The organism is Burkholderia sp. Se-20373 (assembly GCF_017104705.1).
Taxonomy (GTDB): Bacteria; Pseudomonadota; Gammaproteobacteria; order Burkholderiales; family Burkholderiaceae; genus Burkholderia.
This window is the reverse complement of the sequence record NZ_JAAGPH010000047.1, coordinates 1-51,073: the sequence shown is the minus strand read 5'-3', so window position 1 is coordinate 51,073 and position 51,073 is coordinate 1. Positions and strand designations below refer to the sequence as shown.

General features: G+C 66.3%; 51 protein-coding genes and 1 pseudogene. 23 read left to right on the top strand and 29 right to left on the bottom strand.

All coding sequences use genetic code 11. The features are described from left to right. Positions 1-126 (bottom strand): annotated as a pseudogene (locus tag G3N96_RS17535) (L-serine ammonia-lyase, iron-sulfur-dependent, subunit alpha); the annotation flags it as partial. Here G3N96_RS17535 and G3N96_RS17530 point away from each other — a divergent pair. Both G3N96_RS17530 and G3N96_RS17525 read left to right on the top strand, forming a co-directional pair. Then, positions 115-1,236 carry a class I SAM-dependent methyltransferase gene (locus G3N96_RS17530; protein WP_206137955.1) on the top strand — a complete coding sequence of 374 codons (1,122 nt, stop codon included), beginning with the start codon at positions 115-117 and terminating at the stop codon, positions 1,234-1,236. The pseudogene G3N96_RS17535 and the gene G3N96_RS17530 overlap by 12 nt on opposite strands. Positions 1,237-1,325: 89 nt before the next feature. Next, the gene (locus G3N96_RS17525; RefSeq protein ID WP_124584662.1) at positions 1,326-2,216 is read left to right on the top strand and encodes an SAM-dependent methyltransferase; all 891 of its coding nucleotides are present in this window, start codon (positions 1,326-1,328) and stop codon (positions 2,214-2,216) included. Positions 2,217-2,292: 76 nt separating this feature from the next. Here the strand turns inward: G3N96_RS17525 and G3N96_RS17520 are convergent, their stop codons facing one another. Next, positions 2,293-2,865, bottom strand: a complete 573-nt coding sequence (locus G3N96_RS17520) for a DUF1415 domain-containing protein (RefSeq protein ID WP_206137953.1) — start codon at positions 2,863-2,865, stop codon at positions 2,293-2,295. Positions 2,866-2,920: 55 nt separating this feature from the next. Beyond that, entirely contained in the window at positions 2,921-3,541 is a 621-nt protein-coding gene (locus G3N96_RS17515) for a TetR/AcrR family transcriptional regulator (RefSeq protein WP_089424373.1), read from the bottom strand. Between the two features lie 219 nt (positions 3,542-3,760). Here G3N96_RS17515 and G3N96_RS17510 point away from each other — a divergent pair, with 219 nt between their 5' ends. From G3N96_RS17510 to G3N96_RS17500, 3 genes are all read left to right on the top strand, one after another. Further along, positions 3,761-5,044, top strand: a complete 1,284-nt coding sequence (locus G3N96_RS17510; RefSeq protein ID WP_206137952.1) for an MFS transporter — start codon at positions 3,761-3,763, stop codon at positions 5,042-5,044. A 164-nt stretch (positions 5,045-5,208) separates the two neighbouring features. Continuing rightward, entirely contained in the window at positions 5,209-5,814 is a 606-nt protein-coding gene (locus G3N96_RS17505; protein WP_089439116.1) for a nitroreductase family protein, read from the top strand. A gap of 188 nt (positions 5,815-6,002) precedes the next feature. Next, entirely contained in the window at positions 6,003-7,253 is a 1,251-nt protein-coding gene (locus G3N96_RS17500; protein ID WP_124584668.1) for an Hsp70 family protein, read from the top strand. 99 nt (positions 7,254-7,352) lie between these two features. Here G3N96_RS17500 and G3N96_RS17495 read toward each other — a convergent pair whose 3' ends face one another. Next, positions 7,353-7,556: a cold-shock protein gene (locus G3N96_RS17495; RefSeq protein WP_006477070.1), complete on the bottom strand. Its 204-nt coding sequence runs from the start codon at positions 7,554-7,556 to the stop codon at positions 7,353-7,355. Positions 7,557-7,977: 421 nt separating this feature from the next. Here G3N96_RS17495 and G3N96_RS17490 point away from each other — a divergent pair, with 421 nt between their 5' ends. Continuing rightward, positions 7,978-9,576 (top strand): APC family permease, encoded by a 1,599-nt coding sequence (locus G3N96_RS17490; protein WP_206137951.1) that lies wholly within the window; start codon positions 7,978-7,980, stop codon positions 9,574-9,576. 112 nt (positions 9,577-9,688) lie between these two features. Here the strand turns inward: G3N96_RS17490 and G3N96_RS17485 are convergent, their stop codons facing one another. From G3N96_RS17485 to G3N96_RS17455, 7 genes are all read right to left on the bottom strand, one after another. Continuing rightward, on the bottom strand, positions 9,689-10,480 hold the full coding sequence (locus G3N96_RS17485; RefSeq protein WP_124584675.1) for a class III extradiol ring-cleavage dioxygenase: 792 nt from the start codon (positions 10,478-10,480) through the stop codon (positions 9,689-9,691). Positions 10,481-10,690: 210 nt separating this feature from the next. After that, positions 10,691-11,287, bottom strand: coding sequence for a UbiX family flavin prenyltransferase (locus G3N96_RS17480; protein ID WP_048251007.1), 597 nt, complete (start codon positions 11,285-11,287; stop codon positions 10,691-10,693). A 16-nt stretch (positions 11,288-11,303) separates the two neighbouring features. Continuing rightward, a complete protein-coding gene (gene grxD / locus G3N96_RS17475) occupies positions 11,304-11,615 on the bottom strand; it encodes a Grx4 family monothiol glutaredoxin (protein ID WP_011350791.1) in 312 nt (103 codons plus the stop codon). A 67-nt stretch (positions 11,616-11,682) separates the two neighbouring features. Further along, on the bottom strand, positions 11,683-12,525 hold the full coding sequence (gene prmC / locus G3N96_RS17470; protein ID WP_206137950.1) for a peptide chain release factor N(5)-glutamine methyltransferase: 843 nt from the start codon (positions 12,523-12,525) through the stop codon (positions 11,683-11,685). A gap of 7 nt (positions 12,526-12,532) precedes the next feature. Next, complete coding sequence (gene prfA, locus G3N96_RS17465) at positions 12,533-13,615, bottom strand: peptide chain release factor 1 (RefSeq protein WP_124584679.1); 1,083 nt, start codon at positions 13,613-13,615, stop codon at positions 12,533-12,535. Positions 13,616-13,697: 82 nt separating this feature from the next. After that, positions 13,698-14,996: a glutamyl-tRNA reductase gene (hemA, locus tag G3N96_RS17460; protein ID WP_206137949.1), complete on the bottom strand. Its 1,299-nt coding sequence runs from the start codon at positions 14,994-14,996 to the stop codon at positions 13,698-13,700. Between the two features lie 26 nt (positions 14,997-15,022). Continuing rightward, on the bottom strand, positions 15,023-15,787 hold the full coding sequence (locus G3N96_RS17455) for a response regulator transcription factor (protein WP_124584681.1): 765 nt from the start codon (positions 15,785-15,787) through the stop codon (positions 15,023-15,025). 171 nt (positions 15,788-15,958) lie between these two features. Between G3N96_RS17455 and G3N96_RS17450 the strand changes: the two genes are divergently transcribed. From G3N96_RS17450 to G3N96_RS17435, 4 genes are read left to right on the top strand one after another with little or no spacing between them, the layout of a single operon-like run. Then, positions 15,959-16,213, top strand: a complete 255-nt coding sequence (locus tag G3N96_RS17450) for a hypothetical protein (protein ID WP_039352130.1) — start codon at positions 15,959-15,961, stop codon at positions 16,211-16,213. Between the two features lie 18 nt (positions 16,214-16,231). Next, positions 16,232-18,046, top strand: coding sequence for an aminopeptidase P family protein (locus G3N96_RS17445; RefSeq protein ID WP_206137948.1), 1,815 nt, complete (start codon positions 16,232-16,234; stop codon positions 18,044-18,046). 55 nt (positions 18,047-18,101) lie between these two features. After that, positions 18,102-18,653: a cysteine hydrolase family protein gene (locus G3N96_RS17440; RefSeq protein ID WP_089494013.1), complete on the top strand. Its 552-nt coding sequence runs from the start codon at positions 18,102-18,104 to the stop codon at positions 18,651-18,653. Next, entirely contained in the window at positions 18,650-19,273 is a 624-nt protein-coding gene (locus G3N96_RS17435) for an HAD-IA family hydrolase (protein WP_124584687.1), read from the top strand. The genes G3N96_RS17440 and G3N96_RS17435 overlap by 4 nt, the downstream gene beginning before the upstream one ends. 103 nt (positions 19,274-19,376) lie before the next feature. On the opposite strand, the gene ettA is transcribed toward G3N96_RS17435, so the two are convergent. The 3 genes from ettA to gcvA form a co-directional block, all read right to left on the bottom strand. Continuing rightward, positions 19,377-21,044, bottom strand: a complete 1,668-nt coding sequence (gene ettA / locus G3N96_RS17430; RefSeq protein ID WP_089424384.1) for an energy-dependent translational throttle protein EttA — start codon at positions 21,042-21,044, stop codon at positions 19,377-19,379. A gap of 204 nt (positions 21,045-21,248) precedes the next feature. Further along, a complete protein-coding gene (locus G3N96_RS17425; RefSeq protein WP_124584689.1) occupies positions 21,249-21,557 on the bottom strand; it encodes a DUF3761 domain-containing protein in 309 nt (102 codons plus the stop codon). A gap of 80 nt (positions 21,558-21,637) precedes the next feature. Further along, positions 21,638-22,555 carry a transcriptional regulator GcvA gene (gene gcvA / locus G3N96_RS17420; protein ID WP_206137947.1) on the bottom strand — a complete coding sequence of 306 codons (918 nt, stop codon included), beginning with the start codon at positions 22,553-22,555 and terminating at the stop codon, positions 21,638-21,640. Between the two features lie 193 nt (positions 22,556-22,748). Here gcvA and G3N96_RS17415 point away from each other — a divergent pair, with 193 nt between their 5' ends. From G3N96_RS17415 to G3N96_RS17395, 6 genes are all read left to right on the top strand, one after another. After that, positions 22,749-24,053, top strand: coding sequence for an MFS transporter (locus G3N96_RS17415; RefSeq protein WP_206137946.1), 1,305 nt, complete (start codon positions 22,749-22,751; stop codon positions 24,051-24,053). Between the two features lie 81 nt (positions 24,054-24,134). Beyond that, on the top strand, positions 24,135-24,479 hold the full coding sequence (locus G3N96_RS17410) for an MmcQ/YjbR family DNA-binding protein (RefSeq protein WP_206137945.1): 345 nt from the start codon (positions 24,135-24,137) through the stop codon (positions 24,477-24,479). Between the two features lie 417 nt (positions 24,480-24,896). Next, complete coding sequence (gene gabP, locus G3N96_RS17405) at positions 24,897-26,288, top strand: GABA permease (RefSeq protein ID WP_206137944.1); 1,392 nt, start codon at positions 24,897-24,899, stop codon at positions 26,286-26,288. A gap of 242 nt (positions 26,289-26,530) precedes the next feature. Further along, positions 26,531-27,499 (top strand): alpha/beta fold hydrolase, encoded by a 969-nt coding sequence (locus tag G3N96_RS17400; protein ID WP_346778898.1) that lies wholly within the window; start codon positions 26,531-26,533, stop codon positions 27,497-27,499. Between the two features lie 39 nt (positions 27,500-27,538). After that, positions 27,539-27,664 (top strand): hypothetical protein, encoded by a 126-nt coding sequence (locus tag G3N96_RS39715; protein WP_277399447.1) that lies wholly within the window; start codon positions 27,539-27,541, stop codon positions 27,662-27,664. Further along, the gene (locus G3N96_RS17395) at positions 27,636-28,598 is read left to right on the top strand and encodes a radical SAM protein (protein ID WP_241022692.1); all 963 of its coding nucleotides are present in this window, start codon (positions 27,636-27,638) and stop codon (positions 28,596-28,598) included. Before G3N96_RS39715 ends, G3N96_RS17395 begins: the two co-directional genes overlap by 29 nt. A 140-nt stretch (positions 28,599-28,738) precedes the next feature. Here G3N96_RS17395 and ychF read toward each other — a convergent pair whose 3' ends face one another. Then, positions 28,739-29,833: a redox-regulated ATPase YchF gene (gene ychF, locus G3N96_RS17390; protein WP_089439131.1), complete on the bottom strand. Its 1,095-nt coding sequence runs from the start codon at positions 29,831-29,833 to the stop codon at positions 28,739-28,741. A gap of 246 nt (positions 29,834-30,079) precedes the next feature. Here ychF and G3N96_RS17385 point away from each other — a divergent pair, with 246 nt between their 5' ends. The 4 genes from G3N96_RS17385 (at position 30,080) to G3N96_RS17370 (ending at position 34,728) form a co-directional block, all read left to right on the top strand. Beyond that, positions 30,080-31,258, top strand: a complete 1,179-nt coding sequence (locus tag G3N96_RS17385; RefSeq protein ID WP_206137943.1) for a UbiH/UbiF family hydroxylase — start codon at positions 30,080-30,082, stop codon at positions 31,256-31,258. A 94-nt stretch (positions 31,259-31,352) separates the two neighbouring features. Further along, the gene (locus tag G3N96_RS17380) at positions 31,353-32,081 is read left to right on the top strand and encodes a DsbC family protein (protein WP_124584699.1); all 729 of its coding nucleotides are present in this window, start codon (positions 31,353-31,355) and stop codon (positions 32,079-32,081) included. A 103-nt stretch (positions 32,082-32,184) separates the two neighbouring features. Continuing rightward, positions 32,185-33,984, top strand: a complete 1,800-nt coding sequence (locus tag G3N96_RS17375) for a PDZ domain-containing protein (protein ID WP_206137942.1) — start codon at positions 32,185-32,187, stop codon at positions 33,982-33,984. Positions 33,985-34,131: 147 nt separating this feature from the next. After that, on the top strand, positions 34,132-34,728 hold the full coding sequence (locus tag G3N96_RS17370; protein ID WP_039362334.1) for an NAD(P)H-dependent oxidoreductase: 597 nt from the start codon (positions 34,132-34,134) through the stop codon (positions 34,726-34,728). A 118-nt stretch (positions 34,729-34,846) separates the two neighbouring features. Here the strand turns inward: G3N96_RS17370 and G3N96_RS17365 are convergent, their stop codons facing one another. From G3N96_RS17365 to rpe, 8 genes are all read right to left on the bottom strand, one after another. Next, complete coding sequence (locus G3N96_RS17365) at positions 34,847-35,752, bottom strand: uracil-DNA glycosylase (protein ID WP_206137941.1); 906 nt, start codon at positions 35,750-35,752, stop codon at positions 34,847-34,849. A 12-nt stretch (positions 35,753-35,764) separates the two neighbouring features. Next, positions 35,765-36,391 carry a CYTH domain-containing protein gene (locus G3N96_RS17360; RefSeq protein ID WP_089439136.1) on the bottom strand — a complete coding sequence of 209 codons (627 nt, stop codon included), beginning with the start codon at positions 36,389-36,391 and terminating at the stop codon, positions 35,765-35,767. After that, the gene (gene trpC / locus G3N96_RS17355) at positions 36,391-37,176 is read right to left on the bottom strand and encodes an indole-3-glycerol phosphate synthase TrpC (protein WP_206137940.1); all 786 of its coding nucleotides are present in this window, start codon (positions 37,174-37,176) and stop codon (positions 36,391-36,393) included. Before trpC ends, G3N96_RS17360 begins: the two co-directional genes overlap by 1 nt. Before the next feature lie 29 nt (positions 37,177-37,205). After that, positions 37,206-38,237, bottom strand: coding sequence for an anthranilate phosphoribosyltransferase (trpD, locus tag G3N96_RS17350; RefSeq protein WP_043191545.1), 1,032 nt, complete (start codon positions 38,235-38,237; stop codon positions 37,206-37,208). A 13-nt stretch (positions 38,238-38,250) separates the two neighbouring features. Beyond that, on the bottom strand, positions 38,251-38,841 hold the full coding sequence (locus tag G3N96_RS17345) for an aminodeoxychorismate/anthranilate synthase component II (RefSeq protein WP_011350816.1): 591 nt from the start codon (positions 38,839-38,841) through the stop codon (positions 38,251-38,253). 13 nt (positions 38,842-38,854) lie between these two features. Further along, complete coding sequence (gene trpE, locus G3N96_RS17340; RefSeq protein ID WP_039362349.1) at positions 38,855-40,348, bottom strand: anthranilate synthase component I; 1,494 nt, start codon at positions 40,346-40,348, stop codon at positions 38,855-38,857. 357 nt (positions 40,349-40,705) lie between these two features. After that, positions 40,706-41,470, bottom strand: a complete 765-nt coding sequence (locus G3N96_RS17335; RefSeq protein WP_206137939.1) for a phosphoglycolate phosphatase — start codon at positions 41,468-41,470, stop codon at positions 40,706-40,708. A 4-nt stretch (positions 41,471-41,474) separates the two neighbouring features. After that, complete coding sequence (gene rpe / locus G3N96_RS17330; protein ID WP_011883156.1) at positions 41,475-42,161, bottom strand: ribulose-phosphate 3-epimerase; 687 nt, start codon at positions 42,159-42,161, stop codon at positions 41,475-41,477. Positions 42,162-42,339: 178 nt separating this feature from the next. On the opposite strand from rpe, the gene apaG reads away from it, so the two are divergent. Next, complete coding sequence (gene apaG / locus G3N96_RS17325; RefSeq protein ID WP_011350820.1) at positions 42,340-42,714, top strand: Co2+/Mg2+ efflux protein ApaG; 375 nt, start codon at positions 42,340-42,342, stop codon at positions 42,712-42,714. 22 nt (positions 42,715-42,736) lie between these two features. Here apaG and G3N96_RS39710 read toward each other — a convergent pair whose 3' ends face one another. After that, on the bottom strand, positions 42,737-42,868 hold the full coding sequence (locus tag G3N96_RS39710; protein ID WP_256940834.1) for a hypothetical protein: 132 nt from the start codon (positions 42,866-42,868) through the stop codon (positions 42,737-42,739). A 28-nt stretch (positions 42,869-42,896) separates the two neighbouring features. Here G3N96_RS39710 and G3N96_RS17320 point away from each other — a divergent pair, with 28 nt between their 5' ends. After that, the gene (locus tag G3N96_RS17320; RefSeq protein WP_241022690.1) at positions 42,897-44,021 is read left to right on the top strand and encodes an MltA domain-containing protein; all 1,125 of its coding nucleotides are present in this window, start codon (positions 42,897-42,899) and stop codon (positions 44,019-44,021) included. A gap of 283 nt (positions 44,022-44,304) precedes the next feature. On the opposite strand, the gene paaK is transcribed toward G3N96_RS17320, so the two are convergent. The 5 genes from paaK to paaN form a co-directional block, all read right to left on the bottom strand. After that, complete coding sequence (paaK, locus tag G3N96_RS17315) at positions 44,305-45,603, bottom strand: phenylacetate--CoA ligase PaaK (RefSeq protein WP_206137937.1); 1,299 nt, start codon at positions 45,601-45,603, stop codon at positions 44,305-44,307. 38 nt (positions 45,604-45,641) lie between these two features. Then, complete coding sequence (paaI, locus tag G3N96_RS17310; RefSeq protein ID WP_071335534.1) at positions 45,642-46,094, bottom strand: hydroxyphenylacetyl-CoA thioesterase PaaI; 453 nt, start codon at positions 46,092-46,094, stop codon at positions 45,642-45,644. 1 nt (position 46,095) lies between these two features. Next, a complete protein-coding gene (gene paaG / locus G3N96_RS17305) occupies positions 46,096-46,887 on the bottom strand; it encodes a 2-(1,2-epoxy-1,2-dihydrophenyl)acetyl-CoA isomerase PaaG (RefSeq protein WP_124584712.1) in 792 nt (263 codons plus the stop codon). A gap of 45 nt (positions 46,888-46,932) precedes the next feature. Further along, positions 46,933-48,135: a 3-oxoadipyl-CoA thiolase gene (gene pcaF / locus G3N96_RS17300; RefSeq protein ID WP_206137936.1), complete on the bottom strand. Its 1,203-nt coding sequence runs from the start codon at positions 48,133-48,135 to the stop codon at positions 46,933-46,935. Positions 48,136-48,222: 87 nt separating this feature from the next. Further along, the gene (gene paaN, locus G3N96_RS17295) at positions 48,223-49,929 is read right to left on the bottom strand and encodes a phenylacetic acid degradation protein PaaN (RefSeq protein WP_124584716.1); all 1,707 of its coding nucleotides are present in this window, start codon (positions 49,927-49,929) and stop codon (positions 48,223-48,225) included. A 129-nt stretch (positions 49,930-50,058) separates the two neighbouring features. Between paaN and G3N96_RS17290 the strand changes: the two genes are divergently transcribed. Continuing rightward, entirely contained in the window at positions 50,059-50,835 is a 777-nt protein-coding gene (locus G3N96_RS17290) for an enoyl-CoA hydratase (RefSeq protein WP_069247041.1), read from the top strand. Positions 50,836-51,073: the final 238 nt, after the last annotated feature.

The following is a 51,073-nucleotide window of genomic DNA, read 5'->3' as shown; positions in this document are numbered from 1 at the left end:
CCCGAGGTTGTGCTCCATGCCGATCTCGGCGGCGTTCTCGACCTGGTCGGGCGTGCCGCCCATCACCGCGGCGAGCGCGGCGGCCGCCATCGAGCACGCGACGCCCACTTCGCCCTGGCAACCCACTGGACCGACGCCGACGGCGCCGATCATGCCGTGCGCTGGCGCTCCGAAGCCGGCGTGCAACCGCCGAAGCGTGCGGTGCCCGCCGACGACCGCCTCACCGCCGACGCGGCCTACCGTCTCGCCTGCGAGGGCACCGCGCTCGTCTGGCAGGGCGACTTCCAGAATGCGCGCCAGCTCGTGCAGGCGATGGCGCGCCGTGTCGAGCGCAAGCCGAAGAAGGCGAAAGCCGCGGCCGGCGTCGACGCGTTCAACCTGCATCGTCTCGCGCAGTCGCAGCGCGCCCGCACGCTCGGCATGCTGCTGATCCCGCTCGAGGCCGACTACACGATTCCGCTGCGCCGCGCGCCCGACGTGCGTGCCGCATGCGAGGAGGCGTACGGGCCCGGCGGCGCGCCGTCGGTCGTATCGCTGCGCGAACTGCTCGGCCTCGTCGGCGCGCACGAATGGTGCAAGAAAGGGGTGCCGATCCCGGCGCTCGGCGGTGCGCCGATCCACCCGCACTACGGCGTGTTCTCGCCGGTGCGCGGCGAATACGTCGAACTCGTCGCGCGTGCGCCGCTGCCGGCGACGTCGCTCGCGTTCGACATCGGCACCGGCACCGGCGTGCTGGCGGCCGTGCTCGCGTCGCGCGGCGTCGAGCGTGTCGTCGCGACGGACCAGGACGCACGGGCGCTCGCCTGTGCGCGCGAGAACGTCGAACGGCTGGGCCATGCGGATCGCGTCGAAGTCGTCGAGGCGGATCTGTTTCCGGCCGGCCGTGCGCCGCTCGTGGTCTGCAACCCGCCGTGGGTGCCGGCCCGGCCGAGCGCGCCGATCGAATATGCGGTCTACGATCCGGACAGCCGCATGCTGCGCGGTTTCCTCGCGGGGCTCGCCGCGCACCTCGAGCCGGGCGGCGAAGGCTGGTTGATCCTGTCCGATTTCGCCGAGCATCTCGGCCTGCGGCCGCGCGATACGCTGCTGCAATGGATCGACGAAGCCGGCCTCGTGGTGCTCGGCCGCGACGACATCCGTCCCGCGCACCCGAAGGCGATGGACGCCGACGATCCGCTGCACGCGGCACGCCAGGCCGAGGTCACGTCGCTCTGGCGGCTCGGCGCGCGAGCCTGATCGCGCATTTTCGGTAAACTATCGCCATTCCTCACGAATTCCCGCCGCCGGGCCGTGGTCGACCGACCGTGGCCCGGCGCCGCATCACGATGTCGAACAAGACCCACGAAATCCGCCCGGAGCAGTCCGTCGAGCTGCTGAAGGAACTGCACATCCTCACCCGCGACGGGAAGCTGAACCAGGACAGCCGCCGCAAGCTGAAGCAGGTCTATCACCTGTTCCAGTTCATCGAGCCGCTGCTTGCCGGCGTGCAGGCCGAGCGTGGCAGCGTGACGCTCGTCGATCACGGCGCGGGCAAGTCGTATCTCGGCTTCATCCTGTACGACCTGTTCTTCAAGCAGCAGCCGGGGCACGGCACGCCGGCGTTCGCGTCGCACGTGTACGGGATCGAGACCCGCGAGGAGCTCGTCACGCGCTCGGCCGAGCTTGCCGCGCGGCTCGGGTTCGGCGGCATGTCGTTCCTGAACCTGTCGGTTGCCGATTCGATCACGTCGCCGAAACTGCCTGAAACGGTCGACGTCGTCACCGCGCTGCACGCGTGCGACACGGCGACCGACGACGCGATCCGCTTCGCGCTCGCGAAGCGCGCGCAGCACATCGTGCTGGTGCCGTGCTGCCAGGCGGAAGTCGCGGGCGTGCTGCGCAAGAACAAGGGCAAGTCGCTCGCGAACGCGCTGACGGAAGTGTGGCGGCATCCGCTGCATACGCGCGAATTCGGCAGCCAGATCACCAATGTGCTGCGCTGCCTGCAGCTCGAAGCGCACGGCTACCAGGTCAGCGTGACCGAGCTGGTCGGCTGGGAGCATTCGATGAAGAACGAGCTGATCATCGCGCAGTACAAGAACCTGCCGCGCCGGCGGCCCGGCGAGCGGTTGAACGAGATCCTCGGGATGTTCGGGCTGGCCGAGCTGAACGCACGCTTCTTCGTGCCGGAGGCCGCGGCGACGGGCGGCGAGGTCGTCGAGCCGGCCGCCGGCTGACCTGCACGTGGGCGGGCGCGTCGCGTGCGGCGCACGGTGTACGCCGCCCGTTACACGCCGTCCGTTGCACGTCGTGTCAGACGTCGTCGCCCGGCCGGCGCATCCATTCGCGCCAGCCGTCATGGCCGAGGCGCCGCAGCGTTTCCTGATTCTTTTCGTAGATCGCGGACGCGTCCGGGAACGCGTCGACCGCGCGCGCGATGCTGTCCTCGCGCAGCAGGTGCAGGATCGGGTACGGCGCGCGGTTCGTGTAGTTCTCGATGTCGTCGGGCTCGCTGCCCTCGAACCGATAGTCCGGGTGGAAGCTCGCGATCTGCAGCACGCCGTCGAGCCGCAGTTGCCGCACCAGCCGGTCGGCAAAGAACAGCGCATCGTTGTAGTCGATGAAATCGGCGAACGCATGCGGGAAGATCACGAGCGTCGTGTCGACCTGCCGCGGGTCCGCCGCGTCGAGCGCGCGCAACTCCGTTTCGAGTTCGGCGAGCGCGTCTTCCAGCGTCGTCGCCTCGCTGATCGCGTAGCGCACCTGTTCCTTCACATAGACGCTTTTCGCGAACGGGCACAGATTGAGCCCGATCACCGCGCGCGCGAGCCAGTGCCGCGTGGCGGTGAGGATGTCGTCGTGCGATTCGGGGCGGGTGTCGGTCATCGTGAAACCAGTTGGGCGGAAGGGCGGCGAGGGCCGCATTGTAGCGGGCGCGCCGTCACGCGCAGGCGGCCTCGATCAACTGCGTGACGAGTGCGGGCGCGACGCCGATCGGCGTTTCGCCGTGCCGGTAGGTCTGGCTTGCCGCGTAGATGCCTTCGATCACCAGCGCGAGCGAGTCGGCGAGCGCCTGCGGCTGCCGCGCGCCGGCGTCTTCGCATAGCGCGACGAGCCGCTTCATCAGCTGTTCCTTGTTCTGCGCGACGCGCTCGCGCGCCGGGTGCGACGCATCCGGGAATTCGGCCGCGACGTTGACGAACGGGCAACCGCGGTAATCCTGCTGCGTCGCGCGCTCGGCGAGATCGACGAAATACTGGATCAGCTGCGCTTTCGGCTGGCCCGGGTGCTTCGCGACGCTCGTGTTGAAGCGGTCGAAGAAGCACGCATCCATCCGCTCCAGGTACGCGAGGATCAGCTCGTCCTTCGACGAGAACTGGCGATACAGGCTCATCTTGTTGACGCCCGCGCGCTCCACGACCGCCTCGACGCCCACCGTCCGAACGCCTTCCTTGTAAAACAGCTCCTCGGCGGCGCGCAGCAGGTGCTCCTGCGCGGTGGCGCCGTCGATCGGCCGGCGCGTGCGGCGCGGCAGCGGTTTGGCGATCTCGATGCCCGACATGATGACCCTCGACTGCATATTGGATTGCTTGACATGTTACCGATTGGTCACTACGATCGCAACACACTTGTGACTGGTCGGTAACAACGCCGACCGGATCGACAGACAAATGCCAAGCGTCGGCCCGGGTCAGCCGATGCAGCGTGCGGCGGAGGTGGCCTGGCAGGGCGGGCGGAGCGGGTGCGGAGGCACCGGAGCCGCCAACTGGAGAACGCGAAGATGAACTGGGCGGTGACACGAATCGGCGGGCGCTTCCACTACGGATGGCTCGCGGCGGCGGTGGTATTCCTGATCCTGCTGGCGGCGGCCGGCACGCGCGCGACGCCGAGCGTGCTGATGGTGCCGCTCGAGCGCGAGCTCGGCTGGAGCCGCGCGGCGATTTCGCTGGCGATCTCGGTGAACATCGCGCTGTACGGACTGACGGGCCCGTTCGCGGCCGCCGCGATGCAGCGCTTCGGGCTGCGTCCGACCATTCTCACCGCGCTCGTGACGATGAGCGCGGGCGTCGCGCTGTCGTCGATGATGACGCAGAGCTGGCAGATGGTGGTGATCTGGGGCCTGATGGTCGGCTGCTCGACGGGCGTGGTCGCGCTGACGCTGTCCGCGACCTTCGTCACGCGCTGGTTCCATGCGCGGCGCGGCCTCGTAATGGGGATCCTGACCGCGAGCACGGCCACCGGCCAGCTCGTGTTCCTGCCGATGCTCGCGGCGATCGCGCAGCGCCATGGCTGGCGGCCGGTCGTGCTGGTCGTTGCGGTCGCGGCCGCGATCGTGATTCCGCTCGTGGCCTTCCTGTTGCCCGAACGGCCGGCCGACGTCCAGTTGCGCCCGTACGGCGAATCGGCCGATGCGCCGGCCGCGCCCGACGCGGCGAAGGAGAACCCGCTCACGGTCGCGTTCCGCACGCTGCTGACGGCGAGCCGTTCGCGCGATTTCTGGCTGCTGTTCTTCAGTTTCTTCATCTGCGGCGCGAGCACCAACGGTTACGTCGGCACGCACCTGATCGCGATGTGCAGCGACTACGGGATGACGGAAGTGCAGGGCGCGTCGCTGCTTGCGGCGATGGGTGTGTTCGACCTGTTCGGCACGACGCTGTCGGGTTGGCTGTCCGACCGCTACGACAACCGTGTGCTGCTGTTCTGGTACTACGGGCTGCGCGGGCTGTCGCTGATCTACCTGCCGCACGCGTTCGGGATCGATTTCTTCGGGCTGCCGCTGTTCGCGATGTTCTACGGGCTCGACTGGATCGCGACCGTGCCGCCGACCGTGCGCCTCGCGACCGACGTGTTCGGCAAGGCCGCGGCGCCCGTCGTGTTCGGCTGGATCGTCGCCGGCCACCAGCTCGGCGCGGCGTTCGCGGCGCTCGGCGCGGGGCTGCTGCGCGCCAGCCTCGGCACCTACACGATCGCGTCGATGATCTCGGGCGGGCTGTGCATCGTCGGCGCGCTGATCGTGCTGCGGATCAACCGCGGCCCGTCGCGCGCAGCCGCGCAGGCGGTCTGAGCGCGGCAATCCGGTGGCCCGCCCGGCCGCGCGGCGGTCGGCCGGGCAATGCACGCCCGGAGATTTGCATAGCGCGGGAGGATCGGGCGCGCATCGGCTCAAGCGGGTATGCTTGCGGTTCGCGAGGCGTTCGCGCCCCTTCATCGATGTCAGCGAGGAACCGCATGTCCGTCAAACCTGCTCCCACCACTGTTTCGATTCACGATCTGATCGCGGGCCGCTGGAGCCCGCGCGCGTATTCGGATGAAGCCGTCAGCGCCGGCGACCTGCACGCGGTGCTCGAAGCCGCCCGCTGGGCGCCGTCCGCGTACAACGCGCAGCCGTGGCGCTTCATCGTATTCGACCGCACGCAGGACGAAGACGCGTTCAAGCGTGCGTTCGCGACGCTGGTGCCGTTCAACCAGGGCTGGAATGCGCCGGCGCCCGTGCTGATCGCGGTGACTGCGCATACGCTCACGCCGAAGGGTGAACCGGCTCCCACCGCGCTGTACGACGCGGGCGCCGCCGCGATGTCGCTGGTGCTGCAGGCGCACGCACTGGGCCTGGCCGCCCATCAGATGAGCGGCTTCGACGCGAAGGCGTTCCGCGATGCGTTCGCGATTCCGGCCGACGTCGCGATTCCGGCGATCATCTCGCTCGGTCACTACGGCAACGTCGACAAGCTCGATCCGGTGCTGCGCGATCGCGAGAAGGCGCCGCGCACGCGCCACGCGATCGGCGAGGTCGTCTATGCGGGCGCGTGGAAGAAGGGTTTCGACGCGGCAGCCTGACCTGCGTGGCGGACGGGCTGCGTCGCGCATCCCGCCCGTATCTCCCCCCGGCGCGCCAGGTTGCGCGCCGTCGCCGCCAGGGGCCGTTGCGCGGGACTGGTGGCCGGCCCCGGTTGTGATCCCGCGGGCTTCATGTTAAAAAGCCCGTCCTTTCCGTTTTCGCGCCGGCCCTGCTGCGGCAACTTCCCATGACTTACTGCGCGATCGATTTCGGCACGTCCAATTCCGCCGTGGCGCTGCCCGACGGCGACGGCATGCGCCTCGCGCCCGTCGAGGGCGACCACCTGACGCTGCCCACCGCGATCTTCTTCAACAACGACGAAGAGACGGTCGAATACGGCCGTGCGGCGCTGGCTTCCTATATCGACGGTTTCGACGGCCGGCTGATGCGCTCGATGAAGAGCATCCTCGGCTCGCCGCTCGCGGAAACGACGACCGATCTCGGCGACGGCAGCGCGATCGCGTACACCGAAATCATCGCGCGCTTCCTGACGCACCTGAAGCGCAAGGCCGAAGCCCGCGCGGGCGCGCCGATCGGCCGTGCGGTGCTCGGCCGGCCGGTATTCTTCGTCGACGACGATCCACGCGCCGACCGCCTCGCCCAGGACCAGCTCGAGGCCGCCGCGCGATCGGTCGGCTTCACGGACGTGCAATTCCAGTACGAACCGATCGCGGCCGCGTTCGACTACGAGTCGCGCCAGCAGGCGGAGCGCCTCGTGCTCGTCGCCGACATCGGCGGCGGCACGTCCGACTTCTCGCTGGTGCGCGTCGGGCCCGAACGGATGGCGCGGCTCGAGCGCAAGGACGACGTGCTGGCCCACCACGGCGTGCACGTCGCGGGCACCGATTACGATCGGCGTGTCGAGCTGGCGGCGATCCTGCCCGCATTCGGCTACCGCTCGCTCGACCCCGAAGGGCGCGAGCTGCCGAACAAGATCTATTTCGATCTCGCCACCTGGCACCTGATCAACACGGTCTATACGCCGAAGCGGCTCGGCGAGCTGAAGCTGATGAAGCACCTGTACCGGGACGTGCAGCAGTACGACCGGCTCACGAGCGTGGTCGAGCAGCGGCTCGGGCATGCGCTGATGGCGCGTGCGGAAGAAGCGAAGATCGGCGTCGCGGCGGGCGGGGAGACGATGATCGACCTGAACGACGTGGAAGAGGATCTGCAGATCGCATTCGATGCCGACCGGCTCGTCGACGCGAGCCACGACGACACCGCACGCATCGTCGACGCCGCGCGCGAGACGGTGCGGCTGGCAGGCGTGGCGCCGCGCGATGTCGGTGCCCTGTATTTCACCGGCGGCTCGACGGGGCTCGCGTTCCTGTCGGGCGCGCTCGCGGGCGCATTCCCGGATGCACAGCCGGTATTCGGCGACCGCCTCGCGAGTGTCGCGACGGGCCTCGGCATTCACGCGCAGCGATTGTTCGGTTGAATGCGGGCGGCTGAAAGGCCGCGATGCCGGTCGACCGGCGCCGAAAAACAAAAAGCCCCGCCGAAGCGGGGCTTTTTTTCACGAATTATCGCGCCAAGCTTAGACCGGACGGATGTTCGCAGCTTGCAGACCCTTCGGGCCCGTCTTCACTTCGAATTCAACCTTCTGGTTTTCTTGCAGCGTCTTGAAGCCTTCGACGCGGATTTCCGAGAAGTGCGCGAACAGATCGTCGCCGCCGCCTTCCGGGGTGATGAAGCCGAAGCCCTTTGCGTCATTGAACCACTTGACGGTACCGGTTGCCATGTTACTTGTTCCTAAAAAGATAAAACGGGGCCGAGGCCCATGGGGTGCGGAAAATCAAGGAAGGGGGTAATAGGACCAACCGGAGTACCGTTGATGGGCGAACTACGAAAGAACCAATTCACTCGCCACTTGAAATCCTGCGAAGTCCTTTATACGGCTTATCAACCGCGTGGTCAACCGTATTTCCATGGACTCAGGGTTATTGCGGAGATGAGGTTTACAAAGCTTGCAAACGATGCGAATTTTTTGTAGGGGCCGAACGATTTTGGCGCCACGTTTGAGGTGCAACCGTTAAACTACGCGCCGCGTGGACGGGTTGCCCCGATCGGGTGACACGCCCCCCCAAAATTGCGTGCGCGGTGCTGTCCGAGCCGATCCCGGACCGCGAGCCGACCATGCTTTTTGAGACACAGGAGAGGATGTGAAGAGTTCTATTCAACGGAACATCGGCCCGTTTGCATTGATGCTGACGGGGCTGGGTTCGATTATCGGCTCGGGCTGGCTGTTCGGCGCCTGGAAGGCCGCGAAGATTGCCGGTCCGGCGGCGATCTGTGCATGGATCATCGGCGCTGTCGTGATTCTCGCCATTGCACTGACTTACGCGGAATTGGGCGCGATGTTCCCCGAGTCGGGCGGCATGGTGCGCTACGCGCGCTACTCGCACGGCTCGCTGGTCGGTTTCATCAGTGCGTGGGCGAACTGGATCGCGATCGTATCCGTGATCCCGATCGAGGCTGAAGCGTCGATCCAGTACATGAGTACGTGGCCGTATCCGTGGGCGCATGCATTGTTCGTGAACGGCGAATTGCAGACACTCGGCCTGCTGCTGTCGGCCGTGCTGGTCGTCGTCTACTTCATGCTGAACTACTGGGGCGTCAAGGCCTTCGCGCGGGCGAACACGGCGATCACGATCTTCAAGTTCCTGATCCCCGGCCTCACGATCCTCGGCCTGATGCTGACGAGCTTCCATGCGGAGAACCTCGGCACTGCGTCCAATGCGAGCTTCGCGCCGTACGGCTGGTCGGCCGTGCTGACCGCGGTCGCGACGAGCGGCATCGTGTTCGCGTTCAACGGCTTCCAGAGCCCGGTGAACCTGGCCGGTGAAGCGCGCAACCCGTCGCGCAGCGTGCCGTTCGCGGTGATCACGTCGATCCTGCTCGCACTCGTGATCTACGTGCTGCTGCAGATGGCGTATATCGGCTCGGTGAATCCGGCCGACGTCGCGAAGGGCTGGGCGCACTTCAACTTCTCGTCGCCGTTCGCGGAACTCGCGATCGCGCTGAACCTGAACTGGCTCGCGATCCTGCTGTATGTCGACGCGTTCATCAGCCCGAGCGGCACCGGTACGACCTACATGGCGACGACCACCCGCATGATCTACGCGATGGAGCGCAACAACACGATGCCGAAGATGTTCGGCAACGTGCATCCGATCTACGGCGTGCCGCGCCAAGCGATGTGGTTCAACCTGCTCGTGTCGTTCGTCTTCCTGTTCTTCTTCCGCGGCTGGAGCTCGCTCGCGGCAGTGATCTCGGTGGCGACGGTGATTTCGTACCTGACCGGCCCGATCAGCCTGATGGCGCTGCGCCGGGCGGCGACCGACATCGAGCGTCCGCTGTCGATTCCGCTGATGAAGCTGATCGCCCCGTTCGCATTCGTCTGCGCGTCGCTGATCCTGTACTGGGCGAAGTGGCCGCTGACGGGCGAAATCATCCTGCTGATGATCGTCGCGCTGCCGGTGTACTTCTACTTCCAGGCGAAGTCGGGCTGGACCGGCTGGGGTGACGACCTGAAGGCCGCCTGGTGGCTGGTCGCGTACCTGCCGACGATGGCCGTGCTGTCGCTGATCGGCAGCAAGGAATTCGGCGGCCACGGCGTGCTGCCGTACGGCTGGGACATGCTGGTCGTCGCGGCGATCTCGCTGGTGTTCTACTTCTGGGGCGTGAATACCGGTTACCGGACCAAGTATCTCGACGAGCGTGAATCGCACGACGAGATCCTCGAGGGGGTCGGTGCCTGACGCGTGACCTGTCGCCGGATTCGGCGGCGGCAGCAAGCGGCGTAAAAAAACCCGCCCGAGCGATGCTCGGGCGGGTTTTTTGTTGGGCGGTCGGCGGCTGCCGCGCGGCCGCTCAGGCGGTCGTGCCGGCGAACACGTAGTTCGTCATCGCGAGCACGCGCTGGTACGTACCGAGTGACTGGATGCCGAGCTGGTAGTCGTCGTCCGCCGCGCCGAGTGCCGTGAACACCGGCAGCAGATGCTCGTCGGTCGGATGCATCAGCGCCGCGTGCGGCGCCTGCCGGCGGTAGTCGAGCAGCGCGTCGACGTCGCGCGCGGCCAGCTTCGCCTCGAACCAGTCGGTGAATTCCGCGACACGCGGATCCGCATCCTCCGGTGCCGCACCGAAATCGGCGGCGCGCAGGTTATGCGTGATCTGGCCGGAGCCGATCACCATCACGCCCTCGTCGCGCAGCGGTCGCAGCGCGCGGCCGAGCGCGAAGTGGTGGGCGGCATCCGCGCGCGGCTGGATCGACAACTGCGCCACCGGCACGTCGGCTTCCGGGAACATCAGCAGCATCGGCACCCACGCACCGTGGTCGAGGCCGTGCTCGGTCGTCGCGGTCTCGATGCCGGCCGCATTCAGCAGCCCGGCCGCGCGTTCGGCGACGTCGGGCGCGCCGGGCGCCGGGTAGCGGATGTCGTACAGCGCCTGCGGAAAGCCGTAGAAATCGTGGATCGTTTCCGGATGCGCGGCGATGCTGGCAACGGGGCGCTGCGTGCCCCAGTGCGCGGACAGCATCAGCACCGCGCGCGGGCGCGGCAATTCGGCGGCGAGGTGCGTGAACGCGCCGGACGGCAGCGTCGGGTCGATCGGCAGCGTCGGGGCACCGTGGGACAGGTAGAGCGAAGGCAAGCGGTTCATGGTGGTGGCCTGCAAAGGGATTTGCCTGTGACTATAGGCGCGCACCGGATATTGATAAATCCGCGATTGGGAATTTGATTGACGCTTGTTGGTTGATAATCCGGGCAGCGCCGAGCGCTTCACGGCAGTTGGGCGTCGTATTCGCTCAATTGAATGAATTCCGCTGAAAATCGGCGCAAATGGGCGACGAATGGATCGTGGGGCGCTCGCTTACTGCGCGTGCCGGATACCGGCCCACGGCGTCGTCAGCGGCGCGCTGAGCGCGAACAGGTCGAGCACGCGCGTGACGGTCTGGTCGACGAGTTCCTCGATCGTCTTCGGCATCGCGTAGAACGCGGGCAGCGGCGGGAAGACGATGCCGCCCATTTCGGTGACGGCCGTCATGTTGCGCAGATGCGCGAGGTTGAACGGCGTTTCGCGCACCATCAGCACGAGGCGGCGGCGTTCCTTCAGCGTGACGTCGGCTGCGCGCGTGATCAGGTTGTCGGACAGCCCGTGCGCGACGCTCGCGAGCGTCTTCATCGAGCAGGGCGCGATCACCATGCCGTCGGTCGCGAACGACCCCGATGCGATCGTCGCGCCGACGTCGCGCACCGAATGCACGACGTCCGCACGGCTTTCGACATCGGCCTTCGACAGCTTCAGTTCGTGCTGGATGTTGAGCCAGCCGGCGTTCGAAATCAGCAGGTGCGTCTCGACGCCGCCGGCGGCGCGCAGCAGGTCGAGCAGCCGTACGCCGTAGATCGCGCCGGTGGCGCCGGTGATCGCGACGATCAGCCGGCGTGGCGGCGCACTGGGAGATGCCATCGAAAGGAGGGGCGTATTACGCGGCGGCGAACAGTTGCTGCAGTTCGCCCGACTGGTACATCTCCATCATGATGTCCGAGCCGCCGATGAATTCGCCCTTCACGTAGAGCTGCGGGATGGTCGGCCAGTTCGAGAATGCCTTGATGCCCTGGCGGATCTCGTCGTCTTCGAGGACGTTGACCGTCTTGAACTGGTCGACGCCGCAGGCTTTCAGCACCTGGATGGCGCGGCCCGAAAAGCCGCACATCGGGAATTGCGCGTTGCCCTTCATGAAGAGCACGACCTGGTTTTCGTCGACGATTTGCTTGATACGTTGTTGGGTGTCCATGACTGACCTTGCGTTTGCGGGGCGTTAGATCGAAATGATAGCGGATTTCAACCGGGCGGGCCGGGCATCAGCCCGGCAGGCGGCCGCCTGTCGTGCGTTCGATGGCGGCCAGATCTGCGAGCGATTCGACCGCGACGAAGCCGTGGGAGGCGAGCACCGCGCGCACGGCCTCGGCCTGGTCGTAGCCATGCTCGATCCAGAGCGTGCCGCCCGGTTTCAGATAAGAGCCGGCGCCCGCGACGATCGTGCGGATCGCGCTGAGGCCGTCGGCATCGTCGGTGAGCGCGCCGCGCGGCTCGAAACGCAGGTCGCCTTGCTCGAGGTGCGGATCGTGCTGCGCGATGTAGGGCGGGTTGCTGACGATCGCGTCGAATGCGAGTGCCGGATCGAGCGCCGCGTACCAGTCGCTTTGCAGCCAGTGCAGCGGGCCGCCGGGACGGCGCGCGTCGAGCAGCTTGCCGGCGTTGCGTTGTGCAACCTCAAGGGCGGCCGGCGAACGGTCGAGCGCCCACACGCGCGCATCGGGACGCTCGGCGGCGATCGATACGGCGATCGCGCCGCTGCCCGTGCCGAGATCGAGCACGGCCGGACGCGGCAGCCCGTCGATCGCATCGAGTGCGGCCTCGACGAGCAGTTCGGTTTCGGGGCGCGGAATCAGCACGTCGGGCGTCACGTCGAACGGCCGGCCGAAGAATTCGCGCATCCCGACGAGCTGCGCGACCGGCTCGCCGGCCAGGCGGCGTGCCTCGAGCGCGCGGTAGCGTTCGACCGCGGCCGCGTCGAGCGGCGTGTCGCCGCGCGTGATCAATTGCGTGCGGGTCCAGCCGAGTGCGTGCGCGAGCAACACGCGCGCATCGACCGCGTCGAGCGGCGACGCGCGCAGCAGTTCGTCGGCGGAAGTGTCGGGCATCGCGGCCTCAGTCGGCATCGCCGAGCGACGCGAGCAGTTCGGCCTGGTGTTCGCTGACCAGCGCGCTGATCAGTTCGTCGAGGTCGCCGTCCATGAGCGCCTCGAGCCGGTACAGCGTCAGGTTGATCCGGTGGTCGGTCATCCGGCCCTGCGGGAAGTTGTACGTGCGGATCCGCTCCGAGCGGTCACCGGAGCCGATCAGGCTCTTGCGCGTCGCGGCTTCCTTCGCGTGCTGCTCGTGATACTGCTTGTCCTTGATGCGCGCGGCGAGCACCTTCAGCGCGCGATCCTTGTTCTTGTGCTGCGAGCGGTCGTCCTGGCACTCGACGACGATCCCGGTCGGAATGTGCGTGACGCGCACCGCCGAATCGGTCTTGTTGATGTGCTGGCCGCCCGCGCCGGACGCGCGGAACGTGTCGATCCGCAGGTCGGCCGGATTGATCTCGACCTCGCCGATTTCGTCGGCTTCCGGCATCACCGCGACCGTGCACGCGGACGTGTGGATGCGCCCCTGCGTTTCGGTGGCCGGCACGCGCTGCACGCGATGGCCGCCCGATTCGAACTTCAGGCGCGAATACGCGCCCTGGCCCGCGATCCGCACGATCACTTCCTTGTAGCCGCCGAGATCCGACGCGCTCTCCGACATCATTTCGACCTGCCAGCGCTGGCGTTCCGCGAAGCGCAGGTACATGCGCAGCAGGTCGCCCGCGAACAGCGCCGATTCGTCGCCGCCCGTGCCCGCACGGATTTCGAGGAAGATGTTGCGGTCGTCGTTCGGATCCTTCGGCAGCAGCATCTTCTGCAGCTCGGTCTCGAGGCGGGTCATGCTCTCTCGCGCGCTGCGGATTTCGTCTTCCGCGAAGTCGCGCATCGACAGATCGCCGAGCAGTTCCTGTGCAGCCGTCTCGTCGCTGCGCGACTGGCGCCACAGCGCGTACTGTTCGACCACCGGGCCGAGTTCCGCATGTTCACGCGTGAGCTTGCGGTACTGGTCGAGGTCGGCCGTGACGTTTTCGCGGCTCAGCAGGTCGTTCAGTTCGGCCAGCCGTGTGGACAGCTGGTCGAGCTTGCGTTGCATGCTCGTCTTCATGGTGTGGAGCGGCGCTCCCGGGCAAGGGGTATTCGGAAAGGATAGGCCGGCGCGCGGCCGGCGGCAGGGCGATCGGCCGGCGCTAGTGGCCGGACTGGTCGTTCGAGCGCGGGGCGTGCTGGTAGAAGCCGCGCATCAGGTCGATCAGCGAATCGCGATCGGCGCTGTTCACGCGGTTGAGCGCGCTCGTCGGGCCGTGGATCAGCTTGTTGGTCAGCGCTTGCGACAGCGCTTCGAGCACGGCGGCCGGATCGTCGCCGCGCGCGAGCAGCTTCTGCGCCTTGTCGACTTCGGCCCGGCGCAGTGCGTCGGCCTGCGTATGCATGTGACGGATCACCGGCACGACGCTGCGCGTGTCGAGCCATTGCATGAAATTCTGCACGCGCGTTTCGATGATCGTTTCGGCCTGCGCGACCGCGGCCTGGCGCGATGCATTGCCTTCGCGCACGATCGCGCCGAGATCGTCGACGGTGTAGAGGAATACGTCCTTCAGCTTGCCGACTTCGGGCTCGATGTCGCGCGGCACCGCGAGGTCGACCATGAAGATCGGCCGGTGGCGGCGCGCCTTCACCGCGCGCTCGACTGCGCCGAGGCCGATGATCGGCAGCGTCGACGCCGTGCACGACACGATGATGTCGAACTCGTGCATGCGGGTCGGCAGGTCGGCGAGCGGCATCGCACGGCCGTTGAAGCGTTCGGCGAGCCGCTGGCCGCGCTCGGCCGTGCGGTTCGCGACGACGAGTTCGCGCGGGCCTTGCGCGGCGAAGTGCGTCGCGCACAGCTCGATCATTTCGCCGGCGCCGATGAACAGCACGCGCTGATCCGACACCTTTTCGAAGATCCGTTGCGCGAGGCGCACCGCGGCGGCGGCCATCGACACCGACTGCGTGCCGATTTCGGTCGTGCCGCGCACTTCCTTCGCGACCGCGAACGTGCGCTGGAACAGCTGGTTCAGATAGGTGCCGAGTGCGCCGGCTTCCGTCGCGGTGCGGACGGCGTCCTTCATCTGGCCCAGAATCTGCGTTTCGCCGAGCACCATCGAATCGAGGCCGGATGCGACGCGAAACGCGTGCCGGACCGCTTCCGACTGCGGCAGCGCGTAGACGTGCGGCGCGAGTTCGTCGACCGGGATCCGGTGATACTCCGACAGCCAGCGGATCGCGCCTTCGCGTGCGGCGCGATCGTCGGTCGCGCAATACAGTTCGGTGCGGTTGCAGGTGGAGAGGATCGCCGCTTCGGGCGTATTGGGCGCCTGGGGGCCGAGAAACACGTTCTTGAACGTGACGAGAGCCGGCTTGATCTGCTCGAGCGGAAACGCCACGCGTTCGCGCAAGGCGACAGGCGCAGTGTGGTGATTGATTCCGATCGTGAGGAGTTGCATATCGAGGGCTATCGTTTAGCCCCATATTATAGCGTTTCAGCGATTTCCTCACTCGCTGCATACCGGGCATCAGCGTGGCGGGGCCGGGAATTTGGGGGCTCGATCGGCACGCGGTCGAGCTGATAGCCGTAGCCGTAGAGCGGCAGCAGCCGGTAGCCGCGCTCCGGAAGCAGCCGTAGTTTGCTGCGCAGCCGGGACGCATGGGTATCGAGCGTGCGCGACTTCATGTCGCGGCGGCGCGCCCACACCGTTTCGAGGATATGGGCGCGTGACACCGGCCGCGACAGGTTCGTGAACAGCAACTGCGCGAACCGGAACTCCTTCGGCGTGAGTGAAACGATTGCGTCGTCGAAGCGAACGAGGCAATGCGTGGCGTCGAAAACGTATTCGCCATACATTTCGCGCGAGCGGTTGGGGGGCCGGCGGACGCCGGCGCGCCGGCTCAGCGCGTTCACGCGCGCGAGCAGCTCGGGCCCGCTCACGGGGCGCACGACGCAATCGTCCGCGCCCGCGTGCAGGCACGATACGATTTCGCTTTCGCGCGGCAGCAGCATCACGGCGATGGCCGGCAGCCCCGGCAGGACCGTCTGCGCACGCGGGATGACTTCCTCGGCCGGCTGGTCGCCGGCCCAGTGGCCGGTGATCAGCATGTCGCACGTGTTGTCGGTGGCGAGCCACTCGAACAACGCCGCGCTGGACGGAAACGCGTGGCACACATGACCGCCCGCAAAGAGCAGGCGGTTCAGGAGCGCGGCATGGCGCGCGTCCGGATCGATCAGAGCGATTCGCATGAGAATTTCTTCAATACGGCAGCCGGCGCGCGCTTGCCATAACGTCGAGTCGGCCCCTACACTCGAATGTTGGCGGCACCCGGCTGGTCTCGGGTTCGATGGATGAATCGATGCTAGCCGCTGGCAACGTTCACGCCTATGGGACGAATCTGAATTTATAGAAGGCGTCGAATGAACTGGTTTGGAATCCTTGTCCTGGGAGCGGCCGTCGGGCTGTTCGGCCGATGGCTGCACCCGATGCGGCGCACGGGCCGGCCGGCGTGGTGGATCGCGGTGCTCGCCGGCATCGTCGGCGCGGGCGCGGCCCGCATGGCCGGCAATCTCTCGGGACTGTTTTACGATGGCGAGACGCTCGAATGGCCGGTCTGCACCGGTGTCGCGTTCCTCGTCGTAGCCGTGACGGTTACGCTGTCGGCCCGTCGCTGAATGTTCTCAGGTGAAATCATGAATGCCCGTCTTCCCGAAGTCTCGCCGGTGCCGGCCCGCCTCGCGCTGCTGCGTGGCGCCATGGCCCGCGAGGACCTGGCCGCCTATCTCGTGCCGTCCGCCGATCCCCATCTGTCCGAGTATCTGCCGGAGCGCTGGCAGGCCCGTCGCTGGCTGTCCGGCTTCACGGGCTCGGTCGGCACGCTGGTCGTGACCGCGGATTTCGCGGGGCTATGGGTCGACAGCCGCTACTGGGTGCAGGCCGATGCCGAACTGGCCGGCACGGGCGTGCAACTGATGAAGATGACGGGCGGGCAGCAGAGCGCGCCGCACGTCGACTGGCTCGCGCAGAACGTGGCAGCCGGTGCGACGGTCGGCGTCGACGGCGCCGTGCTCGGCGTCGCGGCCGCACGCGGGCTGACGGGCGCGTTGAACGCACGCGGCATCGCGCTGCGCACCGATCTCGACCTGCTCGACGCGATCTGGTCCGAGCGGCCGGGGCTCCCCGGCGACGCGGTGTTCGAGCACACGGCGCCGCAGGCCGACACGACGCGCGCGAGCAAGCTGGCCGAAGTGCGCCGCGCGATGTGCGCGCAGGGTGCGCAATGGCATTTCGTGTCGACGCTCGACGATCTCGCATGGCTGTTCAACCTGCGCGGCGCCGACGTCAACTTCAATCCCGTATTCGTTGCGCACGCAATGATCGGCGCCGATCGCGCGACGTTGTTCGTTGCCGACGGCAAGGTGTCGCCGGCGCTGGCCGCGTCGCTCGCGAAGGATGGTGTCGACGTTCGCGCCTACGACGCCGCGCGCGCCGCGCTTGCGTCGCTGCCGGACGGCGCGACGCTGCTGATCGACCCCCGCCGCGTGACGTTCGGCACGCTCGAGGCCGTGCCGGCCGGCGTGAAGCTCGTCGAGGCCGTGAATCCGTCGACGTTCGCGAAGTCGCGCAAGACGTCCGCCGAGATCGAGCACGTGCGCGTGACGATGGAACACGATGGCGCCGCGCTCGCGGAGTTCTTCACGTGGTTCGAGCAGGCGGTGAACCGCGAGACGATCACCGAGCTGACGATCGAGGAAAAGCTCACGGCCGCCCGCGCCCGGCGCCCCGGCTATGTGTCGGCAAGCTTCGCGACGATTGCGGGATTCAACGCGAACGGCGCGATGCCGCACTACCACGCGACGCCGGCGTCGCACGCGACGATCGCCGGCGACGGCCTGCTGTTGATCGATTCGGGCGGCCAGTACGTGACGGGCACGACCGACATCACGCGTGTCGTGCCGGTCGGCACCGTCAGCGACCTGCAGCGGCGCGATTTCACGATCGTGCTGAAGTCGATGATGGCGCTGTCGCGCGCCCGCTTCCCGCGCGGCATCCGCTCGCCGATGCTCGACGCGATCGCGCGCGCACCGATGTGGGCGGCCGGGCTCGACTACGGCCACGGCACGGGGCATGGCGTCGGCTACTTCCTGAACGTGCATGAAGGCCCGCAGGTCATCTCGCACTACGCGCCGGCCGAGCCGCACACGGCGATGGAAGAGGGCATGATCACGTCGATCGAGCCGGGCGTGTATCGACCCGGCCAGTGGGGCATCCGGATCGAGAACCTGGTCGTGAACCGTGCGGCCGGGCAAACGGAATTCGGCGATTTCCTCGCATTCGAGACGCTGACGCTGTGCCCGATCGACACGCGCTGCGTGCTGATCGAGATGCTGCACGACGACGAGCGTGCATGGCTGAACACGTATCATGCGACGGTGCGCGAGCGTGTCGGCCGGCACCTGAGCGGCGATGCGAAGGCGTGGCTCGACGCGCGCACGCAGCCGATCTGACACAACATGCGATAACGGCCGGACAACGGCCGAACGACATAACCGAGGGCAGGCAATGGCGGACACCGCAGTGATCGTGGTCGACATGCAGCGCGGGCTGGTGGAGCGGGCGCGGCCCGCTTACCGGCTCGACGACGTGGTATCGGGCATCAACCGGCTGACGGCGGCGGCGCGTGCGGCGAACGCGCCCGTGTGCTTCGTGCAGCACGACGGCGATGCGGACGACGACATCGTGCCCGGCACGCCGGGCTGGGAGTTGCATGCGGGGCTGGTCGTCGGGAACGACGACTGGCGCGTGCGCAAGCAGGTGAGCGATTCGTTTCACGACACGCCACTCGCGGCACAACTCGACCGCCACGGCGTCCGTTCGGTGCTGATCTGCGGTTATGCGACCGAGTTCTGCGTCGATTCGGCCGCACGCCGCGCGGCGCTGCTCGGCTACCGGACGACGGTCGTGTCCGATCTGCACACGACGAACGAGCGCACGCACCTGTCGGCCGCGCAGATCGTCGCGCACCATCACTTCGTATGGCAAAACAATTCGCTGTCGGGCAACCCGGTGACGCCGCGCTCGCTCGCGGACGTCCTTTCGACGGAGTTCGCATGACGATCAAGGCCGTGGTGTTCGATTTCGGCGGCGTGCTGATCGACTGGAGCCCCGAGTACCTTTACCGGGAGCTGATTCCCGACGACACGGAGCGTCGCTGGTTCCTCACGCACGTGTGCGCGATGGACTGGGTGATCCGCCAGGACGGCGGGCAGACGATCGAAGAGGGGACGGCCGAGCTCGTCGCGAAGTTTCCGGAGCACGAAGCGCTGATCCGCGCGTTCTACGCGCGCTGGCACGAGATGATCGGCGGTGTGCTCGACGAAGGCGCCGCGCTCGTCGATCGACTTGAAGCGCAGGGGATGCCGCTGTTCGGGCTGACGAACTGGTCTGCGCAGACATTCCCGTATGCGTGGGACAACTTTCCGGTGCTGCGGCGTTTCAAGGAGATCGTCGTATCGGGTCGCGTGAAGCTCGTGAAGCCCGATCCGGCGATCTACCGCGAGATGCATGCGCGGATCGAACCGCACCTGCCGGGCATCGCGCCGCACGAACTCGTATTCATCGACGACAACGCGAAGAACGCCGCGGCCGCGACGACGCTCGGCTGGCACGGCATTCATCACACGAGTGCGGCGACGACCGAGGCGCGGCTGCGCGAACTGGGCGCGCTCGCGTAAGCGGCGGGCGAGCGGCCCGCTTTTTTGTTGTGACGCTTCCTGAAGCGGCCACCCTCGGCGACCGGCGCCGCGTTGCCGCGGCCGGGCACCCGGGCCGTGCCGGTCAGCGGCTGATCGGCTTGTAGCGCAGGCGCTTCGGCTTCGCGGCTTCCTCGCCGAGGCGTGCACGCTTGTCGGCTTCGTACTCCTGGTAGTTGCCGTCGAAGAACGTGACCTGCGAATCGCCTTCGAACGCGAGGATGTGCGTCGCGATCCGGTCGAGGAACCAGCGATCGTGCGAGATCACCATCACCGAGCCCGCGAATTCGAGCAGCGCGTCTTCCAGCGCGCGCAGCGTTTCGACGTCGAGATCGTTCGACGGTTCGTCCAGCAGGAGCACGTTGCCGCCCGAGATCAGCGTCTTCGCGAGGTGCAGGCGGCCGCGTTCACCACCGGACAGGTTGCCGACGATCTTCTGCTGGTCGCCGCCCTTGAAGTTGAAGCGGCCGATGTACGCGCGCGACGGCGTTTCGTACTTGCCCACCGTCAGCACGTCGGCGCCGCCCGAGATTTCCTCGAACACCGTCTTCGTGCCGTCGAGCGCGTCGCGGCTCTGGTCGACGTACGCGAGCTTCACCGTCGGCCCCATCACGACTTCGCCTGAATCCGGCTGTTCCTTGCCGGTCAGCATCTTGAACAGCGTCGACTTGCCGGCGCCGTTCGGGCCGATGATGCCGACGATCGCGCCGGCCGGGATCTTGAAGCTCAGATTGTCGATCAGCAGGCGGTCGCCGAACGACTTGCTGACGTTCTTGAACTCGATCACTTCATTGCCGAGGCGTTCGCCGGCCGGAATGAAGATTTCCTGCGTTTCGTTGCGCTTCTGGTATTCCTGGCTGCTCAGCTCCTCGAAGCGCGCGATACGCGCCTTCGACTTCGCCTGGCGGCCCTTCGGGTTCTGGCGCACCCACTCCAGTTCCTTCTTGATCGCCTTCTGGCGTGCCGATTCCGACGCTTCTTCCTGCTTCAGGCGCTCTTCCTTCTGGTCGAGCCAGCTGCTGTAGTTGCCCTTCCACGGAATGCCATGGCCGCGGTCGAGTTCGAGAATCCACTCGGCTGCGTTGTCGAGGAAGTAGCGATCGTGGGTGACCGCGACGACGGTGCCCGGGAAGCGCACCAGGAACTGCTCGAGCCAGTCGACCGATTCCGCGTCGAGGTGGTTGGTCGGTTCGTCGAGCAGCAGCATGTCGGGTTTTTCGAGCAGCAGCTTGCACAGCGCGACGCGGCGCTTTTCACCGCCCGACAGGTGTTCGATCTTGGCGTCCCACGACGGCAGGCGCAGGGCGTCGGCGGCCACTTCGAGCTGCTGCTCGGGGCTGCCGCCATCGCTCGACGCGAGGATCGCTTCGTACTTCGCCTGCTCGGCCGCGAGCGCGTCGAAGTCGGCGTCCGGCTCCGCGTACGCCGCGTAGATTTCCTCGAGTTTCTTGTTGGCCTGGAACAGGTCGCCGAGGCCTTCCTCGACGGCTTCGCGCACCGTCTTCGTCGGGTCGAGCTGCGGTTCCTGCGGCAGGTAGCCGATGTTCAGGTTCGGCATCGGCGTGGCTTCGCCTTCGATGTCCTTGTCGACGCCCGCCATGATGCGGATCAGCGTCGACTTGCCCGAGCCGTTCAGGCCGAGCACGCCGATCTTCGCGCCGGGAAAGAACGACAGCGAGATGTCCTTCAGGATCTGGCGCTTGGGCGGCACGATCTTGCCGACCCGGTTCATCGTGAAAACGTATTGGGCCATTTCGGTGTGAAATTCAGAAGTGGTTGAGACTGCCGCGCAGCGCGCGGGCGCGGCGGCGTCGGGTGATTCGGTACGGAGCGTGCCGCGCAGGGCGCGGCGGCGTCGCCGCGTGCGGGCGGCGCGAGCGGCTATTGTACTTCGCCGCCGAGTGTCGCTGACAGCGGCGGGTGGCTGCAGCGGCCCGGATTGACCATTCGGCCGAGGCTACAGCCACGCGGCAACGCCGCCGTGCCCCGAGCACGTGCCGCGCCGGTGACGGCTGAAGCTGTACGTGCCGTCGCGGCAGCGCGCGCTCGCGCCTTCGGGCACGCGGCCTGATTTCGAATGCGCGGGGGCATGCACGGTTTCGCCGTCGCGGTTGCGATACGTGTCGTGGCGGTCGAGATCGGCTTCGTTGCTGTAGCCGGTCGGCGCGCGGTACGCGTGTGCCGGAACGGGCAGCGAGGCGCACGCGACGAAAAATGCGGCGGACAGCGTCGCAATGCGTGTCGCGCGGCGGAGCAGGGCGGGCATGGTCTCTCTCGGTCTGTTGTTATTGGTGCCGGGCCGCATGTTAGCCGATCGGCAGAAGAAGCGCGCCGTGAGAGAGGGCGCTACGCCGCGCCGGACATCGATGCCGCGCCGTCGGCCAGGGCGGCGTCGAGGATCCATCGGCGAAAGGCGGCAACCTTTGGCCGTTCCGCGTGATGCGGCGGATAGACGAGGTAGTACGCGAAATCGTCGAGCCACGCGACATCGGCGAGCTGCACGAGCCTGCCGCTCGCCAGCTCGCCGCGCACCATCGCGGCCGGCAGCAGCCCGGCGCCCTGGCCGGCGACGATCGCCTGCAGCAACAGGCCCGAGTCGTCGAACGCGGGGCCGCGCGGCGGGCCGAAATCGTCGATCCGCTGTGCGCCGAACCAGATGTGCCAGCCCTTGCGCTCGGCGTCGTGCAGCTGCGGCCAGCCGACGAGCTCGGCCGGCGTCGCCGGCATGCCGAGCCGCGCGACGAGTTCGGGCGACGCGAGCGCGACGATCTCCACCGTCAGCAGGCGCTCGCTGCACAGCCCGATGTAGCGCCCGAGGCCATGACGGATCGCGACGTCGACGCCGTCGCGCGAGAAATCGGCCGGTGCATGGCTCGTGACGACCTGCAGGTCGACGTCCGGGCAAGCCTCCCGAAACTGCGCGAGGCGCGGGACGAGCCACGCGGATGCGAAGAATGGCGTGACGCTCACCGTCAGCACGCCGCTGTCGGCCGCACCCGACACGCGCTGCGACGCATCGGCGATCTGCCGGAACGCGTTGCGCACCGGCGGCAGGTAGTCGCGGCCGGCGGCCGTGAGCAGGATGCCGCGGTTGATGCGCTCGAACAGCTGTACGCCGAGATGCGTCTCGAGCGTGCGGATCATCTGGCTTACCGCGCCGGGCGTGACCGACAGCTCCTCGGCAGCCGCCTTCACCGACAGGTGGCGGGCAGCTGCTTCGAATGCGCGCAGCGGGTTGAGAGGCGGCAAGCGGGAACGATTCATTCAGTTTTTCTAAATCGAAAGTCCGACGAAATATCGTTTGAGACGATGCGTACGCGCGAGTACCGTTGACGCATCGGATCGTATGTTTCGCGACTGCCTGTCGGTGGCCGGTGCGATCAACATAGTTCAACTATATCCATGAGGCAATCCGGACGCCGTCCGGCGGCCGGGGGAACCTGAGAGGAGCATCGTCATGAACCGCCCGGGCGCATCGCGCGTTTTCTACGGCTGGTACGTGGTGGCGGCCGCGTTTGCCGTCACGTTCGTCGGTTTCGGCAGCGCATACACGTTCAGCGCCTTCGTCGAGTCGCTGCAGCGGGATTTCGCCGCGTCGCGCGGGCAGATCTCGCTCGTGTTTTCGCTCGCCGGCTTCCTGTATTTCGGTTTCGGCATCGTCAGCGGGCCGCTGGCCGACCGCTTCGGCTCGCGACGGCTGGCCGTCGCCGGGATGCTGCTGACGGGCATCGGGCTCGCGGCTGCCGGCGCCGCGCATACGCTGGTGCAGGTCTACGTCGCGTACGGGCTCGGTGTCGGTCTCGGCGTCGGCTGCGCATACGTACCGGCTGTCGGCGCCGTGCAGCGCTGGTTCGTGCGCCGGCGCGGCTTCGCGTCGGGGCTCGCGGTCGCCGGGATCGGCGTCGGCACGCTGGTGATGCCGCCGCTCGCGTCCCCGCTGATCGCGCACGTCGGCTGGCGCGGTGCGTATTTCACGCTGGCCGTGATCGCGGTCGTGATCGGCGCGGGGATGGCGTTGCTGATCGAAAACGATCCGCGCGGGCGGGGGCTGCTGCCGGACGGAGAGGCGGCGCATGAGCCCGTCGAGGGTGGCGGCGCGAAGGCCACCGCGCGCGATGCGGGGCGTTCGGTGTCCGGTGCGGCCGCTAGTCGCAAGCCGGCTGCCGGCGCGACGGTGCGTGAAGCCGTCACGTCGCGCTCGTTCGCGAGCCTCTACGCGGCATGCCTCATCTGTTCGTTCGGCGTGTTCGTCCCGTTCGTTCATCTTGTGCCGTATGCGCTCGATCATGGCGTCTCGTCATCGACGGCCGTGCTGCTGCTCGGCGCGATCGGCGTCGGCAGCACGGCTGGCCGCTTCTTCCTGGGCGGCCTCGCCGACCGTTTCGGCCGCCGCACATCGCTGCTCGCGATGTTCGCGGGCATGGCTGTCGCGCTCGTCGCATGGGCCGGCGCCGGCACCGTCGCCACGCTTGCCGCATTCGCACTCGGGTTCGGCGTGTTCTACGGCGGCTGGGTCGCGGTGCTGCCGGCGGTGGTGATGGACTATTTCGGCGGCCGCAACGTGAGCGGGATCATCGGCGTGCTCTACACGAGCGTCGCATTCGGCACGCTGATCGGACCGACCGCGGCCGGCTTCATCTACGACGCGGGCGGCGGCTATCTCGTGCCGATCCTGGCCAGTGCCGCCGCGAATGCGATCGCGTTTGCGATCGTCGCGACAACGGGGCGTGCGTCGACGGCCGCGCGTGCGGCGCGCGGATAAGCGCACGGCCCATGGCACGGCTTCGCGAATTCCGGTAGGGTGGCCCGATCGCGAACCGAAGGCATCCAGCCGGGAGGCGCCATGACATTCGACGAAGTCCGGCAGATCGCGCTGGCGTGGCGCGGCGTCGAGGAACGCACGTCATACGGCACGCCCGCACTCAAGGTGAAGGGCAAGATGCTCGCGCGGCTGCGCGAGGACGGCGACACGCTCGTCGTGAAAGGCGTCGGCCCCGACGAGCGCGCGTGGCTGATCGAATCGGAACCCGACGTGTATTACGTGACGGATCACTACGTCGGCTGGCCGATCGTGCTGGTGCGGCTGTCGGCGGCCCATCCGGACGCCGTGAAAAACCTGCTTTTGCGGGAATGGCAGGCCGTCGTCCCCGCCAAATGGCTTGACGAGATGACGAACGGCACGCGCTGACGCGGCGCCGGTTGCGACTGGCTGACCCGATGTCGCCCGGTGCTTTCGGCGCGCTACCGAGTCGCCGCGAACGGCACAAGCGTTGCATCGATCAATGTCGATGCAACAAGTGGTTCCATCGAAATTCTTCAATTGGTTCTTAGTGAAGAACCGTTTGATGCTTACACTCCTTCGCTTCGAAGGCAGCTGACGAAAGCCGACGGAAAGGGCGCACGCGATGCGCCGGCGCCCTGCGCGCCGTATCGCACCCGCAGCTTCGCAGACTGCGTCGCGCCCCGTTCCGGAACGGCCCCCGATCCGGCTGCGCGCCTGCAACCCATGCAGGCGACGCATCCGGCACGGCTCAAGAACCACAATCCCCCGTGCTGCCTTCACGCGATACCCGGCCATACCGGACCGTTTTTTGGAGAGAGACAGATGAGTGGAAGCAACACAGGCCTCGGTACGGGCCTGAAGCAGCGGCACGTGACGATGATGTCGATTGCCGGCGTGATCGGCGCGGGCCTGTTCGTCGGCTCCGGCCACGCCATCGCGGAAGCCGGCCCGGCGTCGATCCTTGCGTATGCGATCGCAGGGGTGCTGGTCGTGCTCGTGATGCGCATGCTCGGCGAGATGGCCGTCGCGCATCCGGACAGCGGTTCGTTCTCCACCTATGCCGATCGCGCGATCGGCCATTGGGCCGGTTTCTCGATCGGCTGGCTGTACTGGTGGTTCTGGGTGCTCGTGATTCCGATCGAGGCGACTGCCGCCGCGACCATTCTCAATGCATGGTTTCCTGGTGTCGCGACCTGGGTCTTCGCGCTCGGCATCACGCTGATGCTGACGGTGACCAACCTCTTCTCGGTCAAGAACTACGGCGAATTCGAATTCTGGTTCGCGCTGATCAAGGTTGTCGCGATCGTCGTGTTCCTGTGCATCGGCGGTGCGGCGATCGTCGGCATCATCCCGGCGCCGGCCGTATCGGGCGTGTCGAACCTGTTCGTGCATGACGGCTTCATGCCGCACGGCGCCGGCGCGGTGCTCGCGGCGATGCTGACGACGATGTTCTCGTTCCTCGGCACCGAGATCGTGACGATCGCGGCCGCCGAATCGGACAACCCGCAACGCCAGATCGTGCGCGCGACCAACTCGGTGATCTGGCGTATCACGCTGTTCTATCTCGGCTCGATTCTCGTCGTCGCGGCCATCGTCCCGTGGAACGACCCGCTGCTGCCGAAGCACGGCTCGTATCAGCGCGCGATGGAGCTGATCGGCGTCCCGAACGCGAAGGCGATCATCGACGTGATCGTGCTGGTGTCGGTCGCGAGCTGCCTGAATTCGGCGCTGTACACCGCGTCGCGGATGCTGTTCTCGCTGTCCAAGCGCAAGGATGCGCCCGCGTTCCTGCACCGTACCGATTCGACCGGCACACCGCGCGCGGCCGTGCTCGCGTCGACCGCGTTCGGTTTCGTGACCGTCATCGCGAACTACCTGATGCCGGAACAGGTGTTCGGCTTCCTCCTGGCGACGTCGGGCGCGATCGCGCTGCTCGTGTATCTCGTGATCGCGATCTCGCAGCTGCGGATGCGCAAGACGCTCGAATCGACCGGCGCGGACCTGACGTTGCGGATGTGGTTGTTCCCGTGGCTCACGTGGGCCGTGATCCTGTTCATCTGCGGCACGCTGACCGTGATGCTCGTGAGCGAGGATCACCGGATGGAAGTGGGTGCGACGGCCGTGCTGGCGCTGATCGTGCTGCTGGCGTCGTGGCTGAACAAGCGTGGCCGCGATGCGCAGGCGAGCGAAGGGCGGCGCGTGTCGGCGACTTGAGTGGGTGAAGTGATGGCGGGCGGAAAGCCCGCGTTATGAAAAAATGGCCTGATCGGCGTTTGCCGGTCGGGCCATTTTTGTTCCAATGTGGCAGTTGAAGCCGGGCGTGACGCGTTGTGAGAGGCGGCGAGCAAGACGCAACTAACGCGAAATAATCGAACTCGTCTGATTTCGTCAGCAAAGATTTGCTCTTACATTGATCGCTTCGATTACCGGGGTGAATCGATGTATAAATCAATTTGGTGCCCTTTGTTGATGATCGGCATTATCAGGCAGAACCTGATATCCAATCGCCCGATCGATACGTTCCCTCGTGCGTCGTCTGTATCGAAGTCGAAGCAGTGATCGAGCGTTCGACACCTCGCGTCAGCATAGCTTTCGCCGCCCGTGACGGTTTCCAGCTCAAGGGAACCTATTTCCCGGCGTCCGACAGTGATCGCTCCCCCGTGCTCATCTGTCCTGCGACAGGAATTCGGCAATCTTTTTATTTCCCGTTCGCGGATTGGTTGCGCAAAGACGGCCACTCAACGTTTGTATTCGATTATCGGGGAATCGGCGCGTCGCTCGATACGGGTCACGTCCGCTGGTCCCAGGCGCGAAAACAGGACTGGGGGCAGTTCGACATGCCTGCGGCGCTCGACTGGCTCCTTGGCGAAACCGGTGCGCGCGGCGCACATTTGATCGGGCATAGCGCGGGCGCACAACTGGTCGGCCTGATGCCGAATCATGCGTCGATTCGTTCGTTATGTGCCATCTCGGCATCTTCGGGGTATGTCGGCAACATTCGCTGGCCAAAGCGTTTCGCGGCCTTGCTGCTTGCCCATCTGTATGTGCCGATTTCCGTTCGACTGCTCGGTTACGTTCCGGCGAGGGTACTCGGCTGGGGTGATGATCTGCCGCCGTGCGTTGGACTTCAGTGGGCCCGATGGTGTCGCCGGCGGGGATATGTGGCGAACGAATTCGGAGCAGGGGTGGCACGCCACTACTACGACGAATTTATCGCTCCCGTCACCGTTGTAGCAGCAACCGACGACCCGCTTGCGACGCCGGCCAATATCGAAGACTGGCTGCGCCTGTTGCCGAAAGCCCAGTCCGACGTTCACTTCATCCATCCAGAAGATCCCGACGGCCGAGCAATTGGCCACGTCGGCATGTTCCGCCGCGAGCATTCGTCGCTGTGGCCGGAACTCACCAGAGGGTTGCTGCGCTGACGGCGCGTGTCGTTTGCATCCTCGCATCAGGAGACCACGATGGATGATTCAATTGAAATGAAATTGCGCTTCAAGCCCGTCAGAAATGAGGCGAAGGAGACGCGCGTCGCTTTACCACCTTACGAATCAATGCAATCTGCGTTGCAAGGGCTGCTGGTTTTTTGAGAACGAATTCGATACGGCATCGCACGAGTTGAACGATACGCAACGTCTTGAGCAGCGTGTGAAGGAGGAGGCTGCGCGCGGGATCAACGCGCCGCTATTGATTGGCGGCGAGCCTGCATTGCACCTCGATCGGATACGGATTTTCAGGAAATACATGCCGAAAGTGTCCGTGTCGACGAATGGACTTAGAAAAATCCCGTATGAAGGATTCGAGGACATTACCATCGCGATCTCCGTATTTGGCGGCGGGCCACTCGACGATGAATTGCGTGCGATTGGTCCGAACGGAAAACGCTTCACCGGCTTGTTCGACAAGGCGCTGGCAAACTATCGCGACGACGAACGTGCGGGTTTTGTCTACGCAGTGACGATTGACGGTATTGCGTACGTCGAGGAAACGGTGCGCAAAATTCGAGATAACGGGAATCGGTTGCTGTTCAATTACTACAGTCCCTACGACGTTGACGGCTCGCTACGTCGACGAGGCGAGGAGCGGTTGCTGGACGTCCTGCTCGACTTGAAAGCGAAATACCCTGAAACCATTGCAAGCCATCCCTATTATCTGACGGCCCTGATGCGGGGTGAGACCGCCTGGGGAGCATTCAATGGTGCAAGTTGTCCGAGCGTCAGCGAAGATCATCCGCAAAACGTGGATCGGTTCGCATCGGGGTGGCCCGCGCTACCCAGGTTCAATGCGTATCGTGCCGATTTTGTCTCGCTTGCGCGCTGTTGTACGTCAGGAGAATGCGCGAAGTGTCGCGACAGCCAGGCCGTGATGTCCTGGTTGCTGGTTAACGCGAGGCACGTACTGCAGGAGGACGACGGACTTCGGACAGGGACGGAGGTTGCTGAAAGCTATTTCAGTCAGTTTGTCTGGTCGAAATACCATCCGCGCAACCGTATGGAGCGCGCGTCGATTTGCGCAATGCAATGAGACGGCACAGGGTGGTCACCGTGCAGCCATGCATAGCCGGATCGAAATCAGACAAGCAGCTCCGGTCGTGACTATGCCGGTGCGCCGAAAAGTGAAAAGCCCGCAGAAGCGGGCTTTTCACTGAGGCGATAACGCAACGCTCAGACGTTGAACAGGAAGTTCATCACGTCGCCGTCGTGCACGACATATTCCTTCCCTTCCGCCCGCATCTTGCCGGCTTCCTTCGCGCCTTGCTCACCCTTGTACGTGACGAAATCGTCGAACGCGATCGTCTGCGCGCGGATGAAGCCGCGCTCGAAGTCGGTGTGGATCACGCCGGCTGCCTGCGGCGCCGTGTCGCCGATATGGATCGTCCATGCGCGCACTTCCTTCACGCCCGCGGTGAAGTACGTCTGCAGGCCGAGCAGCTTGAAGCCCGCGCGGATCACGCGGTCGAGGCCCGGCTCTTCCATGCCCATGTCGGCGAGGAACGCTTCCTTGTCCGCATCGTCGAGATCGGCGATTTCCGCCTCGATCGCCGCACACACGGCCACGACCGGCGCATTTTCGCTTTCCGCGTACTTGCGGACCGCGTCGAGATGCGGGTTGTTCTCGAAACCGTCGTCCTTCACGTTGGCCACGTACATCGCCGGCTTCGCGGTGATCAGGCAGAACGGCTTGATCAGCGCCGCTTCGTCGTCCGACAGTTCGAGGCCGCGCACGGCCTTGCCCTGGTCGAGCTGAGCGCGCACTTTTTCGAGCACCGCGACGAGCTTCGCCGCTTCCTTGTCGTTGCCCGACTTCGCCGCCTTCGAATAGCGCGTGAGCGCCTTCTCGACGGTGCCGAGGTCGGCGAGCGCGAGTTCGGTGTTGATCACTTCGATGTCGTCGATCGGGCTGACCTTGCCGGCGACGTGAATGACGTTCTCGTCCTCGAAGCAGCGCACGACGTGCGTGATCGCGTCGGTTTCGCGGATGTTCGCGAGGAACTGGTTGCCGAGGCCTTCACCCTTGCTCGCGCCCGCGACGAGGCCCGCGATGTCGACGAATTCGACGACGGCCGGCACGACACGCTCCGGCTTGACGATCTCGGAGAGCGCCTTCAGGCGCGTATCGGGTACTTCGACGATGCCGACGTTCGGCTCGATCGTGCAGAACGGGTAGTTCTCGGCGGCGATGCCGGCCTTGGTCAGCGCATTGAACAGGGTGGACTTGCCGACGTTGGGCAAGCCGACGATGCCGCATTTGAGACTCATGGAATCCTTCGGACGGGTAAGGCGGCGCGGCCGGACAGGGCACGGCGGCGCGGGAAAAAAGGGCGGCCGGCGCTTGGGGCGCGGCGGGCCGACGGTCAAAGACGCTATTGTACCGTGCCGACGCCCCGGATTCCGGGCGGGCGCCGAACGGCCGATGCGGCGGGCCGCCGCGCTGCCGCATCGGCCTGCGATTCTGCTGATTTCCCGCAAAGTCCGGCCGCGTAAGGGTTTGGCCCCGCGGCTATAATGCCCGCCATGACTGCCCACCACACCTTCGACGTCGCCGTGGTCGGCGGCGGGCTCGTCGGCAAGACGGCCGCGCTCGCGCTGACCCAGTCCGGCTACAAGACAGCCTTGCTCGCCCAGCCGGCCGCGCCGCGCCCCGCCGATCTCGCATTCGACACGCGCGTCTACGCGCTGTCCTCCAGTTCGCAGGCGCTGCTCGAGCGGCTGCGCGTCTGGCAGGCGCTCGAGCACAGCCGGCTTGCGCCGGTCTACGACATGCGCGTGTACGGCGATGCGCACGCGGAACTGCATTTCTCCGCGTACCAGGCGTCCGTGCCGCAACTCGCGTGGATCGCCGAATCGTCGCTGGTCGAGGCGTCGCTCGACGCCGCGCTGCGGTTCCAGCCGAACCTCACGTGGTTCGATGCGCGCGCACAGGGCTTCGACGTGCGCGACGACGCGGCCGTGCTCACGCTGTCGTCGGGCCAGGTGCTGGAAGCGGACCTCGTCGTCGGCGCGGACGGCGCGCATTCGTGGGTACGCTCGCAAATGGGGGCTAAAGTCGAACGGCGCGACTACCGGCAAACCGGCGTCGTCGCGAACTTCAAGGCGTCGCTGCCGCACCGCGAGACCGCCTACCAGTGGTTCCACGAAGGCGAGATCGTCGCGCTGCTGCCGCTGCCGGACGGCCATGTATCGCTCGTCTGGTCCGCGCACACCGCGCATGCGGACGAATTGCTCGCACTCGATCCGGCGCAGCTCGCGGCCGAAGTCGAGCGCGTGTCGCATGGTCAGGTCGGCACGCTCGACTGCGTGACGCCGGCTGCCGGTTTCCCGCTGGCGCTGCAGACGGTCGACAAGCTGATCGCACCGCGCGTCGCGCTCGTCGGCGATGCCGCGCACCTGATCCACCCGCTCGCGGGGCAGGGGATGAATCTCGGCTTGCGCGACGTCGCGGCGCTTGCCGACGCGATCGCGGGCAAGGAAAGCTTCCGCAACCTCGGCGATACGGTGCTGCTGCGTCGCTACGAGCGTTCGCGCCGCGAGGACATCCGTGCGCTGATGGTCGCGACCGACGGGCTGCAGCGGCTGTTCGCGGCGCCGGGCTCGCTCGCGAAGGCCGTGCGCAACGCGGGCATGGCCTTCGTCGGCGTGCAGCCGCTCGTGAGGCGCTGGCTCGTATTGGCCGCGCTCGGCTGATCGATCGAACCTTCGGCCGCTTCGCCGGTCGGACACGGTTCCGTTACGGCGTACACTGTGCCGTGCACTCCGATTGAGCTGAAGGAAGATTTCGATGAAAAAAACGATCCGCATCGCGTCGCTGGCGCTGGCCGTCACGATGGCGACGCTTGGCTGCACCGCGCAGGCCGACCAGACCACCGACAAGCTGAAAGCAACGCTGCAGGCCCGCCTCGGCAGCGACGCGCCGATCAAGAGCGTGTCGAAAGCGCCGGTCGCCGGCCTTTACGAAGTCAACCTCGGCTCGCAGATCATCTATAGCGATGCGGCAGGCGACTACGTGCTGCTCGGCGATCTCGTCGACACCAAGACGCGCAAGAACCTGACCGACGCGCGTCTGTCCGAAATCAACAAGATCGACTTCGCGAGCCTGCCGTTCGCGAATGCGATCAAGGTCGTCAAGGGCAACGGCGCCCGCAAGATCGCGGTGTTCTCCGATCCGAACTGCCCGTATTGCAAGAAGCTCGAGACGACGCTGCAGTCGGTCGACAACGTGACCGTCTACACGTTCCTGTACCCGGTGCTGTCGCCGGATTCGACCGCGAAGTCGAAGGCGATCTGGTGCGCGACCGATCGCGCGAAAACGTGGGAGGGCTGGATGCTCGACCACCGCGCGCCGTCCGGCGCCGGTACCTGCGACACGACCGCGCTCGACAAGAACCTCGCGCTCGGCCGCGGGATGAACGTCACCGGCACGCCGACGATCTTCCTGCCGGACGGCCGCCGCCTGCCGGGCGCCGTGTCGGCCGACCAGCTCAACCAGGCGCTCGCCTCGAGCAAGTAACCGACCACGCGCCGGGCCGCATGGCCCGGCCAGTGAGGGGCGCCCGCATCTGCCGGCGCCTCTCTTCGTTTCCGCCGCCGTATTCGACCGACCGATTGCCACGATGACCCAGCCGATCCGCTATTCGATTGCTCCGAAAGATCTTGCCGCGCACCTGTTCGAAGTATCGGTGACGGTCGCCGATCCCGACCCCGAAGGCCAGCGCTTTTCGTTGCCGGTGTGGATTCCGGGCAGCTACCTGGTGCGCGAGTTCGCGCGCAACATCGTGACGCTCGGCGCCTTCAACGACGCGGGCCGCAAGGTGCGGATCGCGAAGACCGACAAGCACACGTGGCAGGCCGCACCCGTGAACGGTGCGCTGACGCTGCGCTACGACGTGTATGCATGGGACCTGTCGGTGCGCTCCGCGTATCTCGACGAATCGGGTGGCTTCTTCAACGCGACGGCCGTGTTCCTGAGTGTTGCGGGCCACGAGGCTGCGCCGTGTGAAGTCGATATCGCGAAGCCGGCCGGTGCGGCGTTCCGCGCATGGCGCGTCGGCACGTCGCTGCCCGAGGCGCGCGGCACCAAGCGCTACGGGTTCGGTGCATATCGCGCGGCGAACTACGACGAGCTCTCCGACCATCCGGTGACGATCGGCGAATTCGCGCTCGCGACGTTCGACGCGCACGGCGTGCCGCACGACATCGTGATCGCGGGGCGCGTGACGCAACTCGACCTGGAGCGCCTGCGCACCGACCTGAAGCGCGTGTGCGAAGCGCAGATCGCGCTGTTCGAGCCGAAATCGAAGAAAGCGCCGATGGACCGCTACGTGTTCATGACGCTGGCGGTCAGCGACGGCTACGGCGGCCTCGAGCACCGCGCGTCGACCGCGCTGATCTGCAACCGCACCGACCTGCCGGTGAAGGGGCGGCCCGAAACGACGGAAGGCTATCGCACGTATCTCGGGCTCTGCAGCCACGAGTACTTCCATACGTGGAACGTGAAGCGCATCAAGCCGGCGGCGTTCGTGCCGTACGACCTGTCGAAGGAAAACTACACGTCGCTGCTGTGGCTGTTCGAGGGCTTCACGTCGTATTACGACGACCTGATGCTGGTGCGCAGCGGGCTGATGTCGCAGGACGAATATTTCGCGGCGCTCGGCCGTACGGTCGGCGGCGTGCTGCGCGGCACGGGGCGCCTGAAGCAAAGCGTCGCCGAAAGCTCGTTCGACGCGTGGATCAAGTATTACCGCCAGGACGAGAACGCGACCAACGCGATCGTCAGCTACTACACGAAGGGTTCGCTCGTCGCGCTCACGTTCGATCTCGCGATCCGCGCGCAGACGCGCCACAAGAAGTCACTCGACGACGTGATGCGCCTGCTGTGGCAGCGCTACGGCCGCGATTTCTACCGCGGCAAGCAAGCGGGTGTCGAGGAGAACGAAGTCGAGGCGCTGATCGAAGAGGCGACGGGCGTCGCGCTCGGCCGCCTGTTCGCCGATGCCGTGCACGGCACGCGCGACCTGCCGCTCGCCGAACTGCTCGCACCGTTCGGCGTGACGCTCGCGCCCGATGTGGCGAACGGCGCGATCGCGAAGCCGACGATCGGCGCGCGCCTGCGCGGCGGCGCGGACTGCACGTTCGCGGCCGTCTACGAAGGCGGCGCCGCACATCGCGCGGGGCTGTCGGCCGGCGACACGCTGATCGCGGTCGACGGGCTGCGCGTCACGGGCACCAACCTCGACGCGCTGCTCGCGCGCTACCGGCCGGGTGACAAGGTCGAGGTTCACGCGTTCCGTCGCGACGAGCTGCGCACCGCGAAACTGAAGCTCGACGGCCCGGAAGTCACGCGCTACCGGCTGACGGCGGCCGCGAAGCCGGCTGCGGTTTCGAAGGCCCGGGAGGCTTGGCTGAAGGGTTGAGCGGTCTGAAGCGGGTATCGGGGCGCGATCGACGATTGTTCTGCTGCTGCAACAATCCGTCGCCCTGAACCCGCTTTTTCGCGGTCATGCGGCCACGCACAATGGCGTCACTCGCGCTACCAAAGCGCAACCCTACTGGAGCCTGACATGACGACCATTCTGCAAATCAATTCCGCCGCGCGTTCGCAAGGTGCGCAATCCACGCTGCTGGCCAACGAACTGACGGCAAAGCTGCAACAATCGAACCCCGGCGCGAACGTCGTGGTTCGCGACCTGCTTGCCGATGCGCTGCCGCACCTCGACGAATCGGTGCTCGGCGCGTTTTTCACGCCGGCCGACAAGCGCACCGCGGAACAGAATGCGATCGTCGCGAAGAGCGATGCACTGATTGCCGAACTGCAAGCTGCCGACATCATCGTGATCGGCGCACCGATGTACAACTTCGGCATCTCGTCGCAACTGAAGACCTACTTCGACTGGATCGCCCGCGCAGGCGTCACGTTCCGCTACACCGAGAACGGTCCGGAAGGCCTGATCAAGGGCAAGAAGGTTCACGTGGTGACGGCCCGTGGCGGCAAGTACGCCGGTACGCCGAACGACAGCCAGACCCCGTACCTGCGTACGTTCCTCGGCTTCGTCGGCATGACCGACGTGAACTTCATCTTCGCGGAAGGCCTGAACCTCGGCGCGGACGCGCAAAGCGCAGCGCTGGCCGGCGCACGCGAAGCGATCGCCGCCGCGTAACGTCGATGCGGGTGCGCCGCACCCGCCGCATCGCCCGATAAAAAAACGCCGCGTCCCGAAAAGGGGCGCGGCGTTTTTGCATGCCGGCTGGCGTGGCGAACGAACGGCGGCGCGGCGGTTACGCGAGCGTTTCCGCCACTTCAGGCAGGCGCCAGTCGATCGGTTCGCGGCCTGCCTCGACCAGATAGTCGTTCGCGAGCGCGAAATGGCGGCAGCCGAGGAAGCCGCGGTGCGCGGACAGCGGCGACGGATGCGGCGCCTCGAGCACGCGATGCGCGCTGGCGTCGAACAGCGCGCGCTTCGCCTGCGCGTGGGCGCCCCACAGCATGAAGACGAGCCCCTGATGGCGGCCGGCGAGTTCGCGGATCAGCGTGTCCGTGCATTGCTCCCAACCGCGCTTCGCATGGCTCGCGGCGGCCCCGCGCTCGACCGTCAGCACCGTGTTGAGCAGCAGCACGCCCTGGCGTGCCCAGGTGTCGAGACAGCCGTGGCGCGGCGTGTCGTGGCCGAAGTTCGCGGCGATTTCCTTGAAGATGTTGCGCAGCGACGGCGGCGTGCGCACGGCCGGCGGTACCGAGAACGCGAGCCCGTGCGCCTGCGGCGTGCCGCGATCGTCGCCGTGGTACGGATCCTGGCCGAGGATCACGACCTTCACGTCGTCCGGGCTCGTCAGGCGCAGCGCGCGGAACACGTCGGTCGGGTAGACCGTCTTGCCGGCCGCACGCTCGTCATCGACGAAGCGGCACAGCGGCGCGTACGCGTCGCTGTCGGTAAAGGGTTTCAGCACGTCGCGCCAGACGGACGGCAGCGCGTCGAATTGCGCGGCGAGGTGCGGGACGTCGGCGGCAACGGGCTGCGGTGCCGTCGGGGTCGCAGCCGGAGCCGCGGCTTTCTTGGCGGGCTTGCGTCCGGCCGCGGGCGCTTCGGGCGCCGGGGACGGGGTATCGACCGGTGCCGTTTCCGGCACGGGATCATCGAACAGCGACGCCTGTTGCGGCGCGCGGGAAGTCTTGCGGGTTGCCATGCGTGATGCGGGTTATTGCGCGCGCAGCCGGTAGCCGCGCTGCGCCTTGCTGATGTTTTCGGGAACGAGGCCCGGCAGCGCTTGCTGCAATTCGGCGGCGAGCGTTGCGAGCGCCGCCTCCGGGCCGTCGATCAGTTCGAGTTCGATTTCGCTGATCGGTTCGCGGCGCGTTTCGTGTTCCGCCTGGACGACGATCTCGCCGAGGTCCACCGCGGCTTCGACGGTTGCGCCGCCGATTGCGATGCGCCACAGCGTACGCGAAAAATCCGTGCGGAACAGCGCCGACAGCGTGCCGGCCGCGTCATTCAGCGCGGCGGCGGCTTCCGGCACGTCGCAGGCCGCGACGAGCGCGTCGATCTCGAGCGCGTCGCCGGCGACCGGCAGCTCCCACTCGTGGCGGCGATGCAGGCCGCCTTCCGCGCTGCCGACCGTCTTGAACGTCTGCAGCCAGCCTTGCGGCGTGCGGCGCACGCGCACCGCGCTCTTCGAGCGGGCCAGCGCGAGATCGGGCGTATCGTAATAGACGTTTGCGAGCGTGATGTCGCGACCGGGTTCGCCGGTCAGCGTCTCGAAGAAGCGTCGCGCGGCGTCGGCCTGGCCGGCCGGCAGCGCGAGCTTGATTTCCTTTTCGATCGCCATCAGAAGAACATCCGTGCGAGTTCCTCGCCCGGCTGCTCGGCGCGCATGAACGCCTCGCCGACGAGGAACGTGTTCACGTTCGCCGCACGCATCGTGTCGACGTCGGTGCGCGACAGGATGCCCGATTCGGTCACGACGATGCGGTCCGCCGGAATCATGTCGAGCATGTCGAGCGTGGTCTGGATCGACGTCTCGAACGTGCGCAGGTTGCGGTTGTTGATGCCGAGCAGCGGCGTCTTGAGCGTCAGCGCCTGTTCCATCTCGTTGCGGTCGTGTACTTCGACCAGCACCGCGAGGCCGAGCGAGTGCGCATACGCTTCGAGATCCTGCATCAGCGGCGTGTCGAGCGCGGCGGCGATCAGCAGGATCGCGTCGGCACCCATCGCGCGCGCTTCGATGATCTGATACGCGTCGACGATGAAGTCCTTGCGCAGCACCGGCAGTTCGCAGGCCGCGCGCGCTTGTTCGAGATAGCGGGCGCTGCCCTGGAAGAACTGCTCGTCGGTCAGCACCGACAGGCACGCGGCGCCGTGCGCTGCATACGAACGCGCGATGTCGGCCGGCACGAAATGCTCGCGCAGCACGCCCTTCGACGGGCTGGCCTTCTTGATTTCGGAAATCACGGCCGCGTGGCCGGCCGCATGCTTCGCGCGCAATGCGCCGACGAAGTCGCGCAGGTCGCGCGCGGACGCTTCCAGTTTCAGTGCCTCGAGCGGCGCGCTGCGCATGGCCGCCGCGACTTCTTCGCGCTTGACGCCGATGATTCGGTCGAGAATGTCGCTCATGTGGATTCCTGCTTGATTCGTAGAGGGAGTCAGCGCTTGAACTGCTGCGTGAAGCGCACGAGTTCGTCGACTTTCGCGCGGGCCTTGCCGCTCGCGATCGCTTCGCGGGCCAGCTGGATGCCGTCCGCGATCGACTCGGCGACGTTCGCCGCATAGAGCGCGGTGCCGGCGTTCAGCGTGACGATCTCGCGTGCGACGCCCGGCTGGTTGTCCAACGCGCCGAGCAGCATCGTGCGCGATTCGTCGGCATTTTCCACCTTCAGCGTGCGGTTCGACACCATCTGCAGGCCGAAGTCTTCCGGATGGATCTCGTATTCGTGCACCTTGCCGTCGCGCAGCTCACCGACGAGCGTTGCCGCGCCGAGCGATACCTCGTCCATCCCGTCCTTGCCGTACACGACCAGCACGTGCTGCGCGCCCAGGCGCTGCATCACGCGCACCTGGATGCCGACGAGGTCGGGGTGGAACACGCCCATCAACTGGTTCGGCGCGCCGGCCGGATTGGTGAGCGGGCCGAGGATGTTGAAGATCGTGCGCACGCCGAGCTCGCGGCGCACGGCCGCGATGTTCTTCATCGCCGGGTGATGGTTCGGCGCGAACATGAAGCCCATGCCCGTTTCGGCGATCGACGCGGCTACCTGGTCGGACTGCAGGTCGATGTTCACGCCGAGCGCCTCGAGCACGTCGGCGCTGCCGGACTTGCTCGATACGCCGCGGTTGCCGTGCTTCGCAACTTTCGCGCCGGCCGCGGCCGTGACGAACATCGATGCGGTCGAGATGTTGAACGTGTGCGAGCCGTCGCCGCCGGTGCCGACGATGTCGACGAAGTTCGAGTTGTCCTGCACCTCGACATGGTTCGCGAATTCGCGCATCACGGTCGCGGCGGCGGCGATCTCGCCGATCGTCTCCTTCTTCACACGCAGCCCGGTAATGATTGCGGCCGCCATCACGGGCGACATGTCGCCGCGCATGATGAGCCGCATCAGGTGCAGCATCTCGTCGTGGAAGATTTCGCGGTGTTCGATCGTGCGCTGCAGCGCTTCCTGCGGGGTAATCGTCATCGTGAGGCTCCCGTCAGGCGGCTTGCGCGGCCGCGGCGCGGGCCTGTTTCAGGAAATTCTCGAGCAGTGCGTGACCATGCTCGGACAGGATCGATTCCGGGTGGAACTGCACGCCTTCGATCGGCAGCGTCTTGTGGCGCACGCCCATGATTTCGCCGTCGTCGGTCCAGGCGGACACCTCGAGGCAGTCGGGCAGCGATTCGCGCTCGATCGCGAGCGAGTGATAGCGCGTGACGTCGAAGTGCTTCGGCAGGTCGGCGAATACACCACTGCAGTCGGTTTCGATCTTGCTCACCTTGCCGTGCATGATGGTCTTCGCGCGCACGACGCGGCCGCCGAAGGCTTCGCCGATCGCCTGATGGCCGAGGCACACGCCGAGGATCGGCTTCTTGCCCGCGAATTCCTTCAGCACGTCGAGCGTGATGCCCGCGTGCTGCGGGTTGCTCGGGCCGGGCGACAGGCAGATCGCGTCGGGATTCAGGCTCGCGATTTCGTCGAGCGTGATTTCGTCGTTGCGGTAGGTGCGCACGTCCTCGCCGAGTTCGCCGAAGTACTGGACCAGGTTGTAGGTAAACGAGTCGTAGTTGTCGATCATGAGCAGCATGGTCAGTCTCCGGTCAGAAGTCGCTATCGAGGCCGTCCTGGACCTGTTCGGCCGCACGCAGCACCGCGCGCGCCTTGTTTTCGGTCTCTTGCCATTCGGATTCGGGCACCGAATCCGCGACGACGCCGGCCGCCGCTTGCACGTACAGGTTGCCGTTGTGGATCAGGCCCGTGCGGATCGCGATCGCGAGATCCATCTCGCCCGAGAACGACAGGTAGCCGACGGCGCCGCCGTACAGCCCGCGCTTGACCGGCTCGAGTTCGTCGATCAGTTCCATCGCACGGACCTTCGGCGCGCCGGACAGCGTGCCGGCCGGGAACGTCGCCCGCAGCACGTCGTAGTTCGTCATGCCGGGCTTCAGCTTGCCTTCGACCGAGCTGACGATGTGCTGCACGTGCGAGTATTTCTCGATGACCATCTGGTCGGTCACGTGCACCGAGCCGATTTCCGCGATGCGGCCGACGTCGTTGCGCGCGAGGTCGATCAGCATCACGTGCTCGGCGATCTCCTTCGGATCGTTGAGCAGCTCGGTCGCGAGTTCCGCGTCGCGCTCGGGCGTGTTGCCGCGCGGTCGCGTGCCGGCGAGCGGGCGGATCGTGACGATCTGGTCTTCGCCGCGCTTTTCCTGGCGCACGAGGATTTCCGGCGACGCGCCGACCACGTGGAAATCGCCGAAGTTGTAGTAGTACATGTACGGCGACGGATTCAGCGAACGCAGCGCGCGATACAGCGACAGCGGATTGTCGCGGTACGGCTTCGTCAGGCGTTGGCCGACCTGGATCTGCATCAGCTCGCCGGCCGCGATGTATTCCTTCGCCTGGCGCACGGCGGCCAGATAGTCGTCCTTCTTGAACTCGCGGAACGTCTCGGTGCGCACGCTCGCCGACGTAACGGGCGGCTGCACGGTCGTGCGCAGGCGCTGCTTCAGTTCGCGCAGGCGCTGTTTCGCCTTCGTATAGGCTTCGGCCTGGCTCGGGTCCGCGTAGATGATCAGGTACAGCTTGCCGGCGAGGTTGTCGATGACCGCGACTTCCTCGGTCAGCAGCAACTGGATGTCGGGCAGGCCGAGATCGTCGCGCGGTGCGGTGTTCGCGAGCTTCTTCTCGATGTAGCGCACCGCGTCGTAGCCGAAGTAGCCGGCGAGACCGCCGCAGAAGCGCGGCAGGCCCGGGCGCTGCGCGACCTTGAAGCGCGCCTGGAACGATTCGATGAACTGGAACGGATCGCCGTCATGCGTCTCGACGACCTGGCCGTCGCGCACGACTTCCGACACGCCGTTGCGGGTCCGCACGAGCGTACGGGCGGGCAGGCCGATGAACGAATAGCGGCCGAAGCGTTCGCCGCCGACCACCGATTCGAGCAGGAACGAGTTGGCGCCCGAGCGTTCGGGCTGGGCCAGCTTCAGGTAGAGAGACAGCGGTGTTTCGAGATCGGCGAGGGCTTCCGCGATCAGCGGGATGCGGTTGTAGCCTTCGTTCGCGAGCGATTGAAATTCGAGTTCGGTCATGTTCCGGTCCTGTTCGGGACGAGCGGCGCGTGCGCCAGGGATCACTTGACGCTGCGCGGGTTGCCGTCGGCGAAAGGGCGGTCGATCGAGAAGTGCCTGTTGCCGGCCGGCACTCCGGGCGTGAACGTCGCGAGCCTGCGGCCGCACCTGAACGCAAGCGTTCGGACGCGGTAGAACTCGAGGTGGTGCGACGATCGGCGCGCGGATGCGCAGCGAGATAAAAAACGGCGCTGAAGACGTGCTTCAGCGTACCTCATCGAAGAGGTTAGCGCGACCAGCGACGCCAGGGCCAGGCTCCCCGGTCGATGCTGCTCAGACTCCGTTTTTTATTCAGAAACATGCAGATGGAAGAAATAATCAGAGGGTTGGCCGGCCGGCGTTGTGCGCGGAGATCGCGCGAGCTGCGACCAGCAACGAGTCGACTATACCATCCGAATTTATCGTTTGTATAGCTTTGCCATGGTTGTAGCCGTACGGCACAGTCAGCGTCGCCATCCCGGCCGCGCGGCCGGCCAGCGCGTCGTTTTCCGAGTCGCCGATCGCGACTGCCGCATCCGGTGCGACGCCGAGCGCGTTGCAGGCCGTCAGCATCGGCAGCGGATCCGGCTTCTTGCGCGCGACGCTGTCGCCGCCGAGCACGATGCCGAAGCAATCGGCCAACTCGTATTGCTCGAGCAACTCGACCGCGAAGCGATGCGGCTTGTTCGTCACGCACGCGAGCCGGATGCCGGCTGCGCGCAGCGCGTCGAGACCGGCGGCCGCGTCCGGGTAGAGGCGTGCGTGGCGGCCGTTGATCTTCGCGTACTCGGTCTGGTAGATCGCCAGCGCGTCGTCGAAGCGCGCGTGCGCTTCGACGGCCGCGAAGCGCGGCTTCAGCACGCTCTGTATCAGGTGTTCGGAGCCCTTGCCGACGTAGCCGATCACCTCGTCGCGCGACGTGGCCGGCGCGCCGAGTTGCGCGAGCATCCCGTTCAGGCCGGCCGTGAAATCGTCGGCCGTATCGACCATGGTGCCGTCGAGATCGATCAGCGCCGCGTCGATGCGCGACGTGGCGAAGCGGATCGGAGCGGCTTGCGGCGTGGCCCCGGCCGGTGCATGGCCGGCGAGCGACGAGTCGGCCACGGCGTCAGCTCCGCTCGACGGTAGCGAGCGCGGCACGCATCTCGTCGATCACCTTGCGGTAGTCGGGCTTGCCGAAGATCGCCGAACCCGCGACGAAGGTGTCGGCGCCGGCCGCCGCGATTTCCGCGATGTTGTCGGTCTTCACGCCGCCGTCGACCTCAAGCAGGATCTCGCGGCCGGTGCGCTCGGTGTACGCGTCGATGCGTGCGCGTGCTTCGCGCAGCTTGTTCAGCGTTTCCGGAATGAACGACTGGCCGCCGAAACCCGGGTTGACCGACATCAGCAGCACGAAGTCGAGGCGGTCCATCACGTGGTCGAGGTAGTTCAGCGGCGTGGCCGGGTTGAACACGAGGCCGGCCTTGCAGCCGTGGTCGCGGATCAGCGACAGCGTGCGGTCGATGTGATCGGAGCCTTCCGGGTGGAAGCTGATCAGGTTGGCACCGGCCTTCGCAAAATCGGGCACGATCCGGTCGACCGGGCGTACCATCAGGTGCACGTCGATCGGCACCTGCACGTGCGGGCGGATCGCTTCGCACACGAGCGGGCCGATGGTCAGGTTCGGCACGTAATGGTTGTCCATCACGTCGAAGTGGATCCAGTCGGCGCCGGCGGCGACCACGTTGCGGACTTCTTCGCCGAGCCGTGCGAAATCGGCCGACAGAATGCTGGGAGCGATGCGGAATTGGGTCATGGCAGGGGAGCGGGGACGTTGCGGCGCAAAACCGCCATTCTACCGTCCGGCGACCCGGTGCGCGGCGGCATGCCGTGCGGTCGAGGCCGGATTGCGCATAGAATGCCGAACCAATGCGGCGCGCCCGCGGCCCCGTTGCCCATGCCGGCACGGGCAGTCATCTTCCAGCGGAAACACCATGAGTCAGTATCAATTCACCGTTTCGGTGAAAACCAGCTACTTGCCGGAACAATCCGACCCCGATCGCCGTCAATACGCATTCGCGTACACGCTGACGATCCGCAACACGGGACAGGTTGCGGCACAGCTGATCGCGCGTCACTGGATCATCACGGATAGCGAGAACCACGTGCAGGAAGTGAAGGGGCTCGGCGTCGTCGGGCACCAGCCGCTGCTGCAGCCGGGCGAGCACTTCGAGTACACGAGCTGGGCCGTGATCGCGACACCGGTCGGCACGATGCGTGGCGCGTACTTCTGCGTGGCGGAGGACGGCGAGCGCTTCGAGGCGCCGGTCGACGAGTTCGCACTGCACATGCCGCGCACGCTGCATTGAGCGGGCGGAGTGCGTCAGGGTGTTAGCGCGGCTTGCGGGTGTGCTTCTTTCTGCCCGACGACGTCCACACGACGATGAAGATCAGCAGGGCGAGCGCGACGAAGGCTTCGAGCGCGAAGATGAGCATCGGATATTGGTCGAGAAAATCTGACATGGCGGTTTCCTTCAAGAACGGACATTGTATGTGGTTTGGGCCCCGGATGGCCGGGTGGGTTGCGGCTGCTGCCGCGGCGGCGCTGCTTGCGGCGTGCGGTGGCGCGCCGACGCGGCCGTCGTCACTGAAACCGCCGACCGGCGCGGCGATCGTGCCGGGTCAGGTTGCCGCGAAGCGGCTCACACCGGTCGCGTGGCAGCAGGTGCCGGGCTGGCAGGACGATTCGCTGCTCGGCGCAACCGCCGCGCTGCGACAGAACTGCGTGCGGCTCGCGCGCCAGCCGGCCTGGGCACGCGCTTGCGCGGCCGCCGACCGGCTCGACGAGCTCGACGTCAGCAGTGCACGCACGTTCTTCGAAACGTATTTCACGCCGTTCCAGCTTGCGAACACCGACGGTACGCTCGACGGGCTCGTGACCGGCTATTACGAGCCGCTGTTGCACGGTTCGCGCGTGCGTCGCGGTCCGTATCAGTACGCGCTCTACCGCTGGCCGGCCGGTTATCGCGCGGGCGCCGCGTTGCCGGCCCGCGCGCAGCTCGAACGCGCCGGCATCCTGAACGGCAACGAACTCGTGTGGGTCGACGACCCCATCGAAGCGTTCTTCCTGCAGGTGCAGGGCTCGGGGCGCGTGCTGCTCGACGACGGTTCGGTGATGCGGGTCGGCTTCGGCGGCACCAACAACCAGCCGTACCGCTCGATCGGCAAGTGGCTGCTCGATCGTGGCGAACTGACTCCCGCTCAGGCGACGATGCAGGGCATCAAGGCGTGGGCGAAGGCGAACCCGACCCGGGTCGACGCGTTGCTCGATACGAACCCGCGGTTCGTGTTCTTCCGCGACATGCCGACCAAGGAAGATGCACCGCACGGCGGCGCGGACGGCCCGATCGGCGCGTTGGGCGTGCCGCTGACGCCGGAGCGTTCGATCGCCGTCGACCCGTCGTCGATCCCGCTTGGCACGCCCGTGTTCCTGCAGACGACGCGCCCGCTGACGAATACGCCGATGAACCGGCTCGTGTTCGCGCAGGATACGGGCTCCGCGATCAAAGGCGGCGTGCGGGCTGACTATTTCTGGGGGCTCGGTGACGATGCAGGCGATCAGGCCGGGCGGATGAAGCAGGTCGGCCGGATGTGGCTGCTGTTCCCGAATTCGTGATGTGACGCGGCGCGGGTGGCTGGGGTTTCTCGGGTCACCGCCAATGCGGCAGACGCGGCATTCGTGGAAGCGGCGGCGTGCGTGGGGCACGTCGCTCTGATCGCGGGCGGACGTGCTGTGTCAGATTTCGTGATTCGTGATTCGTGATTCGTGATGCGCTTGTTGCGTCGGCGGATGCCCAAAGGGGTCCCGGAATGAAGCAGCCCGATCGGTGTTGGCCGATCGGGCTGCTTCATTTGCAGCCACGGATTCACCACGCGTCATTCACGCGCAGCGATTTTCGTCAGCCCTTGCGCTTGTCGACGACGCGTCGCGCCTTGCCGACCGACCGCTCGATCCCGTTCACTGGCAGCACGTTGATCACGGCAGTCACGCCGATCAGCGACTTGATGTCGTAGGCGAGCGCTTGTTTTGCCGCATGGATCGCCGTCGTATCGGGTGCTGTCTCGGGGCAAGGCTCGACATTGAGCGTCATCACGTCGAGCGGGCCTTCCTTCGTCAGCACGATCTGATAGTGCGGGGCGAGCGCGTGCTGCTTGAGCAACTGCTCCTCGATTTGCGTCGGGAACACGTTGACGCCGCGCACGATCATCATGTCGTCCGAGCGCCCGGTGATCTTCTCCATCCGCCGCATCGTGCGGGCAGTGCCGGGCAACAGCCGCGTGAGGTCGCGGGTCCGGTAGCGGACGATCGGCAGCGCCTCCTTCGTCAACGACGTGAACACGAGCTCGCCGAGTTCGCCGTCCGGAAGCACTTCGCCGGTTTCGGGATCGATGATTTCCGGATAGAAATGGTCTTCCCAGATGGTCGGACCGTCCTTGGTCTCGACGCATTCAGAGGCGACGCCGGGGCCCATCACTTCGGACAGCCCGTAAATGTCGACCGCATCGATGCCCATCCGCTGCTCGATCGCGACGCGCATGTCGTTAGTCCAGGGTTCCGCGCCGAAGATGCCGATGCGAAGCGAACTCTGCACGGGATCGAGACCCTGGCGCTCGATTTCGTCGGCGATCGACAGCATGTAGCTCGGCGTCACCATGATGATGTCGGGCCGGAAATCCTGGATCAGTTGCACTTGCTTCTCGGTCTGGCCGCCACCAAACGGGATCACGGTCAGCCCTGCGCGTTCGGCGCCGTAGTGCGCGCCAAGCCCGCCCGTGAACAAGCCATAGCCGTAGCTGACGTGCACCTTGTCGCCGCGGCGCGCACCAGCGGCGCGGATCGAGCGCGCGACGAGATTCGCCCATGTGTCGATGTCACCGGCCGTATAGCCGACGACCGTCGGCTTACCGGTCGTGCCCGACGACGCATGAATGCGCGAGATCTGGTCCTGCGGCACCGCGAACATCCCGAACGGGTAACTGTCGCGCAGGTCGCCCTTCGTCGTGAACGGGAAGCGCGACAGGTCGTCGAGCGTTTTCAGGTCGTCCGGGTGGACACCCGCGTCGTCGAACTTGCGACGATAGACGGGGGAGTGGTCATACGCATGCCGGAGCGACCACTTGAGGCGCTCGAGCTGCAGCGCGGTCAGCTCGTCGCGTGAGGCGGTCTCGATCGGCTCGAGCGGTAGCGGGGTAGTCATGCATGTCTCCAGTGTTTGTTATGTGCGAGCCGTCGACGTCAGCGGTCTTCCGGGATGACCGTGCCCTTGATCTGGGCGGATTTGCCGCGAAACATCGCGACGGTTTCGCCGGTCTGGTTCGTGACGCGGATGTCGTAGATGCCTTGGCGGCCGGCGCGCGCCTGCTCGATCGCCTCGGCCGTCAGCACGTCATCGCCGTGCACGGGGCGCAGGAATTCGATCGAGCAGCCGGCCGCGACGGTATTCACGTTGTACGAATTGCAGGCGAACGCGAACGTCGAATCGGCCAGCGTGAAGATGATCCCGCCATGGCAGGTCTGATGCCCGTTCAGGAATTCGGGCCGCACGCGCATTTGCAGGCGCGCGTAGCCGGCGCGGACTTCGGCAATTTCCATCCCGAACGCACGGCTGCATGCGTCGGCGTCGTACATGGCCCGCGCGGTGGCGCGGGCGAGCGCATCGGGGTCGAGCGTGGCAGTGGCGTTTGTCATGTCAACGCCCCTCGAAGCGTGGCGCGCGCTTCTCGATGAATGCCTTCACGCCTTCTGCGTAGTCGTGCGACTGGCCGAGCCTGCGCTGCAGGTCACGTTCCATGTCGAGTTGCTGGTCGAGCGTGTTCGTGACACTGGCACGCATCGATTGCTTGATCGATGCGATCGCGAGCGTCGGCTGCTGCGCGAGCTGGGTGGCGAGCTGGCGGGCTGACGCAGCGAGCGCGTCGTCGTCGACCGCGCGCCAGATCAAGCCCCATTGCTCGGCCTGTTCGGCGCCGAGCTTGTCGCCGGTCAGCGCGAGCCCCAGCGCGCGTGCCATGCCGACGCGTTGCGGCAGGAACCACGTGCCGCCCGAATCGGGCACGAGACCGATCTTGACGAAGGCCTGGATGAAGCTGCTCGAGCGGGCGGCGAACACGAGATCGCAGGCGAGCGCGAGGTTCGCACCGGCCCCGGCCGCCGTGCCGTTGACGGCGGCGATCACCGGAATCGGCAGACGCTGCAGGCGGCGGATCAGGGGATTGAAGTGCTCGTCGATCAGCGCGCCGAGATCGGTGGACGCGCCCGGCGTGAAGTCGAGATCGGCCAGGTCCTGGCCCGCGCAGAAGCCGCGTCCCGCACCTGTCAGGATCAGCGCGCGCGCGCCGGCCGCCTCGACATCACCGAGTGCCGACTGCAACTCGCGATGCATCGCCCGCGTAAAGCTGTTCAGCTTGTCGGGGCGGTTGAGGGTAATCGTGGCTACGTTCGAAGCCTGATCGATTTCCAACTGAATCGCCTGATAGGACATGCAGTGTCTCCTTCATGACTTCGTTATAGGCGCGCTGTGCGTCGGTTACACGCGTTCGATCGCGAGTGCGATGCCCTGGCCGACGCCGATGCACATCGTACAGAGCGCAAAGCGGCCGCCCGTACGCTCGAGTTGGTGGAGCGCCGTGGTCACGAGCCGGGCGCCCGATGCGCCGAGCGGATGTCCCAGCGCGATCGCACCGCCGTTCGGGTTCACGCGCGGATCGTCGTCGGCGACGCCGAGCATGCGCAGCACCGCGAGACCTTGCGACGCGAACGCCTCGTTCAGCTCGATCACGTCGAATTGATCGATGGTCATGCCGAGCTGGTGCAGCAGTTTTTGCGTGGCCGGCGCGGGGCCGATGCCCATCACGCGCGGCGCGACGCCGGCTGTCGCCATGCCGATGACGCGTGCTCGGCGGCGCAGGCCGTACTGGTCGGCTGCCTGCGTGTTGGCGAGCAGCAGCGCGCACGCGCCGTCGTTGACGCCCGAGGCGTTGCCGGCCGTCACCGAGCCGTCCGGGCGCACGACGCCCTTCAGCTTCGCGAGCGCTTCGAGCGACGTCTCGCGCGGATGCTCGTCGCGCGATACGACCAGCGGATCGCCTTTCTTCTGCGGAATCGTGACAGCAACGATTTCGTCGGCGAGCGTCCCGTCCTGCTGCGCACGCGCGGCCTTTTGCTGGCTGCGCAGCGCGAACAGGTCCTGGTCGGCGCGGCTGATGTTGTAGTCGACTGCGACGTTTTCGGCCGTCTCGGGCATCGAATCGACGCCATACAGCTGTTTCATCAGCGGATTGATGAAGCGCCAGCCGATCGTCGTGTCGAAGATGTCGGTCTGGCGTGCGAACGCGCTCGTGGCCTTGCCCATCACGAACGGCGCACGCGTCATGCTCTCGACGCCGCCCGCGATCATCAGGCGCGCCTCGCCCGCCTTGATCGCACGCGCGGCTGTGCCGACCGCGTCCATCCCGGAGCCGCACAGCCGGTTCAGCGTCGTGCCGGGCACGTCGGTCGGCAGGCCCGCGAGCAGCGCCGACATGCGCGCGACGTTGCGGTTGTCCTCGCCGGCCTGGTTCGCGCATCCGTAGATCACGTCGTCGATCGCCGTCCAGTCGACGTCACGGTTGCGCTCGATGAGCGCCTTGAGGGGCACCGCACCGAGGTCGTCGGCACGGACATCCTTCAGGGCGCCGCCGTAGCGGCCGATGGGGGTGCGAATCGCGTCGCAGATATAGGCGTCTGTCATGGGTGTATCGATTAGCAACGAACTCGCCGGGTAGCGAATTCGTTCATGGTAGAGAACGTGGCGGCGTTTGCACGTCGGCCATTCGGGTTATGCCGGTTGGCCGGCTTCCACGGGGGCTGCTTTCGGCGCAACATGGACACGGCTTTGCACTACGCGGAACCGGTTGGCGACGAACGCCGGGTCGGCCAGCGCCGCGTTGGCTGCCGGATTCGCGCCCGTGCCGTGGAAATCCGAGAACGCGGCAGACTGGTTCACGAACACACCGCCCGTCAGGTTGATCGACAGTGCGACGCCACCGCGCACCGCCGCATCGTGGGCGGCGTCGACGATCGCGTCGTCGGTGCTGTAGACGGAGAGGGTCAGCGCGCCATGTTCCGCCGCGATTTCGCCGGCAAGGTCGAGCGACTGCGCGGTCGAGTCGGTCGCGATCACGAACGAGATCGGGCCGAACCATTCCTGCGTGAATTTTTCGCGATCGGCCACGTCGAGTTGCAGCACGAGCGGCGTGCGCACGCGGGCATCAGGGAACGCAGGGTGCTGGAGGGTCAGGCTGTCGGCGAGCACGCGGCCGAGCTGGCGGGCGTCGTCGATGCGTGCGGTCACGCTTTCGTTCTGGATTGCGCCGATCAGTTCGACCGAGCGTGCCGGGTCGCCGGTGAGTTTTTGCACGGCCACGGCGATGGCCTGTGCGACCTCGTCGAAGCTCGCGTGGCCGTCCGCCGTCCGGATGCCGTCGCGCGGCACGTAGATGTTCTGCGGTGCCGTGCACATCTGGCCGGAGTACAGCGCCAGCGAAAACGCGATGTTCTTGGCGGCGGCTTTCAGGTCGTCGGTCGAGTCGATTACGATCTGGTTGACGCCAGCCTTCTCTGTGTAGACCTGTGCCTGATGGGCATGGCGTTCGAGCCACGTGCCGTTTTGCGTGCTGCCGGTGAAGTCGATCAGCTTGATCTCGGGGCGCAGCGCGAGATCCTGGACGAGTGCGCCGTCGTTGGGTTCGGTCGCGAGGAGCGTGACGACGTTCGGATCGAAACCGGCTTCGCGCAGCACGTCGCGAGCGATCCGGACGGTGATGGCGAGCGGCAGGATCGCGCCCGGATGCGGCTTGACGATCACGGTGTTGCCGGTTGCGAGATCGGCGAACAGGCCGGGATAGCCGTTCCAGGTCGGGAAGGTGCAGCAGCCGAGCACGAGCCCGGTGCCGCGCGGGACGATCGTGTAGCGCTTGTGCATCGCGAGCGGCGGGTTCTTGCCTTGCGGCTTTTCCCAGTGTGCGTCGGCCGGGATGCGGCGCAGTTCGTCCCATGCATAGGCGACTGCTTCGAGCGCACGATCTTGTGCGTGCGGGCCGCCGGCCTGGAACGCCATCATGAATGCCTGCCCCGTGGTGTGCATCACGCTGTAGGCGATTTCGAAGCTGGCGCGATTCAGGCGCGCGAGGATTTCGAGGCTGACGCCGATCCAGGCGCTCGGGCCGGCTTCGCGCCACGAACGCTGTGCTGCGGCAGCGGCAGCGATCAGCTCGTCGGGCGTCGACTTCGGATACCGGATCCCCAGTGCAATACCGTACGGCGAGCGCTCTGCGCCGACCGTTTCTCCGGACGCCGGCTGGTCGAGCGCGAACGTCTTGTCGAGGTGCGACTTGAACGCGGCTTCGCCATCTGCGTTCGCGCTTTCCCCGTACACTTTGGGGCTCGGCATTTCGGCGAACGGGCTCCAGTACCCGCGGCTCTCGATGGCGGCGAGTGCGTGTTTCAGCGTGTCTTCGTGCTTCGTGAACAGTGCATGGGTCATGGCGGCAGCCTGATGGACGTTGAGAGGGGTTGGATCGATTAATTAACCGACCGGTTGGTCGGAGAATGTTAGCATCAAACTATTCGCATGTGCGAGGCGTTTCTCATTTCATTGATCGAGGAGAAATAGATGGCTTACGAGAACATCCTGGTGGAGACCCGGGGGCGCGTTGGGCTGGTTACGCTGAACCGTCCGAAGGCGCTGAATGCGCTGAACGATGCGCTGATGGATGAACTGGGGGCCGCGCTGAAAGCGTTCGATGCGGACGATGGCATCGGCGCGATCGTCGTGACCGGGAGCGAGAAGGCGTTCGCGGCCGGCGCAGACATCGGCATGATGGCGACCTACTCCTATATGGATGTCTATCGGGGCGATTACATCACGCGCAACTGGGAGACGGTCCGCGAGATCCGCAAGCCGATCATTGCCGCGGTTTCGGGCTTTGCTCTGGGTGGTGGCTGCGAGCTGGCCATGATGTGCGACATCATTTTTGCAGCGGACACGGCCAAGTTCGGCCAACCGGAAATCAAGCTGGGTGTCATGCCGGGTGCGGGCGGCACGCAGCGTCTGCCGCGCGCGGTGTCGAAGGCGAAGGCGATGGATATGTGCCTGACGGCCCGTTTCATGGATGCAGCCGAAGCGGAGCGCGCGGGGCTCGTGTCTCGCGTGCTGCCGGCCGACACGCTGCTCGACGAGGCGCTTGCCGCTGCGGCGACGATCGCCGAGTTTTCGCTGCCGGCGGTCATGATGGTCAAGGAGTCGGTGAACCGTGCGTACGAGACGACGCTGGCCGAAGGCGTTCATTTCGAACGTCGGCTGTTCCATTCGCTGTTCGCGACCGAAGATCAGAAGGAGGGGATGGCGGCATTCGTCGAAAAACGGAAGCCGGTGTTCAAGCACCGCTGATCGTGCTGTCTGAGTAGGCGGCCGGAGGTTGGTCAGTATCGATTGCCGGCGTGATTGCCTGCCCCGCCAAGCCCGAAGCCCCCGCGCGCGGTAGCGCACGGGGGCTTTTTCAAAATATTTTCACAAAGGGGCTTGCGTAGACGGGGGCGGGTGCTTAGAATCACGCCTCTTTCGCGCTAACGGAAACGCGGCGCGGGAGAAGGGAAGCAGGGTTGATGGTGTGCTGGAGTCTGGAGCG

Excerpts from the sequence above, each read along its gene's own strand:
- paaK (WP_206137937.1), bottom strand. The coding sequence starts at position 45,603 with ATGACTACCCCGCTACCGCTCGAGCCGATCGAGACCGCCTCACGCGAC.
- G3N96_RS17480 (WP_048251007.1), bottom strand. The coding sequence starts at position 11,287 with ATGGCATCTCCCAGTGCGCCGCCACGCCGGCTGATCGTCGCGATCACC.
- G3N96_RS17525 (WP_124584662.1), top strand. The coding sequence starts at position 1,326 with ATGTCGAACAAGACCCACGAAATCCGCCCGGAGCAGTCCGTCGAGCTG.
- G3N96_RS17380 (WP_124584699.1), top strand. The coding sequence starts at position 31,353 with ATGAAAAAAACGATCCGCATCGCGTCGCTGGCGCTGGCCGTCACGATG.
- ettA (WP_089424384.1), bottom strand. The coding sequence starts at position 21,044 with ATGGCCCAATACGTTTTCACGATGAACCGGGTCGGCAAGATCGTGCCG.
- trpC (WP_206137940.1), bottom strand. The coding sequence starts at position 37,176 with ATGAGCGACATTCTCGACCGAATCATCGGCGTCAAGCGCGAAGAAGTC.
- gabP (WP_206137944.1), top strand. The coding sequence starts at position 24,897 with ATGAGTGGAAGCAACACAGGCCTCGGTACGGGCCTGAAGCAGCGGCAC.
- G3N96_RS17320 (WP_241022690.1), top strand. The coding sequence starts at position 42,897 with ATGTGGTTTGGGCCCCGGATGGCCGGGTGGGTTGCGGCTGCTGCCGCG.
- G3N96_RS17365 (WP_206137941.1), bottom strand. The coding sequence starts at position 35,752 with ATGGCAACCCGCAAGACTTCCCGCGCGCCGCAACAGGCGTCGCTGTTC.
- G3N96_RS39715 (WP_277399447.1), top strand. The coding sequence starts at position 27,539 with ATGGATGATTCAATTGAAATGAAATTGCGCTTCAAGCCCGTCAGAAAT.
- G3N96_RS17515 (WP_089424373.1), bottom strand. The coding sequence starts at position 3,541 with ATGTCGGGCATCGAGATCGCCAAACCGCTGCCGCGCCGCACGCGCCGG.
- G3N96_RS17505 (WP_089439116.1), top strand. The coding sequence starts at position 5,209 with ATGTCCGTCAAACCTGCTCCCACCACTGTTTCGATTCACGATCTGATC.
- grxD (WP_011350791.1), bottom strand. The coding sequence starts at position 11,615 with ATGGACACCCAACAACGTATCAAGCAAATCGTCGACGAAAACCAGGTC.
- ychF (WP_089439131.1), bottom strand. The coding sequence starts at position 29,833 with ATGAGTCTCAAATGCGGCATCGTCGGCTTGCCCAACGTCGGCAAGTCC.
- G3N96_RS17435 (WP_124584687.1), top strand. The coding sequence starts at position 18,650 with ATGACGATCAAGGCCGTGGTGTTCGATTTCGGCGGCGTGCTGATCGAC.
- gcvA (WP_206137947.1), bottom strand. The coding sequence starts at position 22,555 with ATGAATCGTTCCCGCTTGCCGCCTCTCAACCCGCTGCGCGCATTCGAA.
- G3N96_RS17485 (WP_124584675.1), bottom strand. The coding sequence starts at position 10,480 with ATGAACCGCTTGCCTTCGCTCTACCTGTCCCACGGTGCCCCGACGCTG.
- trpD (WP_043191545.1), bottom strand. The coding sequence starts at position 38,237 with ATGACGATTACCCCGCAGGAAGCGCTGCAGCGCACGATCGAACACCGC.
- G3N96_RS17495 (WP_006477070.1), bottom strand. The coding sequence starts at position 7,556 with ATGGCAACCGGTACCGTCAAGTGGTTCAATGACGCAAAGGGCTTCGGC.
- G3N96_RS17290 (WP_069247041.1), top strand. The coding sequence starts at position 50,059 with ATGGCTTACGAGAACATCCTGGTGGAGACCCGGGGGCGCGTTGGGCTG.
- G3N96_RS17360 (WP_089439136.1), bottom strand. The coding sequence starts at position 36,391 with ATGGCGATCGAAAAGGAAATCAAGCTCGCGCTGCCGGCCGGCCAGGCC.
- G3N96_RS17345 (WP_011350816.1), bottom strand. The coding sequence starts at position 38,841 with ATGCTGCTCATGATCGACAACTACGACTCGTTTACCTACAACCTGGTC.
- paaN (WP_124584716.1), bottom strand. The coding sequence starts at position 49,929 with ATGACCCATGCACTGTTCACGAAGCACGAAGACACGCTGAAACACGCA.
- rpe (WP_011883156.1), bottom strand. The coding sequence starts at position 42,161 with ATGACCCAATTCCGCATCGCTCCCAGCATTCTGTCGGCCGATTTCGCA.
- prmC (WP_206137950.1), bottom strand. The coding sequence starts at position 12,525 with ATGCCCGACACTTCCGCCGACGAACTGCTGCGCGCGTCGCCGCTCGAC.
- hemA (WP_206137949.1), bottom strand. The coding sequence starts at position 14,996 with ATGCAACTCCTCACGATCGGAATCAATCACCACACTGCGCCTGTCGCC.
- G3N96_RS17385 (WP_206137943.1), top strand. The coding sequence starts at position 30,080 with ATGCCCGCCATGACTGCCCACCACACCTTCGACGTCGCCGTGGTCGGC.
- G3N96_RS17510 (WP_206137952.1), top strand. The coding sequence starts at position 3,761 with ATGAACTGGGCGGTGACACGAATCGGCGGGCGCTTCCACTACGGATGG.
- paaG (WP_124584712.1), bottom strand. The coding sequence starts at position 46,887 with ATGTCCTATCAGGCGATTCAGTTGGAAATCGATCAGGCTTCGAACGTA.
- G3N96_RS17425 (WP_124584689.1), bottom strand. The coding sequence starts at position 21,557 with ATGCCCGCCCTGCTCCGCCGCGCGACACGCATTGCGACGCTGTCCGCC.
- G3N96_RS17410 (WP_206137945.1), top strand. The coding sequence starts at position 24,135 with ATGACATTCGACGAAGTCCGGCAGATCGCGCTGGCGTGGCGCGGCGTC.
- trpE (WP_039362349.1), bottom strand. The coding sequence starts at position 40,348 with ATGACCGAACTCGAATTTCAATCGCTCGCGAACGAAGGCTACAACCGC.
- G3N96_RS39710 (WP_256940834.1), bottom strand. The coding sequence starts at position 42,868 with ATGTCAGATTTTCTCGACCAATATCCGATGCTCATCTTCGCGCTCGAA.
- G3N96_RS17370 (WP_039362334.1), top strand. The coding sequence starts at position 34,132 with ATGACGACCATTCTGCAAATCAATTCCGCCGCGCGTTCGCAAGGTGCG.
- prfA (WP_124584679.1), bottom strand. The coding sequence starts at position 13,615 with ATGAAGACGAGCATGCAACGCAAGCTCGACCAGCTGTCCACACGGCTG.
- pcaF (WP_206137936.1), bottom strand. The coding sequence starts at position 48,135 with ATGACAGACGCCTATATCTGCGACGCGATTCGCACCCCCATCGGCCGC.
- G3N96_RS17445 (WP_206137948.1), top strand. The coding sequence starts at position 16,232 with ATGAATGCCCGTCTTCCCGAAGTCTCGCCGGTGCCGGCCCGCCTCGCG.
- G3N96_RS17440 (WP_089494013.1), top strand. The coding sequence starts at position 18,102 with ATGGCGGACACCGCAGTGATCGTGGTCGACATGCAGCGCGGGCTGGTG.
- G3N96_RS17415 (WP_206137946.1), top strand. The coding sequence starts at position 22,749 with ATGAACCGCCCGGGCGCATCGCGCGTTTTCTACGGCTGGTACGTGGTG.
- G3N96_RS17500 (WP_124584668.1), top strand. The coding sequence starts at position 6,003 with ATGACTTACTGCGCGATCGATTTCGGCACGTCCAATTCCGCCGTGGCG.
- apaG (WP_011350820.1), top strand. The coding sequence starts at position 42,340 with ATGAGTCAGTATCAATTCACCGTTTCGGTGAAAACCAGCTACTTGCCG.
- G3N96_RS17375 (WP_206137942.1), top strand. The coding sequence starts at position 32,185 with ATGACCCAGCCGATCCGCTATTCGATTGCTCCGAAAGATCTTGCCGCG.
- paaI (WP_071335534.1), bottom strand. The coding sequence starts at position 46,094 with ATGACAAACGCCACTGCCACGCTCGACCCCGATGCGCTCGCCCGCGCC.
- G3N96_RS17520 (WP_206137953.1), bottom strand. The coding sequence starts at position 2,865 with ATGACCGACACCCGCCCCGAATCGCACGACGACATCCTCACCGCCACG.
- G3N96_RS17450 (WP_039352130.1), top strand. The coding sequence starts at position 15,959 with ATGAACTGGTTTGGAATCCTTGTCCTGGGAGCGGCCGTCGGGCTGTTC.
- G3N96_RS17455 (WP_124584681.1), bottom strand. The coding sequence starts at position 15,787 with ATGCGAATCGCTCTGATCGATCCGGACGCGCGCCATGCCGCGCTCCTG.